Genomic DNA, 57,671 nt, shown 5'->3' with positions numbered 1-57,671 from the left:
TCGGCCCACAGCGCCTCGACCTCGGGCTCGCTCATGCCGAACAGGAAGAAGTTGTCGTCGCCGACGAGCTTGCGGATCTCGACGTTCGCGCCGTCGTCGGTGCCGATGGTGAGGGCGCCGTTCAGCGCGAGCTTCATGTTGCCCGTGCCCGACGCCTCTTTGCCGGCGAGCGAGATCTGCTCCGACAGGTCGGCGGCCGGGATGATGCGCTCGGCGAGGGTGACGTTGTAGTTGGCGGGATAGAGCACCTTGAGCTTGCCCTTGACGCGCTCGTCGGCGCTCACGACCTCGCCGACGGCGTTGATCAGGTGGATGATGCGCTTGGCCATGCCGTAACCGGGGGCGGCCTTGGCGCCGAAGAGGAAGGTGCGCGGCTGCACGGCATCCACGTCGAGACGGCCCGACACGATGCCCTCGTAGGTGCTGACGATGTGCAGCACCTTCAACGTCTGCCGCTTGTACTCGTGAAGGCGCTTGATCATCACGTCGAGCATGTGGCCGTCATCGAGCGGCGCTTCGCCCCGTGCCTCCAGCACGCGGCTCAGGCGCCGCTTGTTCGAGGCCTTCACCGCGGCGAACCGCTCGCGGAAGTCGGTGTCGTCGGCGAGTGCCTCCAGGCCCCGGAGACGCTCGAGGTCGACGGTCCAGCCCGCGCCGAGCGCCTCGGTGATGAGATCGGACAGCTCGGGGTTGGCCAGCCGCAGGAACCGACGCGGTGTGACGCCGTTGGTGACGTTGGTGAACTTGTCGGGCCACATCTCGGCGAAGTCCTTGAGCACGTTGTCGCGCAGCAGCTGCGAGTGGAGCTCGGCGACGCCGTTGACCTTGGAGCCGGCGACCGTGGCGAGATAGGCCATCCGCACGGAGCGGGAGGGGTGCTCGCCGATGATCGACATGTTGCGGATGAGCATCTCGTCGTCGCCGAAACGCTCGCGGACCTCGAGGAGGAACTCGTCGTTGATGCGGTAGATGATCTCGAGGTGCCGCGGCAGCAGCCGCCCGAGCAGGTCGACCGACCAGACCTCGAGCGCCTCCGGCAGCAGCGTGTGGCAGGTGTACGCGAAGCACTTCTGGGTGATGGCCCACGCGGCATCCCACTCGAGCTTCTTCTCGTCGATCAGCACGCGCATGAGCTCGGGGACGCCGATGACGGGGTGCGTGTCGTTCAACTGGAAGATGACGCGCTCGGGGAGCTTGTCGATGTCGAAGTCCTCGGGCAGCACGTTGCCGATGAAGTCGGCGATGGAGGCGGCGACGAAGAAGTACTGCTGCTGCAGACGCAGCTCTTTGCCCTGGGGCGTGGAGTCCTCGGGGTAGAGCACCTTGGAGATGTTCTCGGCGAAGGTCTGCGCGCGCACCGACTCGACGTAGTCGCCGGAGTTGAAGGTGTGCAGGTCGAAGGCGTTGGTGGCCACCGCACGCCACAGGCGCAGGGTGTTGACGCGGCCGTTGTGGTAGCCGGGCACCATCATGTTGTACGGCACCGCGAGGACGTTCCACTCGGGGACCCAGCGGGTGCGCTCGACGCCGTCGTCGTCGTACGTCTCGGTCGTACCGGCGAACGAGACGGTCTGCGCGGCCTCGGGGTGGGCGAAGTCCCACGGTGAACCCATGCGCAGCCAGGCGTCGGGCTGCTCGATCTGCTGACCGTCGGCGAACGCCTGGCGGAAGATGCCGTACTCGTAGCGGATTCCGTAGCCGATCGTCGGGACGCTCATCGTCGCGAGCGAGTCGATGAAGCACGCGGCGAGGCGGCCGAGACCGCCGTTGCCGAGACCGGGCTCGATCTCGACCTGGCGCAGGTCGTCGATGTCGATGCCGCACTGCGCCAGCGCCTCGGTGGCGATGTCGGTCAGACGCGAGGCGAGGAGGTTGTTGTCGAGCTGTCGACCCAGCAGGTACTCGGCCGAGAGGTAGCAGACGGTCTTGTTCTGCTGGGCCTTCTGCTGCGCGCGATCGTCGAACCACCGCGCCATGAGGTAGTCGCGCACCGTGTAGGCCAGTGCGAGGTACTGGTCGTTGACGTCGGAGTTCGACAGCGTGACGCCCTGATCGAAGTTCAGGTTCTGGAGGAACTGTTTCGCGAAGCCGTCGACGGATGCCGCGGGGGCGACGACGGGCGCAATGGCCAGCGGGTGGGTGGGACGCAGCTCAGAGGTGTTCTCGGGCACCTTCCGACCGTAATGAGTCGCACGCCGTGGCGCCAAGGCGGAACGGGAACGACACATGATCTTCACCCGTTCGCCGTAATCCTTGAAGGAACCCCACAGGCGGCCCCACCATGCCGGCCGCGGGGGGTTTCGCCGCGCGTGCGCAAGCGAGTGGTGCTCGGAAGGAAGAGGCAATACGGTTCCGGGATGCCCTCCTCCGCTCGCTCCGTCGCGCGCGACGCCGAGGCCAACCCCGCCTTCCGCGTCGCCGCCCGCGCGGGCTACGTCGCCAACGGCATCCTGCATCTGCTCGTCGGCGGGCTCGTGCTCGCCGTGGGCTTCGGGGCCGCCGAGGACACCGATCAGACCGGGGCGTTCCGCGCGGTGGCGGCGCTCCCGCTGGGGGCGCTCGCGCTGGGGGCGCTAGCGGTCGGCCTCGTGGCCCTGGGGTGCTGGCATCTGCTGCAGGCCGTCGCCCCGCGCGGGCTGTCGGGGTGGAAGCGCGTGGCGCGCATCGCCGCAGAAGCACCCCAGGGCATCGTCTTCGTCGTGATCGGGGTGATCTCGGCATCCGTCGCCCTCGGTGCCCGCCCCCACGCAGAGCAGGCCGCCGAGGACGCCAGCGGAGTCGTGCTCACCCTCCCCATCGGCGGTTTCGTGCTGGGTGTCGTGGGGCTGGCCGTGGCGGGCGTGGGGATCGGGTTCGGGTGGATGGGCTTGCGGCGCTCGTTCCGCGGCAAGGTACGACTGCCCGACGGCGCGGGGGGACACGTGCTCAGCGCACTGGGCGTAGTGGGATTCCTCGCGAAGGGCGTGGCGCTCGTCATCGTGGGGGTGCTACTCGTCATCGCCGCCGTGCGGATCGAGCCCGACACGGCGGGCGGTCTCGACGGGGCGGTGTCCGCGCTGGTCGCGCTGCCCACGGGCCCGTTCCTCGCGACGCTCGTGGGGCTCGGGTTCCTCTCTTACGGCGTGTTCACGATCTTCCGTGCGCGCTATGCGCGGCTGGACGCGTAGCGACCGGATGCCGTCTCGTCCACGCCGCGTCGCCCGGTCTCCCACGCGGACGGGCGCGCGGCCGTCACGCGGGACGCGGACTCAGTCGAGGGCGGGGTCGCGCCCGGTGCGCTCGCCCGTGTCGAGACCGGCGATGGCGGCGTGGTCGTCGGCGTCGAGCGTGAAGTCGAACACGTCGCCGTTCTCGCGGATGCGTTCGAGCGACACGGACTTGGGGAACACGACGAGCCCCCGGTCGAGATGCCAGCGCACCACGACCTGCGCGGGGGTCTTGCCGTAACGCTCGGCGATCCGCACGAGCACGGGCTCGTCGAGCAATCCGCCGCGCGCCAGCGGCGCCCATGACTCGGTGACGATGCCGTTCGCCGCGTCCCAGTCGACGAGACCGTTCTGGGGGAAGCGCGGATGCAGTTCGACCTGGTTCACCGCGGGGAGCACCCCGGTTTCGTCGTGGAGGCGCTCGAGGTGCGCGATCGCGAAATTGCTGACGCCGATCGAGGTGGCCCGCCCTTCCTGCTGCAACCGCAGCAGCGCGCGCCACGTGTCGACGTAGCGATCAGCGCTGGGGATGGGCCAGTGGATGAGGTAGAGGTCGACACGGTCGAGGCCCAGACGTGCGCTGCTCGCATCGAACGCGCGGAGCGTCGCGTCGAAGCCCTGGTCGTCGTTCCACACCTTGGTGGTGACGAAGACCTCGTCACGGTCGAGGCCCGAGGCGCGCAGTCCCTGCCCGACCTCGGCCTCGTTCCCGTACAGGGCGGCGGTGTCGACGTGGCGGTAGCCCGCGGCCAGGGCACCCTCGACGAGATCGGCGGTGACGTCGGCGGGCACCTTGTAGGTGCCGATGCCGATCTGCGGGATCGTGGAGCCGTCGGACAGCGACAGGCGGGGAGCGGCGATCATGGCATCCACGCTACCGATGTGCCACCGGGGCCGACGCCTCTTGACCGCGAAACGGCATCCCGTCGACGGGTCGGTCGCAGCCTGCAACCGTTCCGTCGGCGAGATGCCGTCTCGCAGCGAGAAGAGGGTCAGCGCGTGAGCGCCGTCACCGCGTCGGCGACCGCGACGGTCTCGCGCTCGCCCGTGCGGCGATCCCAGAGCTCGACCTGGCCCTCGGCCGCGCCGCGACCGACGATGAGGATCCGCGGGATGCCGACGAGCTCGGCGTCGCCGAACTTCACACCGGGTGAAACCTTGGGGCGGTCGTCGTAGAGCACGTCGAGGCCGGCGGCCTCCAGCTGATCCGAGACGGATGCCGCGAGCTCGAATGCGACGGCGTCACGGCCCGTGGCGACGACGTGCACGTCGAACGGGGCGACCGACTCGGGCCAGATGAGGCCCTTCGCGTCGTTGTTGAGCTCGGCGATGATCGCGAGGATGCGGGTGACGCCGATGCCGTACGAGCCCATCGTGACGGTGGCGAGCTTGCCGTTCTCGTCGAGCACCTTCAATCCCAGCGCCTCGGCGTACTTGCGGCCCAGCTGGAAGACGTGACCGATCTCCATCCCACGCGCCAGCTCCACCGGACCCGAGCCGTCGGGCGCCGGGTCGCCGGGTCGCACCGTGGCGACCTCGACGAAGCCGTCGCCCACGAAGTCGCGGCCCGCGACGAGCGAGTGCACGTGCTTCTGATCGATGTTCGCGCCGGTGATCCACGCGGTTCCATCGACGACGCGGGGGTCGAGCACGTAACGGATGTTCGTGGCCGACTCCTCGCCCAGCACGGGGCCGGTCGGCGACCAGGGACCGATGTACCCCTTGACCAGCAGCGGGTTCTTGGCGAAGTCGGCCTCGGTCGCGGCCTCGACCTCGGCGGGCGCGAAGGCGACCTCGACGCGCTTGTCGTCGACGTCGCGATCGCCCGGAAGGCCCACGACGACGAGCTCGCGCGTGCCGTCGAGGTGGGTCAGGGCGAGCACGACGTTCTTCAACGTGTGAGCCGCCGTCCACGCGGTCGCCTCGGCGGTCGCGGGTCCGGCGACGCCGGGCGCCGGAGCGTCGAGGTGGGCGTTCGAGTGGTCGACGAGGGTCGCGATGGTCGGGGTGTTCGGCGAGTCGAAGATCTCGGCATCCCGCTGCCCCTCGATGGGCAGCGCCTCGGGCGCGACGGTCGTGAACGCCTCGACGTTGGCCGCGTATCCGCCGGACGAGCGCACGAACGTGTCTTCGCCGATGGGGGTCGGGTGCAGGAACTCCTCCGACTTCGACCCGCCCATCGCCCCCGCGTCGGCGGCGACGATCACGTACTCGAGGCCGAGGCGCGTGAAGATGCGCTCATAGGCGTCGCGCTGGGCCTGGTAGGAGGCGTCGAGTCCGGCGTCCGTGGCGTCGAACGAGTAGGCGTCCTTCATCGTGAACTCGCGGCCGCGCAGGAGTCCGGCGCGCGGACGCGCCTCGTCGCGGTACTTGTCCTGGATCTGGTACAGCGTCAGCGGGAGGTCCTTGTACGACGAGTACAGGTCCTTCACCAGGAGGGTGAACATCTCCTCGTGCGTCGGCGCGAGCAGGTAGTCGGCGCCCTTGCGGTCCTGCAGACGGAACAGGGCATCGCCGTACTCCTCCCAGCGGCCCGTGACCTCGTACGGTTCACGGGGAAGCAGCGCCGGGAAGTGCACCTCGAACGCGCCCGCGTTCGCCATCTCCTCGCGGACGACGGCCTCGATCTTCGCCTTGACCTTCAGGCCCAGCGGCAGCCACGCGAAGATGCCCGGGGCGTTGCGGCGGATGTAACCGGCGCGCACGAGCAGGCGGTGGCTCGTTACCTCGGCATCCGAGGGATCTTCGCGGAGCGTGCGGAGGAAGTAGTTCGACAGACGGGTGACCACGAGAGTCGAGTCTACGGCCGGTCGGGTGGGGGTTTCGGATGCCCCAGCCCGAGACGAGCAATCGCGCGGCGCAGCTCACCCGCGCCCATCGACGAGGTCGATTACGGTCGCCGCAATTAACTCGGCATCCGTCACAGCCGGTTGCGACGTCATCCGATGGATGACAACGCTGTTCTGCCCGACGGTCGCCATGAGGTCCATGTCGTACACGTGGTCGTACGCAGTCTGCGTCCACGCCCTGTCGGCGCCCCCCACTTCCGTCGTGAAGGTGAAGGGGACGTCGAGGACCGACTGCGGCGGATCCGCGACTCCGGGCGTCAGTCTGATAGTTATCGCCGACCGGCTCTCCTGGTCGGCGGCGCCGAACGCGCACGTCGTCACTCCCGCCGAGCTGGCGACCACCTGCTGTGCCAGGCCGCCGTCGAGGGGCGCTGAGCCCTCGCGCAGATCCCCCGTCAATCTCTCGCCGGTCACGTCCTCGAGCGCCCGCCGGAGGGCATCGCAATCGGGCAGTGCCCACGACGACGGATCCGATCCGGTCCCCACGGGCACAGGTGCCGTATGCGGCTTGTTCGACACCGTCGAGATGATTGCATCGATGCGAACGGAGGCGTCGGTTTCCTCGCCCTCCGTCAGTCCCCCCGGCACGTCCGACGGCAGGACGGGCATCTGCACTCCGATCCACAGATCGCCGACCGCTCGTCCCTTCACGCACGCGAACCCCGAGCAATCGATCTGCCCGAGTGATGCGGCGAACTCGCGATCTATCGCCCCCTCCGCAGCGACGACCACCGAGACAGCTGAGGTCGGTGTCATCCAAGAGCAGGAGATCCCCCCGATCGACGCCAGCGATCCTTGGAAGCTCATTGCGAGCCGCTGATCGGGGAGGAAGGACGAACTGCCCCCGCCCGTCAAGCTCGACACTTCGTCGAGCGACAGCATCCGAGCGCAATCCCCGCCGAAGGCGATCACGGGTCGAACGGTGTCGGGCAATACGGTCGGACTCGCCGTCGGTGCAGCCGTCGGCGCCGGCGCCACGGACACCGTCGCGCTCGGAGACGGCGTCGTCGCGATAGGCGGGGCGCTGAGTGTCGACGTCGCAGCCACTCCCCCGGCGATCGCGACCACGAGCACCGCGGCGATGGATCCCGCGATCACCGCGTTGCGATGCGCACCGACGGGCTTGATCCCGCGCGCACCACCCAGGATCTGAGCGCGCAGAGCCGAACGCTCGGAGGGCGTCAGTTCATCGTTCATGCCCGAACCCCTTCCAGCGCGAGTTCATCGCGCAGTTTCGCTTTGGCGCGGGCCAACCGCGACTTCACCGTCCCGGCAGGAACACCCAGGGCCTGCGCCACCTCGCGCTCGGCATACCCCTCCAACACCGACAGCACCACGACCGCCTGCTCCCGCTCCGGCAGACGCTTCAACGCCGACAGCACCCCACTGTCGTCATGCCCCGCCGACGACGCCGCCTCGACCACCGGCGCACGATCGAGCAGCGCCCGATACCGCCGACTCGAACGCTCCAGATTCCGCGCGCAATGCGCCACCGTCGTCAACAACCACGGCAACGGCGACCCCTCCACCAGACGCACCGTGACGCGCTTGCGCCACAACTCGAAGAACGCCACCGTCACGGCATCCTTCGCATCCTCCCGGTGCGTCAGCAACCGCGACGCATGCCGGAACAGCCGCGCCTCATGCCGATCGAACAGCGCGGCGAGCGCAAGCTCGTCGCCTTGGCGCACCCGGGTCCACAGCCCGGCGTCGTCGTCATCCACACTCAGTAGTGTCCGCGAAACCCGCACCGGTTCCCCCACCCGATAACGAAACGACAACAGCGCACGCAAAATTGACGGGAAGACTCACCGCGGCGCACCGGCGCCCTCGTGTCGCCGAATGCTCCGCCGCAGATCGGGCCGACCGCCGGGTCACGACATAGCCTGGAGTGATGACCACGATCCTGCTCACCGGTTTCGAGCCGTTCGCGGGCGACGCCACGAACCCGTCGGGCGACTCGGTGAACACGGTCGCCGCAGGCTGGCGTGGGCCGGAGCGACTGGTCGTCGAGGTGCTGCCGGTCGCTTTCGACGCGGCGGCGGCGCGCCTGCGCGCGCTCATCGCCGTCCACCGCCCCGACGTCATCGTCGCAACGGGGCTCGCGGGTGGCCGCAGCCAGATCACCCCCGAACGGGTGGCCATCAACCTCGCCGATGCGCGGATCCCCGACAACGACGGCGCGCAGCCCGTCGACCTGCCCGTGGTTCTCGGCGGCCCTGCGGCGTACTTCGCGACGATCCCCGTCAAGGCCGTCGCGGCCGCGGTGGCCGACGCAGGGATCCCGTCCGCGGTCTCGTATTCCGCCGGGACGTTCGTCTGCAATGAGGTCATGTTCACCGCCCTGGATGCCGCCTCCCCGGGCGTGCGGGCCGGCTTCGTGCACGTGCCGTACGCGCGTGAGGACGCCCCCGCCGGCGCACCCTCGCTCCCCCTCGCCGACATCGCGCGGGCGCTCGAGATCGTGGTGCGCACCTGCGTCGCGGTGGTCGAGGATCTCTCGACCCCGGCGGGCTCCCTGCACTGAGGTTGGTAGGACCCCGCACCCGCGTTCCCGCACCGCCCCGCACAGAGAACGGCCCGGACTTGCCCAGCGGGCTTCCCGGGGGCCACCGACACGCGCGACGCGGCGTGTTCACCCGTACGCACCGCCGCGGTCACCCGGCGCGAGAACGACGCGGCCGTCTCAGCCCGCGCGCTTCCCCGCATGCAGCACGACGCGCACGAGGAGCCCCGCCACGAGCGCCCAGAACGCCGCGCTCACGCCGAACACCGCGATTCCGGATGCCGCGACGAGGAACGTCACGACCGCCGGCACGCGCTCGCCCGGGTCGTCGATCGCCTGCTGCACCGCGGAGCCGAACGCGCCGAACAGCGCGACGCCCGCGACGGCGGGGATGACGCCGGCGGGCGCGACGAGCACGATCGCGGCGAACGCCGCCGACAGCGCACCGAGGACGAGGTAGGTTCCCCCGGCCGACACCCCCGCGACCCACCGACGCTTCGGATCGGGGTGGGAGTCGGGTCCCGCGGCGATCGCCGCGCTGATGGCTCCGAGGTTCATGGCGTGCCAGCCGAATCCGGCCGCGGCGGCGCTGCCGAGTCCGGTGACGAGCATGGCCGGACGCCACGGGATGGTGAAGCCGAGGCTGCGCATGACGGCGACGCCGGGCACGTTCTGCGACGCCATCGTGACGATGAAGAGCGGGAGGGCGATGCCGATGACAGAGCCCACGGTGAGGGTCGGAGCGGTGAACTCCAGCCCCGGCACGAGGGTTGCGGCATCCATCCGCGTGCCGGTGCGCGCGAGTTCGACCGCCACCACGACGATCGCCGCGACGAAGGCGAGCGGAACCGCCCAGCGCGGAAGGAACCGGGATGCCACCAGCCACACGATCAGCACGGGCGCGACGCCCCAGGGATCGTCGACCACGCCGACGAAAGGCGCCACGCACAGCGGGAGCAGCACGCCAGCGAGCATCGCCTGGGCGATGGAGGGCGGGATGCGGGCGATGAGGGCCCCGAGAGGGGGGAAGAGCGCCGTGCACAGGATGAGCGCGGCCGATACGAGGAATCCGCCCACGACCGCCGGCCAGCCTCCGTCGACCGAGCCCGTCGCCGCCAGCAACGCCACGCCCGGCGTCGACCAGGCGACGGTGATCGGGATGCGATAGCGCCCGGCGAGCAGGATGCAGCCGATCCCGACGACGAGCGTGATGGCCAGCAGGCCGCTCGCCGCCTGCTCGGGGGTGGCGCCCACGGCCCGCAGCCCGGTCAGCACGACCGCGAAGGTGCTGGTGAAGCCGACGAGGGCGGTGACGACCCCGGCGATGAGCGGACGGGCGAGGCTGGCGGAAGGAGTCTCTGACATGAGACTTCCGACGCTATCGGAACAAAAGCCGAGTGCTCATGGTCCAATTGCTTTCGCGCGGACCAGGAGATGTCTCGGTCAGGCCGTGACCACCTGCGCGGTGCCGGGGGTGGCGTCGGGGCCCATCTCATCGGCGAGGCGGTTGGCCTCTTCGATGAGCGTCTGCACGATCTCGGCCTCGGGCACGGTCTTGACGACCTGACCCTTGACGAAGATCTGGCCCTTGCCGTTTCCGGATGCCACGCCCAGGTCGGCGTCGCGCGCTTCTCCGGGACCGTTGACGACGCAGCCCATGACGGCCACGCGCAGGGGCACGGTCAGGTCTTTCAGACCCTCGGTGACGTCGTCGGCCAGGGTGTAGACGTCGACCTGCGCCCGGCCGCACGAGGGGCACGAGACGATCTCGAGCTTGCGCTCGCGCAGGTTGAGCGACTGCAGGATCTGGTGACCGACCTTGACCTCCTCGGCGGGCGGGGCCGACAGCGAGACGCGGATGGTGTCGCCGATGCCCTCCGACAGCAGGATGCCGAACGCGGTGGCGCTCTTGATCGTGCCCTGGAAGGCAGGTCCCGCCTCGGTCACGCCGAGGTGCAGGGGCCAGTCGCCCCGCTCGGCGAGCAGGCGGTAGGCCTTCACCATGACGATGGGGTCGTTGTGCTTCACCGAGATCTTGAAGTCGTGGAAGTCGTGCTCCTCGAACAGCGAGGCCTCCCACACGGCGCTCTCGACGAGCGCCTCAGGCGTGGCCTTGCCGTACTTCTCGAGCAGGCGGCGGTCGAGCGAGCCGGCGTTCACGCCGATGCGCAGGGACACGCCGGCAGCCTTCGCGGCCGCGGCGATCGCGCCGACCTGATCGTCGAATTTGCGGATGTTGCCGGGGTTCACGCGCACCGCTCCGCAGCCGGCGTCGATAGCCTGGAAGACGTACTTCGGCTGGAAGTGGATGTCGGCAATGACCGGGATCTGGCTCTTCTTCGCGATGATGTGCAGCACATCCGCGTCGTCCTGAGACGGCACGGCCACGCGCACGATCTCGCAACCGGATGCCGTGAGCTCGGCGATCTGCTGCAGCGTCGCGTTGATGTTGGTGGTCGGGGTCGTGCACATGGACTGCACGCTGACCGGCGCGTTACCGCCGACGAGCACCTTGCCGACCTTGATCTGACGAGTCTTCCGACGAGGCGCGAGGACCTCCGGCACGCGGGGCATCCCGATGTTCACTGCAGGCACGCCGTTCAGCCTACGCCTCAGGCCCCGGACGGGGGCTGAAGACGCCCTGTGGTAGGTTCGGCGCCATGCGCGCGTACACACCCTGGTGGCCCACCGTCTAGGCGGTGCGCACGCATGCAACAGACCGCCCTCCCCCTGGGGAACCCGGGCGGTCTTCGTGTTTTCGGCGGCCGCTTTGGACCCTCCTCCACAGATGGAAAGACTCTCGATGACCGGGCCCGACCCCTCCTCCCTGCTCCGCGACCTCGCCGGCGGCACCGCCCCCTTCGCCCTGATCGCCCGTGACGGCGCGACCGTCGAGGTGCTCACCGGTGACGTCGTCGACGTCGAGCTGCTCGCCGACATCCCCTTGACGGATGCCGAGGGCATCGCGCGCGAGATCCTCGCCCTCGTGCCGTACCGCCAGGTGCGCGAGCGCGGCTTCGTCTGCCACGACGACGCCGCCCCCCTGCGCTGCCTCGTCATCGACGAGCGGGTCGCCGTCCCGCGTGCCGAGGCCATGGCATCCCTCCCCTCCTCCCCCGTGCCCCTCGCGGACGCCGGTTTCGACATCGCCGACGAGGAGTACGCCGACATCGTCCGTCGCGTCATCGCCGAGGAGATCGGTCGGGGCGAGGGCGCCAACTTCGTCATCCGTCGCGATTTCGTCGCCGGGGTCGACGCCGACCCGCGCCTCGCCGCGTTGACGTGGTTCCGCGCGCTGCTCCAGCACGAGAAGGGCGCGTACTGGACCTTCGCCGTCGTCACCGACGGGCACATCGCGGTCGGTGCGAGCCCGGAGGCGCATGTCAGCGCCAAGGACGGCATCGTCACGATGAACCCCATCTCGGGCACCTTCCGTCACCCCGCGGGCGGCGCGACGGCCGACACGCTGGCGGAGTTCCTGCGCTCGACGAAAGAGACCGAGGAGCTCTTCATGGTCGTCGACGAGGAGCTGAAGATGATGAGCGCCGTCTGCAGCGACGGCGGGCGCATCACCGGTCCCCACCTCAAAGAGATGTCGCGCCTCACGCACACCGAGTACATGCTGCGCGGACGCAGCGACCTGGACCCGCGCGACATCCTGCGCGAGACGATGTTCGCGCCCACCGTCACCGGCTCCCCCATGCAGAACGCGTGCACGGTCATCGCCCGCCACGAATCCGCGCCGCGCGGCTACTACTCCGGCGTCGCCGCGCTGTTCACCCCGAACGGGGCGACCGAGGGCCCCACGCACGACCTCGACGCACCGATCCTCATCCGCACCGCGTATCTCGTCGACGGACGCCTGCGCGTGCCGGTCGGCGCGACGCTCGTTCGACACTCCGACCCCTACGGCGAGGTCGGCGAGACCCACGGCAAGGCCGCAGGAGTGCTCGGCGCGATCGGGGCGATCCCCCGCGACAGCGCGCCGGTCGCGCCCGCCCCGGCTGCACCCGCCGACGCCGACCCCGACGCGCCCGTGGCGCCCCGCCGTCCGCTGGGCGAGGATCCCGCGATCGCCGAGCTGCTGGCTTCGCGGAACGACCGACTCGCACCGTTCTGGATGAACCCGCAGGACCCCGACGGATCCGGACCCTTCGCCGGCCGCACGGCGCTCGTGGTGGACGCCGAGGACCGTTTCACCACGATGCTCGCGCATCAGCTGCGCCACCTCGGCTTGGACACCCGCATCGTGCACTGGTCGGAGGTGACGGATGCCGAGATCGACGCCGCCGACCTCGTCGTCTCAGGGCCGGGTCCCGGCGACCCGCGCGATGCGACCCCGCGCATGCAGGCCATGCAGCACGTCGTCGGACGCCGGACCGCTCGTCGCGATCCCCTGCTCGCGGTGTGCCTGAGTCACCAGATCCTGGCCGATTCGCTCGGCATCGAACTCATGCCGCTCGACCGCCCCCACCAGGGACTGCAGAAGAGCGTCGACCTGTTCGGCGAGGACGCCTCGATCGGGTTCTACAACACCTTCACCGCTCGGGTTCACCCCGGCGACCGCCGCGGCATGACGTACGGCGGAGGCGACGTCGTGACTCACCTCGACATCGACGTCGCGGCCGACCCCGTGACCGGCGACGTCTACGCCCTGCGCGGGCCGGGCTTCGCCAGCGTGCAGGGGCACCTCGAGTCGATCCTGTCGCGCGACGGTATGCGCACCCTGGAGCGGCTGATCGCCCACGTGCTGTGACGCCCGGACCCTTCGACACGCTCAGGACCTGTCGATCCCCAGTGGCTGAGCCTGTCGAAGCCCCCGCACCCGACCCCGACGCCGGTATCTCAGCGACGGTGGCTGAGCCTGTCGAAGCCCCCGCCCCCGGCAGCGCTCACGCACCCTTCGCCGGGGCCTGGGGACCCCCGGCGCGACTAGAGCAGCTGCACCGGGTTGAAGACGTCGGCGAGGAACAGCACGCCGCCCATGCCGATGAGCAGCACGACGACGACGAAGGTCACGGGCACGAGCTTGGTGGCATCCACCGGACGCGCGACCTTCCCGCGCAGACGCGCGATCCAGCGCTTCAGGCCGTCCCACAGGGCGACCACGACGTGTCCGCCGTCCAGCGGGAGCAACGGGATGAGGTTGAAGACGAAGAGCGCGATGTTCAGCGCGGCCAGCAGCCCGATGATCGACTGCACGCGCGCGAGGATCGGCGCGTCGACAGCGGCGTATTCGCCCGCGAGGCGGCCGGCGCCCACGACACTGAGCGGTCCGTTGGGGTCGCGTGGCTGACCGGTGACGAGATCGGCGGCGGTGTCGTAGATGCGCACCGGGAGCTGCGTCATGATCTGCGCGACGGCACCCACCTGCTGGATCGTCGCCTCGGGACCCACCCAGATCGGCTGGGGCACGAGAGCCTGCTGAGCGCGGAGCCCCGCGAAGCCGACGCTCTCGTACTCGATCGCTCCGGCGGCATCCCGTACCGGCTGCCCCTGCGCGTCGGTGACGGCGCGGTCGGTGCGCTCGGGCGTGACGGTGACGGTCTGCGTGGCTCCGTCGCGCTCGATCACGACCGGCAGCGCCTGACCGGGGGCGTCCTGGATGATGGCGGCCGCCTCGGCGAAGGTCGACACCGCGCGACCGTCCACCGATACGACGACGTCGCCCGGTTGGATACCGGCGTCCGCGGCGGGCGCGACCGGGTCGGCCGAGGTGCAGTCGGTACGGTCCTCGCTGGCGGGGATGACGCACTGCGACACCGACGCGACGGTCGTGGTGCTGGTCGCGATGCCGATGCCGCTGACGGCGACGGCCGAGAGGACGAGGGCGAGCAGCAGGTTCATGACCGGGCCACCGAGCATGACGACGACGCGTTTCCACACCGGCAGCTTGTAGAAGACGCGATCATCGCCGACCAGGGTTTCGGCGTTGGCGTCGCGGGCGTCCTGCACCATCGTGGCGAAGAAACGCGAGCGCCGTCTCGTCGGTTCCTCCCCCTCGGGGGCGGGCGGGTACATGCCCGCCATCGAGATGAAACCACCGAGCGGCAGGAGTTTGAATCCGTACTCGGTCTCGCCCACGCGCTTGGACCACAGGGTGGGGCCGAACCCGATCATGTACTGGCCGACGCGCACGCCGAAGAGCTTCGCGGGCAGCAGATGCCCGACCTCGTGCAAGGCGATCGAGACGGCCAAGCCGATCACGAGCACGAGCACGCCGATGAGGAAGGCGATCGCGGTCACCCGGCGACGATACCGCCGCTCGGCTTTGAACCGCCCGTGCGACTGCGATGCGGTGTCTGTGCGGCGCCGGATGAGACAATGGACGGGATGCCGACCGACGCGCCCTCGAACCTCCCGCCCGTGCTCCGGCCGGAGCGACCGCCCCACCGCGACCTCGCGGAACTCGCCCGACGCTTCGGCGTACGCACCGTCGGTGACGTGGAGGGGACGACCCTGACCGGCATCACCCTCGCCACCGCCGATCTCCGCGCGGGCGAGGCCTTCGTCGCCATCCGCGGCGTCAACCGGCACGGGGCCGATTTCGCCGCGACCGCCGCCGAACGCGGTGCGGTCGCCGTCATCACCGACGCCGACGGGGCCGACATCGCGGCATCCACCGGTCTTCCGATCGTGGTCGTCGACGACCCCCGGGCGCTGCTGGGCGACCTGTCGGCGTGGGTGTACGGCACCGGCGCCGGCGACGACCTGCCGCAGCTGCTCGCCACGACCGGCACCAACGGCAAGACGAGCGTGTCGCACCTGCTCGAGGGGATCCTCGGCCAGCTCGGCGTCGTGACAGGCCTGTCGTCGACGGCCGAGCGCCACATCGCCGGCGAGGTCATCGTCTCGCGTCTGACCACGCCCGAGGCATCCGAGTTCCACGCCCTCCTCGCCCTCATGCGCGAGCGCGGCGTCGAGGCCGTCGCCGTCGAGGTGAGCGCCCAGGCCCTCACCCGCCACCGCGTCGACGGGCTCGTGTTCGACGTCGCGGGATTCACCAACCTGACCCACGACCACCTCGACGATTACGCCGACATGGGCGAGTACTTCGAGGCGAAACTCCCGCTGTTCCGTCCGGATCGATCGCGCCGGGGCGTGGTCTGCCTCGACTCCTCGGCGGGCGCTGAGATCGCCGCCCGCGCCGAGATCCCCGTCGTCACGATCGTCACCCCGGCGATCGCCGAGGACCCGGCGGTCGACGCGGACTGGACGGTCGACATCGTCGACGAGCGCCAGGAGGGCACCGAGTTCACCCTCCGCTCGCGCGACGGCCGGAGCCTGACCACCGTGGTGCCCGTCATCGGCCGGCACATGGCCGCCAACGCGGGTCTCGCGATCGTCATGCTGCTCGAGACCGGATACGCCTGGGAGCGTCTCGTGCAGACGCTCGACGGTGGTCGCATCGACGCCTCGCTGCCCGGACGCACGCAGCTCGTGTCGGGTGCAGACGGGCCGGCGGTCTACGTCGACTTCGGCCACTCCCCCGACGCGTTCGAGAAGACGCTGGCCGCCGTCCGCCGGGTGACCCCCGGCTCGGTGGTGATGGTCTTCGGCGCCGACGGCGATCGCGACGCCACCAAGCGCCTCGACATGGGCCGGACCGCCGTTCGCGGCAGCGACATCCTCATCGTCACCGACCACCACCCGCGGCACGAGAATCCGGATGCCATCCGTTCGGTGCTCGTCGAGGGGGCACGTCGGGCCCGCCCCGACGCCGAGATCCTCGAGTTCACCCCGCCGGAGCGCGCGATCCTGGAGGCCGTGAAGCTCGTCGGCCCGGGCGACGCGATCCTCTGGGCAGGTCCAGGCCATCAGGACTACCGCGACATCCGCGGCGTGCGCACTCCGTACTCGGCACGGGAGCTCTCGCGTCGTGCCCTCCGCGCCGCCGGCTGGCCCGTACTCGACCCGCAGTGGCCGGTGCCCTACCCGGCCGACAGCACCCCGTCGTCCGACCCCGAGCGCCCGGTCGACTTCCCCGCCTGAGGAGAGCGCAGCGCGGGGCCCGGTCGCGAGGGGGCTGAGCCTGTCGAAGCCATCGGGATCACCGCACGCCCGATCCCTTCGACAGGCTCAGGGACCTCCCACGGACGCGAGGGGGACCGCACGCCCGGCTCAGGGACCTCCCGCAGACGCGAGGGGGCTGAGCCTGTCGAAGCCACCCGGGTCAGCGCGCGCTGATGATCTCGTCGGCCGTGCGGCGCGCCCATGCCTCGGCCTCGGCGAGGGACTCGCGCGTGAGCGCCGCCGGGGCCTCGTGCCGGTCGACGACCCGCTCGATGAGCTCGACGATGTCGAGGAAGCCGAGGCGTCCCTCGTGGAATGCATCGACGGCCTGCTCGTTCGCGGCGTTGAACACCGCGGGGAAGGTCGCTCCCGCGCGGCCGACGCGCTTCGCGAGCGCGACAGACCCGAAGGCCTCCTCGTCGAGCGGTTCGAACGTCCACTGCGAGGCCCGCGTCCAGTCGAGCGGGGCGCCGACGCCCCCGATGCGGTGCGGCCAGTCGAGGCCGAGCGAGATGGGCAGGCGCATGTCGGGCGGCGAAGCCTGCGCGATGGTCGACCCGTCGACGAACTCGACCATCGAGTGCACGATCGACTGCGGGTGCACCGTGACGTCGATGCGGTCGTAGGCGACGTCGAACAGCAGGTGCGCCTCGATCACCTCGAGGCCCTTGTTCACCAGGGTCGCCGAGTTGGTCGTGACGACGCGACCCATGTCCCACGTCGGGTGTGCGAGCGCCTGCACGGGGGTGACGTCGAGGAGCTGGTCTCGCGAACGACCGCGGAAGGGGCCACCGGATGCCGTCAGCACCAGCCGGCGCACCTCGTGCTGCTCCCCCGCGCGCAGCGCTTGCGCGATGGCGGAGTGCTCGGAATCGACGGGCACGATCTGGCCGGGAGCGGCGAGCGCGGTGACGAGGTCGCCGCCGACGATCAGCGACTCCTTGTTGGCCAGGGCGAGCGTGCGCCCCTCCTCGAGCGCGGCGATCGTGGGACCGAGCCCCACGGAACCGGTGATGCCGTTGAGCACCACGTCCGCCTCGACCTCGCGCACCAGCTGCTCCGCCTCGACGGCGCCGAGCGCGAGGTGCTCGACGCCGAACGCCGCGGCCTGGGCCTCGACGCCGGCGCGGTCGCGACCGGCGGCCAACCCGACCACGTCGAAGCGGTCGGGGTTGGCACGGATGACGTCGAGCGCCTGCGTCCCGATCGAACCGGTGGAACCGAGGATGAGGACGCGGCGCATGCCGTCAGCCTACTGAGCGCCCTCGGGGGCGTGCTGCACGCCGAGGATGTCGACGACGAAGACGAGGGCCGAGTTCGCCGGGATCGATCCCGACGCCTGGTCGCCGTAGCCGTCGACGGCGGGGATCACCGCGACGACCTGCGAACCGACCGTCTGCCCCTCGAGGGCTTTCTTGAACCCGGGCACGACGCCCGTCGTCGCGAACTGCGCCGGCGCGCCACGGTCCCAGCTGGAGTCGAACACGGTGCCGCCGTCGTAGAGGACGCCGGTGTACTGCACGATGACCGTGTCGCCCGGGTTGACCACGTCGCCGGTGCCCTTCCGCAGGTTCTCGATGCGCGTCTCGGCGGGGGCGGGCGTGCCGGGGACGGTGATGGTGGGCGCGCCGTCGTCGGCGAGGGTCACGGTCGGCATGCCCTCGACGGGGGCGACCTCGGCGCCTTCGGCGCGCGTGGGCAGTTCCGCGATGGCGTCGGCGATGAGCACGAACGCGGGCGAGCCTTCACCGAGGGCTCCCGCCGGGAAGGACGACACCGTGCGCGAGCCGATGGTCGCGCATTGGAGCGAGGCGCCGAAGATCTGCTGCGACGAGATGAGCGTGTCCATACCGTCGGGCGACGACTCGATCGACTGCAGCTGGACGGCGCCGCTCGCCGCGTCGACCAGGGTGAAGTTGGCCTTGAGCACGTCTCCGGCCTGCACCTGCTCGCCGGAGCCCTCGATCAGGGTGGTGCGCTGCAGCTCGGACGGGGCGTAGGCGTCGGGGAGGGTCACTTCGACCTTCGACTGGAAGTCGCCCGCGACGGTGAGTCCCTCGGGCGCGGGGGCCTCGGTGAGGGGAGCCTGGCACTGCCCGGCGTCGGCCGTCCCGTTCGTGGCATCCGGGGTCTGCGCCTGGTCGGGTGAACCGGCGCACCCCGCCAGCAGCAGCGCCGCGACGGCGGCGACGGACAGGGAAGCGAACGGGCGGAAGCGCACGGGAGACCTCTCGAAGGGAGCGGGGAAGTCTCCATCTTTGCGTATTCCGCTTGGTCGCGGCTGGGAGTCCTCATGCGCGCGCGGGTATGCGGCGGCGAGTAATCTCGTCGGGTGAGTTCCGACCTGCCCGCCGAACCCCCCGCAGCCCGGCCGCAGCAGATGGGCGCCACCTACCTTCTCGGACGTTCCCTCATCGCGCCCCTGGCCCGTGCCGTCTACCGGCCCCGTGTGGAGGGCCGCGAGAACGTCCCGCGCACGGGTCCCGTCATCTTCGCGAGCAATCACCTGTCGTTCATCGATTCGATCGCGATCCCGGTGGCCGCCCCCCGGCCGGTGCACTTCATGGCGAAGGCGGCGTACTTCGAGAAGTGGGCGTCGAGGCAGTTCTTCTCCGCGATCGGCGCGATCGGTGTCGAACGCGGAGCGGGTCAGAAAGCCCTCGAGGCGCTCGACCAGCAGCGTGCCCTGCTCGAGGACGGGCGCGCGGTGGCGCTCTACCCCGAGGGCACGCGCTCGCTCGACGGTCGGCTCTACAAGGGCCGCACCGGCGTCGCCTTCCTGGCGCTGCAGACCGGCGCGCCGGTCGTCCCCGTGGGTCTGATCGGGACGGATGCGGTCATGCCCGTCGGTGCGAAGTTCCCGAGCACGAAGCCGCGCATCACGGTGCGCTTCGGCACGCCGCTCGATCTTTCCCCTCATGGCCCCGCGTCGTCGGGTCGCGCCCGTCGCGGCGCGACCGATGAGATCATGGCCGCGATCCACGCCCTCAGCGAGCAGGAATTGGCGGGCGCCTACAACGAGGCCCCCGCTCAGAATCCGATCGAGCGCATCAAGCAGGTCCTTCCGCACGAACGCCTCTGACCGGGCGCCGCGCACCCTTGACGCGACGCCGGCCGACGAGCATCGTCGGGTGTGCGACGGCTCGCTCCGTCGACGCCACGACGAGGAGGCACCGTGAAGAAGTTCGTGAACGACCCGGGCAACGTACTGGCCGAAGCCCTGCGGGGAATCGAAGCCGCCTATCCCCAGCTGAGGGTGGATGCCGAGAACCGCGTCATCTCGCGCGCGGAGCCGACGCGCGCGGGGAAGGTCGCGCTGGTGTCGGGCGGAGGCTCGGGACACGAGCCGCTGCACGGCGGGTTCGTGGGACGGGGCATGCTCGACGCCGCCGCCGCTGGTGAGGTGTTCACGTCTCCCACGCCCGACCAGGTGCTCGCGGCGACGCAGGCGGTCGATTCCGGAGCCGGCGTGCTGCACATCGTGAAGAACTACACCGGCGACGTGCTCAACTTCGAGATGGCCGCCGAGCTCGCCGCCGCCGAAGGCGTGCAGGTCGAGTCGGTCGTGGTCGCCGACGACGTCGCCGTCACGGACTCCACCTGGACCGCCGGACGCCGCGGCACCGGCACCACGGTCATCCTGGAGAAGATCGTCGGCGCGCTGGCGGAGGAGGGGGCCGATCTCGCCGCCGTCGCCGAGCTCGCGCGCCGCGTGTCGGCCGCGGGCCGGTCGATGGGCGTCGCTCTGACCAGCTGCACCGTCCCCGCCGCGGGCCGCCCCACCTTCGAGCTCCCCGACGACGAGATGGAGGTCGGGGTCGGCATCCACGGTGAACCCGGTCGCTCGCGGGTGAAGCTGGCATCCGCTCATGAGATCGCGAAGCTGATGGTCGACCCGATCGTGCACGACTTCGGCGAGCCGGTGGGCCGGGCGATCGTGCTGCTGTCGGGCCTGGGCGGAACGCCGCTGATCGAGCAGTACCTGCTGTACGGCGAGATCGCCCCGCTGCTGGCGGAGGCCGGCGTCGAGGTGGAGCGGGTGCTCGTCGGCGACTACATCACGAGCCTCGACATGGCCGGCGCCTCGCTCACGGTCGTCAAGGCCGATGACGAGATGGTGCGGCTGTGGGACGCGCCCGTCGTCACCCCGGGCCTCCGGTGGGGCGCATGAGCGGCGCCGTCTCGACCGACGACCTCGTCGCGTGGGTGCGCGCGTTCCGTGACGCCGTCCAGCAGCACAAAGACGAGTTGACCCGCCTGGACTCCGAGATCGGCGACGCCGACCACGGCTCCAACATGGCGCGCGGCCTCGACGCGGTGGTGGCCAAGCTCGACGAGACGCCGGCGAGCGCCTCCGAGTTGTTCAAGACCGTGGGCATGACCCTGGTCTCGTCGGTCGGCGGCGCGAGCGGCCCGCTGTACGGGACGCTGTTCCTGCGCATGGGCCCAGCCCTGTCGTCGGACGACGTGGATGCCGCCTCGCTCGGCGCGGCCCTCCGCGCCGGGGTGGAGGGGGTCGTCGCGCGCGGAAAGGCCGAGCTCGGCGACAAGACGATGATCGACGCCCTCTCCCCGGCCCTGGATGCGTGGGATGCCGCGGCGGGCGGCGGTGCCACTCCGGCCGAGGCCGCCCGTGCGGCCGCGGAGGCCGCCGCGCGGGGTCGCGACGCGACCGAACCGCTGGTCGCCCGTAAGGGGCGCGCGAGCTACCTGGGCGAGCGCAGCGCCGGGCACCTCGACCCCGGGGCGACCTCGGCGACCCTGCTCCTCGAGGCCCTGCGCGACACGCTGGCGGGCACCGCGTGATCGGGATCGTGGCCGTCTCGCACAGCCGCGCGCTGGCCGAGGCGGCCGTCGAGCTCGCCCTGCAGATGGGCGGGGCCGAGCCGCCGGTGGTGCGGGTGGCGGCGGGGGGACCCGACGGCGATCTCGGGACGGATGCCGTCGCCATCGCCGCGGCCGTCGACGAGGCCGACACGGGCGACGGCGTGCTCGTGCTCATGGACCTGGGCTCGGCGATCCTCAGCGCCGAGACCGCGCTCGAGTTCGTGGGCGCCCCCGATCGCGTGCGATTGAGTCCGGCGCCGTTCGTGGAGGGACTCGTCGCCGCGGTGGTCACGGCCGCGGGCGGGGCGGATCTGGCTGCGGTGGCGGCGGAGGTCTCCGGTGCGGGCGAGGCGAAGCACCGTCACCTCGGCGGAGCGGCCGACGCGCCCGAGGCTGCGCGCGACGCGGACGACGGTGCTGCGGCATCCGGAGCCGCGTCACCGGACGCGGAGTCGTTCGAGGCGATCGTGACGAACCCGTCGGGCCTGCACGCACGGCCCGCCGCGACCTTCGTCAAAGCGGCGTCGCGGTACGACGCCGACGTCCGCATCGTCGATCTCGACGCGGGCGGCGAAGAGGTCTCGGCGCGCAGCCTGCTCGCCCTCATGGCCCTGGGGGTGCGACAGGGATCACGCGTGCGCGTCACCGCGACGGGGCCGCAGGCCCACCCCGCGCTCGTCGAGCTGCGCGCGCTCATCGACGACGGTTTCGGCGAGCGCTGACCCGCGGGGCCGGGAGCCCGGGTGCGCTCAGCGGGTGACGCTGAGCAGGCGGCGGGCGAGCGCCTCTTCGACGACGAGTTCGGTGACCAGTCCCGCGGCGAGCGCCCCGCGCAGACCGTCGAGCTTCGACAGGCTCGACACGACGCAGAACCGCCGGGGGATGCGGCGGACGGTGTCGAGATCGGGTCCGCTGGAGCGGGCGTTCAGCTCGGGGATGTCGCTCGACCCGTCCGCGCGGTAGAACACCGTCGCGCAGTCGCCGACGACGCCCTCACGCTCGATCACCGCGCGGTCGCGTTCGTCGAAGTAGTCGCCGCTGTACACGTGCGAGGGCACGTCGGCGTGGGGCGAGCCGAGGCCGAACACGAACAGCCCCACCCGCTGCTGGATCTCCAGCACCGACCGCACCGAGCGCTCGCGCCACATGGCGTGCTTGGTGCGCGGGTCGTCGAACAGCGCCGGCACCGGGAATTGGTGCACCGACGACGACCACGCCGCGCCGAACTTCGACAGGATCTCCCCCGCGTACGGGATGCCGGAGGTGCGGACGTTCGCGGCCCCGTTCATCTGCACGATGTGGGTGTCGTGCACGTCCTTGAGCGGAACGTGGCGGGCCACCGCCGACAGCGTCGACCCCCATGCCACCCCGACGGTCATGGACGACTCGACGCGCTCGGCGAGGATGCGCGCCGCGGTCAGGGCCGTCCGCTCCAGGCGCTCGGCTTCGGAGGTGCGAGCGGGCGTCGGGACGACGTGCGCGGTGATGCCGAACCGGTCGGCGATGCGCTGCGCCATCTGCCCGCGGGCGTCATCGGGAGGGCTGATCGAGATGGTGACGAGCCCCACGTCGCGGGCATGCTGCAGCAGCCGCGACACGGAGGAGCGCGAGACGCGCATCTCGTGCGCGATGGCATCCATCGTGAGGTCCTGCATGTAGTACAGCTGCGCGGCCCGCAGCGCGTCGCGGGAGCGCTCCTCGGCCTGTGTCGTCACGGTCTCTTCGCCTTCACAGAGCCCATTCTGCACGTTTGTTCAAGGGGCTTGCAACAACGTGCAGACAGGCGCATTCTCATCGGGTACCCCAACGAAAGGTCGCAGTCGACATGTCGTCCCCCGCAACTTCGCTCCGCGCCGATGTGCAGGCGCTCCGTGACGCCGAAGACCTCGACGTCCTGATCATCGGCGGGGGCATCAACGGCCTCGCCACTCTCCGCGACCTCGCCCTGCAGGGCGTGAAGGTCGCCCTCGTCGAGCGCGGCGACTTCGTCTCGGGAGCGTCCTCGGCGTCGAGCCACATGGTGCACGGCGGCATCCGTTACCTCGAGAACGGCGAGTTCCGTCTCGTGAAAGAGGCCGTGACCGAGCGCAACGACCTGCTCAAGACCGCCCCGCACTACGTCAAGCCGCTCGAGACGACGATCCCGATCTACAAGACGTTCTCCGGCATCCTCTCCGCGCCCTTCCGACTGCTGGTCACGCACGGCCGCGGCAAGCCCAACGAGCGCGGCGCCCTGCTGATCAAGGTCGGCCTGATCATGTACGACACCTTCTCGCGCGACGGCGGCTCGGTTCCCCGGCACAAGTTCCTCGGCAAGAAGAAGTCGCTCGCCGAACTCCCCCAGCTCAACTCCGACCTCGCGTACACCGCAACCTACTTCGACGCCTCCATGCACGATCCGGAGCGCATCGCACTCGACGTGCTGCGCGACGGCATCGAGGCCGGCGGCGGCCGCACGCAGGCGGTCAACTACGTCTCGGCCGTCGGTGCGGACGCGAACGGCGTCCGCGTCCGCGACGAGGTCTCGGGCGAGGAGTTCAGCGTCAAGGCGAAGGTCGTACTGAACACGGCCGGCCCCTGGACCGACCTGGCGAACGCGGCCATGGGGCTCACGACGTCGTTCATGGGCGGTACCAAGGGCTCGCACATCGTGCTCGACAACCCGGAGCTGCTCGCGGCGACCGGCGGACGCGAGATCTTCTTCGAGCACTCCGACGGCCGCATCGTGCTCATCTACCCGCTCAAGGGTCGGGTGCTCGTCGGCACCACCGACATCGACGCCGACCCGTCGAAGCCGGTCGTGTGCACCGACGACGAGATCGCCTACTTCTTCGACCTCATCGGTCACGTCTTCCCGAACGTCGCGGTGGACAGCTCGCAGATCGTCTACACGTTCTCCGGCATCCGTCCGCTCCCCCGCCACGACGACACCGCCCCCGGCTTCGTGTCGCGCGACTACCGCATCGTCGAGGACGAGATCGCCGGCGTCCCCGCCCTGAGCCTCGTCGGCGGCAAGTGGACGACCTTCCGTGCCCTCGCCGAGCACATGAGCATGAAGACGCTGCAGAAGCTGCGTCGTCCGCACCGCGTCAGCACCCAGGGGCTGGCGATCGGCGGCGGCGCGGGATTCCCCGCCACCCCCGAGCAGCGTCGTCGCTGGATCTCGGCGCGCACGGATGCGCACAGCGCCGACCTCGTCGAGGCGATGCTCGAGCGCTACGGCACGCGCGCCGACGCGATCCTCGCCGCCCTCCCGTCGGAGCCGACCCCGGTCCCCGACGCTCCCGGGTACTACCGGGAGGAGCTGACCTGGATCGCCGAGAACGAGCAGGTGGTGCACCTGATCGACGTGCTGCTGCGCCGGACCCACCTCGCGTTCGTCGGCGGCATGACCGATCGCACGCTCCGCGAGGTCGCCGAGACGATCGCCGCACCGCTCGGGTGGGACGCCGATCGCGTCGACGAGGAAGTCTCCCGTACTACCGGGATTCTGCGGTCTTCGCACCGTGTCGACCTCGCGCAGGCCGGGGTCGCACGAATCTGAGAGAACGTGCGGGCGCGGCATCTGTTCCGCGCCCGCACGCCGGTCGTAGGTTCAGAGCACTGAGCCGCATAACATCACCCGCGCCGAAGTTGTCCGGGTGACCGAAGAAAGGTCGATGACGACATGCAAGAAGTGAACCTGGGGCTGTACTTCCTCTCGGAGGTGGTCGGCACCGCGATGCTCATCCTGCTGGGCTGCGGCGTGGTCGCGAACGTGGCCCTTGCCAAGACCAAGGGCAACGCCGGCGGAACCCTGATGGTCAACTGGGGATGGGGCCTGGCGGTCTTCGCCGGTGTCATCGTCTCCGCGTACTCCGGCGCCCAGCTGAACCCCGCGGTCTCGATCGGCCTGCTGGTGGCCGGCAAGATCGTCTTCGTCCAGTTCCTCGTGGCCGTCGCCGCGCAGATGGTGGGTGCCATCATCGGTGCCGTGCTCGCCTGGGCCTCCTACAAGCAGCACTTCGACGACGAGCCCGACCCCGCCGCCAAGCTCGGCGTCTTCTCGACCGGTCCCGCCATCCGCTCCTACGGCTTCAACTTCCTCACCGAGGTCATCGCGACCTTCGTCCTGGTGTTCGTGATCTTCGGCTTCGGCGACTACGGCGTGGCCGACATCGGCGTCCCGGGAGGCATCGGCGGTCTCGCGGCTGTCCCCGTGGCCCTGCTCGTGGTCGGTATCGGCGCCTCGCTGGGTGGCCCGACCGGCTACGCCATCAACCCCGCCCGTGACCTCGGACCCCGCATCGCCCACGCCATCCTGCCCATCAAGGGCAAGGGCAGCAGCGACTGGGGTTACGCCTGGGTCCCCGTGGCCGGCCCCCTCGTCGGTGGTCTGCTCGCGGGTCTGCTGGCGCCCGTCCTCCTCGGCCTCGGCTCGTGATCCCCGGGGCGCCGCAACCGGCGCCCCGGCCGCTTTCCCACCTCTTCCCCGAAACAAGACAAAGGAGTCACTTCATGGCTGACTACGTCCTCGCCATCGACCAGGGCACGACCTCCACCCGCGCGATGATCTTCGACAAGTCCGGGAGCGTCGTCTCCGTCGGACAGAAGGAGCACGAGCAGATCTTCCCCCGCGCGGGGTGGGTCGAGCACGACCCCCTCGAGATCTGGCGCAACACCCAGGAGGTGATCGGCCTGGCCCTCAGCCGCGCCGACATCACCCGCCACGACATCGCCGCGGTGGGCATCACCAACCAGCGCGAGACCGCGGTGGTGTGGGACAAGAACACCGGCAAGCCCGTGTACAACGCCATCGTCTGGCAGGACACGCGCACGCAGTCCATCGTCGACCGCCTCGCCGACGGCGACCCCGAGCGCTACAAGAGCGTCGTGGGCCTGCCGCTGGCGACCTACTTCTCGGGCACGAAGATCGTCTGGATCCTCGAGAACGTCGACGGCGCCCGGGAGAAGGCCGAGGCCGGCGATCTCATCTTCGGCACCACCGACACCTGGGTGCTGTGGAACCTCACCGGCGGCACCGATGGCGGCGTGCACGCGACCGACGTCACCAACGCGAGCCGCACGCTGTTCATGGATCTCGAGACGCTCTCGTGGCGCGACGACATCCTGTCCGACTTCGGTGTCCCCCGCTCGATGATGCCCGAGATCCGCTCCTCCTCCGAGGTCTACGGTGCGGTGGAGTCCTCGTCGCTGCTTCGCGAGACCCCGATCGCCGGCATCCTGGGCGACCAGCAGGCCGCGACCTTCGGCCAGGCGGCCTTCGATCCGGGCGAGAGCAAGAACACCTACGGCACGGGCAACTTCCTCATCTTCCAGACGGGCGAGGAGATCGTCCACTCGAAGAACGGGCTGCTGACGACGCTGGGATACAAGCTCGGCGAGCAGCCCGCCCGCTACGCGCTCGAGGGGTCGATCGCCGTCACCGGGTCGCTCATCCAGTGGCTGCGCGACCAGCTCGGCATCATCTCCTCGGCCCCCGAGGTCGAAGCCCTCGCCTCGGGCGTCGACGACAACGGCGGGGTGTACTTCGTCCCCGCGTTCTCGGGTCTTTTCGCCCCCTACTGGCGTCCAGACGCCCGCGGCGCCATCGTCGGAATGACGCGCTACGTCAACAAGGGCCACATCGCCCGCGCCGCACTGGAGGCCACCGCCTTCCAGACGCGAGAGGTCCTCGACGCCGTCAACGCCGATTCCGGCGTCGACCTCGCCGAGCTGAAGGTCGACGGCGGCATGACCGCCAACGACGCCCTCATGCAGTTCCAGGCGGACATCCTCGGCGTCCCGGTCGTGCGTCCGGTCGTGGCCGAGACCACCGCTCTCGGCGCCGCCTACGCCGCGGGTCTGGCCGTCGGGTTCTGGGACAACCTCGACGACCTCCGCGCCAACTGGCAGGAGGACAAGCGCTGGGAGCCGAACATGGATTCCGGCGAGCGCGAGCGCGAGCTGCGCCTGTGGAAGAAGGCCGTCTCGAAGTCCATGGACTGGATCGACGACGACGTGCGCTGAGCGCCCTCCTCACGATCGGAACCCCGTCGGCGTCCTGCCGGCGGGGTTCCGTCGTCCCGTGGTTCCTCGGAGCGCCCGATGCCGCGGAGAGAAGCCGGGCCCGCAGACACCGGCGCACCGGCATCCGGATGCCGTGTCTCAGCGCTGCGGCTTCGGGTACGCCGCGCGTACCGCGTCGGACTGCAGGTAGTCCGAGACGCCGATCAGCAGGATCGCGAACAGGATCTGCTCGGTGACCACCCAGAACGGGTAGAGGCCGGGGATGGCCGCCAGGACGAGCGCGACGACGGGGAAGATGCGACTGAACAACTGCAGACGCCGGAACGCCCAGTACCACCCCGCGCGTGCCCGCCAGAGGAAGTAGAACAGCGTCGTGGTGATCGCCAGCACCACGAGGCAGCGCATCCACACCGCGAACCCCACGTCGCCGCCGTTCAGCGTCATCACGGAGGCGACGACGACGGTGGCCACCCCGAGGACGAAGCCGGCGGCCAGCAGGATCGTCATCGCGCGGAAAGCGCGCCGCACCTTCGGCTCGTCGGACACGGCGACGCGGTGATCCGCCGCCCGCCCGCCGGCGAGCCGGTCGAGGCGGCGCAGGGCCGGTTCGAGCTCCATGCGCTCACTGTACGACGCCCTGCTCACGCCGGCGGCTCCGCCGCCGTCGTCGCGGCCGCCGAGATCATCCTCGGCCGACGGTGATCTCCGCCTCGTGGCGCACGGGGAAGTTCACCGAGTTCGCGATGAAGCACCACTCGCGCGCCTGTCGGTGCGCCGCGCGCGCGGCATCCACCATGGATTCCTCCGCGACCCGCACGCGGGGGCGCAGCACCACCTCGGTGAAGGCTCCCCCGCTGTTGCCGTCCTCCTGCATCGTGCCGGTCGCGTCGTCCTCGTAGGCCGTGACGACGACCCCGGTCGTAGTGCAGGCGTGCAGGTACGACAGCAGATGGCACTCGCTGAGGGCCGCGAGAAGCAGCTCTTCCGGGTTCCACTTGGCGGGGTCGCCCCGGAAGGGCTTGTCGGCGGATGCCGCGATGGCCGGCTTCCCCTCGACCTCCAGGGTGACGGCGCGGTCGTAATCGCGATAGCCGCTGGTGCCGCTCCCCCGATCGCCGGTCCAGGTCGAGCGCAAGCGGTAGTGATGCTCTCCGTTCATGCCCCCAGTCTGCCGCCCCCCGCGTCCGAGCGGGCCGCTCCGTCCGTCCGGGCTCGCCCCGGAGCCACCGGTGGCGAAGGAGGCGGCCGGGATACCATGGAGGGATGCCCACGCCCCCCGCTTTCGCCGAGCTCGCCGTCGTCGACCGCAACGGATTCGTCGAGTCGCGGCACCACGGTGTCGCGGTCGTCCTGGCCCCCGACGGGTCCGAGAAGCTCACCCTCGGCGACGCCACGGCCGCCTTCCTCCCCCGCTCCAGCATGAAGCCCCTGCAGGCGCTCGCGTGCCTCTCGGCCGGGGTCGACCTCGCCGACGAACGTCTCGCGATCTCGATGGCGAGTCACTGCGGCACCGAGCAGCACGTCGAGGTGGCCCGCGGCATCCTGCAGTCGGCGGGTCTGACCGAGGACGACCTCGGCTGCCCCGCCGCGTGGCCCTCCGACGCTGCGTCCCGCGACGAGCTCGTCCGCGATCACGGGGCTCCTTCGCCCCTCCGCATGAACTGCTCCGGCAAGCACGCCGCGATGCTGTCGACGTGCGTCGCCAACGGATGGTCGATCGAGGACTACCTCGACGTGCAGCACCCCCTCCAGGTGCACATCCGCGAGGTGATCGAGCGCCTCATCGGCGAGCGACTCACCACCACCGCGATCGACGGCTGCGGGGCACCGGTGTACGCGATGAGCCTCGTGGGCCTCGCCCGCGCCATCCAGCGCATCGCCACGTCGTCCGAGCGGTCCCCCTTCGCGCTGCACCGCAGCGCCGGAACGCTGGTGCGCGCCGTGCGCGAGCACCCCTGGACGATCGACGGCCCGGGCCGCCCCGACACCGTCGTCATCGAGCGCCTCGGCGTCTTCAGCAAGATGGGCGCCGAGGGCGTGCAGGTCATGACGGCCCCCGACGGCACGACCGTCGCCCTGAAGATGCTCGACGGATCGAACCGCGCCGGCCACGTCGTGGCGCTGCGGTTGCTGGAACGCACCGGCGCTCTGACGCCGGAAGCCGTCGCCGACGCCGTTTCGCACCTCTCGCTGTCGGTCCTCGGGGGCGGACGCGAGGTGGGCGCGATCCGCGCCGCCGTCTGACGACGGCGGCCGATCCTCACATCCCGCCGTCCACCGACCTCGGGTAGGCGATGGGCTCGTCGGGCACGAGCACCTCGGTGTCGCGGTTGAGGCTCTCGCCCCGGAAGAACGGCTTCGCGCCGGGGAAGGCGAACCAGATCACCATCAGCACGACACCGATCGCGAGCGCGCCGATCCCCACGACGAAGGTCCCCCCGATCCCGAGCAGGACGGTGTTGCCGTACTCGGGGTCGTACATGTCGATCGCCGACTGGATGAAGGCGTACGTGAGCATGAGGGCTCCGAGAAGCGGCAGGATGCCACGGGTGACGAGGTTCTTCGCCGAGGAGGTCAGCTCACGGCGGAAGTACCAGACGCAGGCGTATCCGGTCATGGCGTAGTAGAACGCGATCGCCAGACCGAGGGACAGGATCGAATCCTGCAGGATGTCGTCGCTGATGAGGGTCATGCCCACGTAGTAGACGCTCGCGACGATGCCCATCACGAGGGTCGAGAACGACGGCGTGCGGTAGCGCGGGTGCACCGTCTGGAAGCGGCGCGGGAGGGCCTTGTACGCCGCCATCGCCAGGGTTCCGCGCGCGGTGGGGAGGATCGTCGTCTGGGTCGAGGACACGGCGGAGATGAGCACCGCGACGATGAGCACCCACCCGAACGGACCGAAGAGCCCGTCTTTGAGCGCCAGGAACACGTCATCCGCGTTCTCGGGGTTCGCCAGTCCCGCGCCGTCCTCGCCGACACCGGCATACATCATCGCAGCGACCGTCACCGTGACGTACGTGCCGAGCAGGATCACGGTCGTCAGCAGTGCCGCCCGACCGGGGATGCGCTTGGGGTCCTTCGTCTCCTCATTGAGGGCGAGGCACGTGTCCCATCCCCAGTAGATGAACAGGGCCAGCAGCACCGCCTCGATGAAGCCGCTGTAGTCGCTGAAGCCGAACGGGTTGAACCAGGCGAGGTCGAAGGGGGTCGGGTTGGGGGCGGTACCGTCGAAGAACTTCCACAGCGCCAGCACCACGAACAGCGCCAGCACGAGGTACTGCACACCGAGCAGGACGTTCTGGATGCGCTCGCCGATCTCCACCCCGCGGTAGCTGACGTACGTCATCGCCGCGATGAAGGCCACGCCCGTCGCCGTGACGAGCGGCACGTTCTCTGCGAGCGATCCGTCGCCGATCAGCGACCAGAGGTAGATGCCCGCGATCTGGGAGAGGTTCGCCAGCACCACCATGCCGGCCACGGCCACGCCCCACCCGCCCATCCACCCGATCCACGGCCCGAAGGCTTTCGTGCTCCAGGTGAACGTCGTCCCGCAATCGGGCACATCGTTGTTCAGCTCGCGATAGGCGAAGGCGATGAACAGCATCGGGATGAACGCGATGATGAAGGCGATCGGCGCCGACGATCCCACCGCCAGCACGACGAAGCCCAGGGTCGCCACGAGGGAGTACACCGGGGCGGTGGATGCCAGACCGATCACGGTCGAGCCCCACAAACCCAGGGTGCCGGTGGCCAGGCCCTTGCCGGACGTGCGTTCGGGTGCAGCGGTCATGTCCCGAACGTAGGATCCGCGGCCTATCGCGGTCAAGCGGAGTCTTCGTGCCGGGCGGCCGGGACGTCCGGCGTCACGACGGAGGGCGGGACCGGTGCGCCACCGCCGCGTGGGTGGCGCGCTGTGTCAGGAGTCGCGACGCACGACGTCGAGGACGACGATCGTGATGTTGTCGCGGCCGCCGTTCTCAAGGGCCGCCGCCATCATCGCCTCGACCGCGGCGGCGGGGTCGGAGTTGGCCTCGAGGAAGTGACGGATGCCGAAATCGGTGAGCTCTTTGGTGAGTCCGTCCGAGCAGATCACGAAGCGGTCGCCGTCGAGGACGTCGAGTCGCAGGTAGTCGGGCTTGACGCTGTCGCTGGGTCCGACGGCGCGGGTGATGACGTTGCCGTAAGGGTGGTTCTCGGCCTCTTCGGGGCTGAGGCGACCCGCGGCGATGAGCTCTTGGACGACGGAGTGGTCGGTGGTGACCTGGACGATCTCGCCGTCACGCAGCACGTACACGCGCGAGTCGCCGATGTTCAGCGTCACCCAGTGGGGCTCTTCGGTGTGCGTCTCGAGGTAGACCCCCGTGAGCGTCGTCCCGGTGCCCTCGTCGGTGGTCTCGGGGTGCGAGACGATGTCCTTCACCGCCCGCGACAGCGCTTTCTCGATGTTCTTGGTCGAGACCGCGCCACCTTCGACGACGGCACGCAGGCGGTCGACCGTGCTCGCGCTGGCGATCTCCCCACCCAGATGACCGCCCATTCCGTCGGCGACGACGAAGAGGGGGAACTCGGCGAGGACGGCGTCCTGGTTGACCTCGCGCCGGCGGCCCGTGTCGGTGCCGGCAGCCCACGACAGCTGCAGCGTCGTCGACCCCAACGGGACGTTGCGCGTGTGGGTGGTCACCTCGGGCACGAACGATCCTCCGGTTGGCCGACGACAGCGCCGGCGGATACGCACGGCCCTGTCATCCTAGTAGACGCCCGGACGCCACCCGCGAACCTCGCTCGTGCGGCGGGCCAACGGGGGTCCTGAAGCGTCCGCCACGCAGCCGGCCGTGCGCTGCTCGCGCGAGCCCTGATGGCGCGCCCGCTGCGCAGTACCACGCGAGCCCGACTGCGGAGACGACGAAGGGCCTCCCGCAGTGCGAGAGGCCCTTCCCCGGTTCAGTACTGCGGCGGTGCGGGCGGCGGAGGCGTGGTGCCCGGGGCCGGAGGCGGCGTGGAGCCCGTCGCGGGGCCACCGTAGCCGGGGCCACCGTAGCCGGGGCCACCGTAGCCGGGGCCCCCGGTGCCGGAGACGGACTGGCTGGGCTGCACCGGGATGCCGTCCCAGACGGTCTTGTCCGCGGCGACGGTGTTCGCCCACGGTGCGGGCGCGATGGCGGGGTTCCAGCGGGCGGACCCGAAGGCCAGGATGCCGAGCCAGATCAACGTTCCGATGCCGGGGATGAGCCACAGAAGCAACAACGGCCAGTCCTTGCCGAACTTCAGACCGATCCGCCAGGCGACCACGACGCTCGCCGCGACCGCGACGAGACCGAAGACGAAGCCGATGACCGGGATGTTGCTCAGGACGCTCGCGCCGACCACCACGATGAGGTAAGCCCACGGCGAGACGTCGCCGAGCTTCGCGGCGACGAGCGTGTTGTAGATCGGCACCCAGGCGCGCCACTTGCCCTGCACCCCGGCCTTCTCGAAGATCTTCATGAGGAAGAACGACGAGATGATGTACCCCGCGAAGATGCTGATGAGCAGCAGGGGCAGAAGAACGATCAGGAACGCGAGGGCCGCGAAGCCGCTCCCGTCGTCGTACGTGTAAGACGAGTCACTCATGTGGATTCCTTTCCAGGCGAGTGCGCGACGAAGCATCCGTGCGCCCCGTGCGCTCACATGCTAGCGAAGCTGTGAGAACACTGAAAGACGCGTCTTCATCCTCGGACGACCAGGGCGACTTCACCGTCCACCCCGTCGACGATGGTCCACCCCATCGACTCCGCCGACGCTCGGAGGTCGTCGACGTCGCCGATCGACGGTCGATGCCGCGCGAGCGATCGCACGAACGCCCCCTTCGCGTGCTTGTTGAAGTGGTTCAGTGCGCGTGCCGCTCCCCCCGGTGTCGGTGTCACGACGCGGATGTACGCCGACGCGACCGTCGACGGGAGGGGCCCGAGGGCGACGTACGCTTCGGATCGAAGGTCGAGCACGAAGTCGGGGGTACGAGCCGCGACCGCAGCGCGGACCGCGTCAGCCCACACGCGGCGCAGCGACGCGACGCCCGGGAGCGACGTGCCCGCCGCCAGTCGATAGGTAGGAATCCGGTCGAGGGCGCCCACCGGCCCCAGAGGAGCCGATTGGATGGCGACATGTGCGCCGAGCCAGGCCCGCGCCTCGCCGTCGAGGGACGCGGCATCCAGCGCGTCGTAGAGCACTCCCGTGTAGCGGTCCACGGCGGCCATCGTGGGCCCGGTGCGCAGGGCCGCGTTGTCGGCGATCTCGTGACGACGTCTCGCGCTTAGCTTGAGCACTCGTGCGGCTGCGTCCTCATCGGCTGAAAGAGCGACCAGGGCGTCCACGACGGCCTCACGCGGCTCACGGAGGGTCGGGAAGGCGAGGCGGTCGAGATCGAGCGGCGCGCCCTCGCCTCCGGGGCGCTTGGTCTCGGACGGGGGAAGCAGGACGAGCATGTGCACTCCGGGAAAACAACGACGCGCGCCGCCCGATGATCGGGCGACGCGCGTCAGCGATGAAGCGGCGTCAGGAGACGAGTGAGGCGTTTCCGGCGACGATGGTCAGCTCGTCGCTCGCCATCGACAGGAAGCCGTCCTCGGCGTTGGCCAGGATCTTCGTGCCGTCGGTGCGGGTGATGCGCACCTCGCCCTGGGCGAGGATCGCGAGCACCGGCTCATGCCCCTGCATGAAGCCGATCTCACCCTCGACGGTCTTGGCGACGACGAGCGTCGCCTCCCCCGTCCACACCTCGGCGTCTGCCGACACCAGGCTCACGCGCAACGACATGTCAGCCGTTCTCCTTCTGGATCTGCGCCCACTTGGCCTCGACGTCGGCGATGCCACCGACGTTGAAGAACGCCTGCTCGGCGACGTGGTCGAAGTCACCCTTGACGATCGCGTCGAACGACTCGATGGTCTCCTTGATCGGGACCGTGGAGCCCTCGACGCCGGTGAACTTCTTCGCCATGTAGGTGTTCTGCGAGAGGAACTGCTGGATGCGACGTGCACGCGACACGACGATCTTGTCTTCCTCGGAGAGCTCGTCGACACCGAGGATGGCGATGATCTCCTGCAGTTCCTTGTTCTTCTGGAGGATCTGCTTCACATTGGTGGCCACGCGGTAGTGGTCGGCACCGATGTAGCGGGGGTCGAGGATGCGGCTCGTCGACGTCAGCGGGTCGATGGCCGGGTACAGGCCCTTCGACGCGATCTCACGCGAGAGCTCGGTGGTCGCGTCGAGGTGCGCGAAGGTCGTCGCCGGGGCCGGGTCGGTGTAGTCGTCGGCGGGCACGTAGATGGCCTGGAGCGACGTGATCGAGTGGCCACGCGTCGAGGTGATGCGCTCCTGGAGCACACCCATCTCGTCGGCGAGGTTGGGCTGATAACCCACGGCCGAGGGCATGCGGCCCAGCAGCGTCGAGACCTCGGAGCCGGCCTGCGTGAAGCGGAAGATGTTGTCGATGAACAACAGCACGTCCTGCTTCTGCACGTCGCGGAAGTACTCCGCCATCGTCAGGGCCGACAGGGCGACGCGCAGACGCGTTCCCGGCGGCTCGTCCATCTGGCCGAACACGAGGGCGGTCTTGTCGAAGACACCCGCCTCTTCCATCTCGGCGATGAGGTCGTTGCCCTCACGAGTGCGCTCACCGACACCGGCGAACACGGACACCCCACCGTGGTCCTGCGCGACGCGCTGGATCATCTCCTGGATGAGGACGGTCTTGCCGACACCGGCGCCACCGAAGAGGCCGATCTTTCCACCCTGCACGTAGGGGGTCAGAAGGTCGATCGACTTGATGCCGGTCTCGAACATCTCGGTCTTGGACTCGAGCTGGTCGAAGCTCGGCGCCTTGCGGTGGATGCCCCAGCGCTCGGTGACCTCGATGGTCTCACCGGGAACGCCGTTGAGCACCTCACCGGTGACGTCGAACACCTTGCCCTTGGTCACGTCTCCGACGGGCACCGAGATGGGGCCGCGGGTGTCGCGCACTTCCTGACCGCGGACCATGCCGTCGGTGGGCTTGAGCGAGATGGCTCGGACGAGGTCGTCACCGAGGTGCTGGGCGACCTCGAGGGTGATCTCGGTCGACTGGTCACCGATGGTGATCGTGGTCTTCAGCGCGTTGTAGATCTCGGGGATCGCGTCATGCGGGAACTCGATGTCGACGACCGGGCCGGTGACGCGCGCGACGCGTCCGACGACGGCCGCGTCGGTCTTCTCGGCGGTGAGGCTCATGGCTTCTTCTCTCCTTGGGAACTTACTTGCCGGATGCCAGGGCATCGGCGCCGCCGACGATCTCGGCGATCTGCTGCGTGATCTCCGCCTGACGCGCGTTGTTGCGCAGGCGGGTGTAGTCGGTGATGAGCTTGTCGGCGTTGTCGCTCGCCGACTTCATGGCCTTCTGGGTCGCGGCGTGCTTCGCGGCCGACGACTGCAGGAGGGCATTGAAGATACGGCTCTGCACGTACGTCGGCAGAAGCGCGTCGAGCACGGTCTCTGCGTCGGGCTCGAACTCGTACAGCGGGTAGACCTCGGACTGCGCCGGTGCTTCGTCCGCCTCGATGACCTCGAGGGGAAGGAGACGCACGGACTCCGGCGACTGGGTCATCATGCTGACGAAACGGTTGTACACGAGGTGGATCTCATCGACGCCGTCGTTCTCGCCGCCGGCCCGGTACGCCTCGAGGACGGCATCCGAGATGGCCTCCGCCGTCGAGAACTGCGGGGTGTCGGTGTCGCCCACCCACTGTGCGACGCTCGGCATGCGACGGAACTGGAAGTATCCGACGGCCTTGCGCCCCACCAGGTAGTAGACGACCTCTTTCCCCTGCGACCGCAGCAGCTCGCTCAGCTCGAGACCCTCGCGGAGGATCTGCGAATTGAACGCGCCGGCGAGGCCGCGGTCGGACGTGAAGATGACCACGGCCGATCGGCGGATGTTCTCGCGCTCGGTCGTCAGCGGGTGATCGACCGACGAGTACGTCGCCACGGCGGAGACGGCGTTCGTCACGGCCTTCGCGAAGGGCGACGCCGCGCGCACACGCGCCATCGCCTTCTGGATGCGAGAGGCCGCGATGAGCTCCATCGCCTTCGTGATCTTCTTGGTCGTCTGAGCAGAAGAGATCTTCTGCTTGTAGACCCGCAGTTGTGCGCCCATGATTCCGTTCTCGTGTCGTCGCTACTCAGCGACGGCCTTTGACGATCCGCTCCTGGTTGACGTCTTCCGCGCCGGCGGCGTCGACCTTCTCTGCGCCGATGACGCTCTGGTCCTTGCCGGGCTGGAACTCCTTCGAGAAGGCATCGACGTGCTTCTCGAGCTCGGCGAGGGTGTCGTCACCGAGCGCGTTGGTCTCACGCAGGGTGTCGAGCACCGTCGAGTTGCGACGGAGGTAGTCGAGGAGTTCGCGCTCGAAGCGGAGCACGTCGGAGACCTCGACGGTGTCGAGCTTCCCGTTCGTACCCGCCCAGATCGAGACGACCTGCTCCTCGACCGGGTAGGGCGAGTACTGCGGCTGCTTGAGCAGCTCGGTCAGACGCGCTCCACGGGCGAGCTGACGACGTGACGCCGCATCGAGGTCGCTCGCGAACATCGCGAACGCTTCGAGCGAGCGGTACTGGGCCAGCTCGAGCTTCAGCGTGCCCGAGACCTTCTTGATCGACTTCACCTGAGCGTCGCCACCGACGCGGGAGACCGAGATACCCACGTCGACCGCGGGGCGCTGGTTGGCGTTGAACAGGTCGGACTGCAGGAAGATCTGTCCGTCGGTGATCGAGATCACGTTGGTCGGGATGTACGCCGAGACGTCGTTCGCCTTGGTCTCGATGATCGGCAGACCCGTCATCGAACCTGCACCGAGCTCGTCGGACAGCTTCGCGCAACGCTCGAGCAGACGCGAGTGGAGGTAGAAGACGTCACCGGGGTACGCCTCGCGGCCCGGCGGGCGGCGGAGCAGCAGCGACACGGCGCGGTACGCCTCGGCCTGCTTCGACAGGTCGTCGAAGATGATGAGGACGTGCTTGCCGCCGTACATCCAGTGCTGGCCGATGGCCGAACCGGTGTAGGGGGCGAGGTACTTGAAGCCGGCGGGGTCGGAGGCCGGGGCCGCGACGATGGTGGTGTACTCCATCGCGCCGGCGTCTTCGAGGGCACCCTTCACCGAGGCGATGGTGGAACCCTTCTGACCGATGGCGACGTAGATGCAGCGCACCTGCTTGTCGACATCGCCGGACTCCCAGTTCGCACGCTGGTTGATGATCGTGTCGATCGCGATGGCCGTCTTGCCGGTCTGGCGGTCGCCGATGATCAGCTGACGCTGTCCGCGTCCGACCGGGATCATCGCGTCGATGGCCTTGATACCGGTCTGCAGCGGCTCGTGCACGCTCTTGCGCTGCATGACGCCGGGAGCCTGCAGCTCCAATGCGCGACGACCCTCGGTCGCGATCTCGCCGAGACCGTCGATCGGGTTTCCGAGCGGGTCGACGACGCGACCCAGGTAGCCGTCACCGACGCCGACCGAGAGCACCTCACCCGTACGGGTGACGCTCTGACCCTCTTCGATGCCGGAGAACTCGCCGAGCACGACGACACCGATCTCGTTCTCGTCGAGGTTCTGAGCCAGGCCCAGAGTGCCGTTCGCGAAGCGGATGAGCTCGTTGGCCATCACGCCGGGAAGGCCCTCGACGTGCGCGATGCCGTCGGCCGCGTCGACGACGGCGCCGACCTCGGTCGCCGCAGCGCCGGTGGGCTCGTAGGCGTTGACGAAGTCCTTCAGCGCGTCACGAATGACGTCGGGGCTGATAGAGAGATCTGCCATTGTCTTCCTTCGTTCGTGGGGCACTCGGCCCCCAGATCCACGCCCGCTCGGGCGGAAAGTCTTTAGCCTGCGATCCGCTGGCGGAGGTCGGCGAGACGTGCGGACACGCTCGCGTCGATGATGTCGTCCGCGACCTGCACACGCAGTCCGCCGAGCACCGTCGGGTCGATCACGGTGTTGAGCGTGACCGCTGAGCCGTATCGCGCGCTGAGGGAGTTCTGCAGGCGGACCTGCTGGTCGTCGCGCAGCGGGGTGGCGGCGTACACCGTCGCGACGATGCGTGCACGCTGGTCGGCGACGATGCGCTCGGCCCGGCGCAGCAGAGCGCGCACCCGCCGACCGCGGGCGTGCTCCACCAGCGACGAGACGATGAGCGCGGTGCCGGCACTGGCGCGTCCGTCGAGCAGCTTCGAGACGAGGTCGCTCTTCGCCGTGGCACCGCCGAGGCGACCACCCAGCGCGAGCTCGAGCTCGCCATTGGATGCGACCGTGCGCGAGAACGAGAACAGCTCCGCCTCGATGTCGGCCGGCTCGGCCACCGAGGTCGCCTGCACGGCGAGCTCTTCGAGCCCCTCGATGAACTCGCCGGAGTTCGACCAGCGCTGTTGGGCGGCGCTGGAGAGCAGCGCCACCGTCGCCGGCTGGTACGACGGACCGAAGACCGCCGAGACCAGACCCGCACGCGCGGCGGGCGGCACCGACGAGTCGGACAGCGCGCCGCTCAGCTGCGCCGAGCCGCTCACGGCGGCGACGGCCGCGAACAGCTCGCGCGCGACGTCGAGATCGACGCCCGACGTGGAGGCCAGCGCCTCCGACGTCGCGGTGCGGGCCTGAGTGGTCGCGCTGCCCATTACTTGGCCGCCTTCTCGGAGGCCTCGAGCTCGGCGAGGAAGCGGTCGACCACGGCGTTCGCACGCGCGTCATCGGTCAGCGTCTCACCGATCACGTTGCCGGCGAGGTCGACCGCGAGGGTACCGACCTCGGTGCGCAGCTGCACGAGAGCCGTCTGACGCTCGGCCTCGATCTGCGCGTGCGCGCTGGCGGTGATGCGCGCAGCCTCGGTGGCGGCGGTCTCTTTCGCCTCGGCGACGATCTTGCGACCGTCCTGCGTCGCGCCCTCACGGATCTCACCGGCCTGCTTGCGCGCTTCGGCAAGCTGGGCGGTGTACTCCTCGAGGGCGGCCTCGGCCTGTCGCTGGGCCTCGTCGGCCTTGGCGATGTTGCCCTCGATGGCCGCACTGCGCTCGTCGAGCAGCTTCGCCATGCGCGGCAGAGCCACACGCCACACCACGATGGCGATGATGACGAAGCACACCGCCGACCAGATGATGTCGTACGCGGCAGGCAGGAGCGGGTTCTGCGCTTCTTCGCCCGCGGGCTCCGCGGCGAGTGTGACAAGAGCGTTCAGCATCCTGTCTCCTTACAGTGAGTCGAGAGCGGCCGGATCAGGTGAAGATGAAGCCGGTCGCGATACCGATGAAGGCGAGCGCCTCGGTGAAGGCGATACCGATGAACATCAGGACCTGCAGGCGGCCCGCGAGTTCGGGCTGACGGGCGACACCCTCGATCGTCTTGCCGACGACGATGCCCACGCCGATGGCGGGGCCGATGGCGGCGAGGCCGTAGCCGATCGTGGCGACGTTACCGGTGACCTGGGCGAGAACCGTAGTTGCGTCCACGGGTTTTTTCCTTTCGTTGGGTGGCTCGGCGTGCGCCGGGCCGCTCAGTGCTCTTCTGCGACCGCGAGCTGGATGTAGACCGCGGTGAGGATCGCGAAGACGTACGCCTGGAGGAAGGCGACGAAGATTTCGAACAGGGTGAAGGCGAGACCGAAGGCGAGGGATCCGGCGCCGAGCGCCGTCCACCAGCCGCCGAGCCCGACGACGAAGAACTGCGTCGCCGAGAAGAACAGCACGAGCATGAGGTGACCGACGACCATGTTCATCAGCAGACGCAGCGTCAGCGTGACGGGGCGGATGATGAAGGTCGAGAGGAACTCGAGCGGGACGATGATGATGTACAGCGGCCACGGAACGCCCGAGGGCAGCAGGGCGTTCTTGAAGAAGCCCCCGGGGCTCTTCTTGATGCCCGCGTAGATGAACGTGACGTAGGCGACGATCGCGAGCAGCATGGGCACGGCGATGACGCTGGTGCCGGCGATGTTCAGGAACGGGATGACACCCGTGATGTTCATGAACAGCACCATGAAGAAGATCGTGGTGAGGATGGGCAGGAACCGACGCCCGTCCTTCTTGCCCAGGATGTCTTCGGCGATGTTGACGCGAACGAAGTCGAGGCCCATCTCGGCGACGCTCTGGAAGCGCCCGGGGACGATCTTCATACGCCGCGTGCCGAGCACGAGGAAGAGGACGAGGGCCAGCGTCGCCAGCATCTGCGTGAGGTTGATACGCGTGATCGCGAAGATCGTGCCCTCGAACAGCACCGCATCGGGGAAGAATTCCGAGATGGACGGCGGGTGGAACTCGGCACCCGCGGACGCGAAGTTCGTGATCAGGGTCGCAGCTTGAGTAGTCAGCGCTGGCTCCAGCTTCGGGGCATCGGTGTGAACCGTTGCGACGATGGTCGGTGATGGTACCCGATGAGGAGACCTGGAAAAGAGTTCCGATCGCGGGTGGGTACGTATGCCACCCTATCAAACTCCCAGGCTGTCCACGTGTCGGGCCGGAGGTTCCTCTCGCCGCCGGACTAATGCGCGGCGGCTGTCCTCGCTGTGGGCTAGGCGCCCCGTGGTCTCACGCGCGACGGTCGCCGGCGTCGGGGTCGGTGGGCAGCGTCACGTCGCTGGCGCTGGGGATGCGCATGCGCATGAGCACCACGACGTCCACCGCCAGCGAAGCCAGCACGCTGATCACGAGCGCGACGTAGAAGACGACGAGGTCGACCCAGTCCTGACCTCGCAGGACGGCGATGGCGACGATGAACAGGACCAGCTTGAGCAGCCACCCTCCGAGGACGATCCCGAAGAAGATCGGGACGTAGAGCGGATCGCCGTACCACCGGTTCGCCACCAGGATGCTGGTCGCCGTGACGGCCAGGAAGATCGCGCTGACGGCGACTCCCGCCAGGGCACTGCCGAGACCGGGCGCTCCCCCGACGGTGAAACCGACGATCGCCCCCACCACGAGCAGCGCGGCGGTCACGATCCCACCCCAGACCAGGGCGGTGCGCAACACCGGCGTGCTCGAAAGGGGTCGGCGGGCGTCGGGCGTCGTACTGCTCATGAGGGGGTCTCCGGTCGGGTGGGTCGGGCACGACGGGTCAACCGCCGCAGACGGTGCTGTGAGGGAAGGAGGGTGAGAACGGCGCACGCGGCCACACCGGTGAGGCCGAAGAGGATGCCGATGAGGTAGTCGCCGGGCCAGCTCTGCTGCGTTCCGATGTACATCAGCAGGAACGCGAGGCTGACGACGGCGGTCCAGCTGTAGAAGATGAGCACGGCGTCGCGGTCGCTGTGGCCCATGTCGAGCATGCGATGGTGCAGGTGCTTGCGGTCGGGCGAGAAGGGCGAGCGGCCGGCCCACTGGCGTCGCAGGACCGCCAGTCCGAAATCGAGCAGAGGGAGCAGCACGATGACGACCGGCAGCAGGATCGGGATGAAGGCACCGAGCAGCTGCGAGCGACCGATCTTCTCGGGGTCGAGCACGGCCGGATCGAGCTGGCCGGTGATCGCGATGGCCGAACTGGCCATCAGCAGACCCAGCATGAGCGCGCCCGCGTCGCCCATGAACAGCTTCGCCGGCGTCCAGTTCATGGGGAGGAACCCGAGGCACGCGCCGATGAGGACGGCGGCGATGAACGAGGCGAGGTTGAAGTAGGTGCTCGCTCCGGTGTCGCGCACCAGGAGGTAGGAGTACGCGAAGAACACGCCGTTGGCGATCAGGCAGACGCCCGCGACGAGGCCGTTGAGCCCGTCGATGAAGTTGACGGCGTTCATCACGACCACGAGCGCGAACACGGTGAGCAGGAAGCTCACCCACCCCGATCCGACCGTGAGGGCCCCGATCGGCAACGACAGGATCTGCAGCTGTCCGAACCACGCGATGATGCCCGCGGCGATGAACTGCGCGCCGAGCTTGATCATCCAGTCGAGGTCCCACAGGTCATCGGCGACCCCCACCAGGACGATGAGGAGGACGGCACCCAGGAGCGACAGCACCGGCACCGGGTCGGCCCAGAGGATCGCGAAGTAGGGATTGCTGCTCGACAGGGCGAACGCCGCGGCGACACCCAGGAACATCGCCACCCCGCCCAGACGGGGCGTCGGCGTCTGATGGACGTCGCGTTCCCGGATGCCGGGATAGAGCTTGAACCGCAGGGCGAGCTTCCACACCACCCACGACAGCGCGAGCGTGACCGCCGCCGTGAACAGGATGATGAGGAGATACTGGGTCACGGACCCGGCGCCTCGGAATCCGGCGACGCCTCGGCCGACGGCACGACCGGGTCGACGGCGTCCTCGGGGTCGGGCTCGAGCAGATCGCCGAGCACCTCGCGCAGGCGCTCGCGCGAGATGGCGCCTTCGCGCAGCACACGCACCTGGGGCTCGGCACCGCCGACCAGAGTCGTGGCATCGATGATCGTCGAGGCGACGCCAGTCTCGCTGGGACCGGCGTCGAGGTACGCGGCGACGGTGTCGCGCAGCATGTCGCGGGCGGAGTCGATGTCGACGGCGGCCGCCATGCCGGTCAGGTTCGCGCTCGAGACGGCGAGGGGTCCCGTCTCCTCCAACAGCTCGAGCGTCAGCTTCTGCGCGGGCATGCGCACCGCGACCGTCCCGTGGGTGTCGCCGAGGTCCCACGAGAGCGACGGCTGCGCGGGCAGGACGATGGTCAGCCCGCCCGGCCAGAACTCGCGCACGAGGTCGTCGACGGCGGGCGGGATCTCGGCCACGAGGGCGCGCAGCGTCGCGATGCCCGGCACGAGCACGGGCGGCGGTTGCTGGCGTCCCCGGCCTTTCGCCTCGAGGAGCCCCGCGACGGCGCGCGCATTGAACGCGTCGGCGGCGATTCCGTAGACGGTGTCGGTGGGGAGCACGACGAGTTCGCCTCGGCCGATCGCCTGACGCGCGTGGCGCATCCCGGACAGCAGCTGCGACTCGTCACGGCAGTCGTAGACGGGTGACATGTCGCGCGTCAGTCTAGTCGTGCCCCGCTGAGAGCCCGGTCACGGACGGATGGCCGTCGTCGCGCGGTCGCGCATCGTGAGGTCGGTGTGCGTGGCGGCCGAGCGCCATCCGTCGGCGGACAGGATGCCGCGTATCGCCTCACCCTGCCACTCTCCGTGCTCGAGCACGATGACGCCGCCGGAATGGGCGAGACGCAGACCCACCTCGCTGAGTCGACGCACGGCATCCAAGCCGTCGGGTCCGCCGTACAGCGCCGCCGGCGGATCGAACAGGCGCACCTCGGGGTCGCGCGGGATCGCGTCGTCGGGCACATAGGGCGGGTTGGAGGCGACGACCGACACGGTGCCGTCGAGGTCGGCGAAGGCGACGGCGAGATCGGCGAAGGCGAGGGTGAGGTTGTCGGCACCCACGCGGGAGTGGTTCAGCTTCGTCCAGATGAACGCGTCGACGGAGTTCTCGGCGGCGAAGACGCGCGCGTGCGGCACCTCGGTCGCCATCGCGAGGGCGATCGCGCCGCTGCCGGTTCCGAGGTCGACCGCGATCGGGGACTCGGATGCCACGGCTCGGAGCGCATCGATCGCGAGCTGGGCCACCATCTCGGTCTCGGGTCGGGGGACGAAGACGCCCGGACCCACGGCCAGTTCGAGGGAGCGGAACGGAGCGACGCCCGTCAGATGCTGCAGCGGCTCGCGCTGGCAGCGTCGGTCGACGAGAGAGGCCAGTGCCGACAGGGCGGAGGGCGGCATCCGGTCCCCGCGGACGGCTGCGGCCTGCACTCCCCCGCGCGACGTGTCGAGCACGTGGGCGACGAGCAGCTCGGCATCGACCTGCGGATCGGGGACACCGGCCACCCCGAAGCGGCGGGCGGTCTCGCGGACGACGTCGCCGACGAGAGCGGGGGAAACAGGGGGCGGAGGCGTCTCGAGCATGACGGGGCACCAGCTTAGTAGCGGGGCGTCATACACAGAACCGGCCCCGGGCGGCTCGCTTAGGATGATCGCGTTCTGACCGACGGCGAAAGGCGCCCCATGCCCGGCATCCACCCCGACATCACCACCGCGTTCGGCGACACGCCTCTGGTGCGGCTGAACCGCGTCGCAGAGGGGACCGAGGCGCAGATCCTGCTGAAGCTGGAGTTCTACAATCCCGCATCCAGCGTCAAGGACCGTCTGGGCATCGCGATCGTCGACGCGGCGGAGGCATCCGGCGAGTTGCAGCCCGGCGGCACGATCGTGGAGTCCACGAGCGGCAACACCGGCATCGCCCTCGCGATGGTCGGCGCCGCGCGCGGCTACAAGGTCATCCTGACGATGCCCGCCTCGATGTCGAAGGAGCGTCGCATCCTGCTCAAGGCCTTCGGCGCCGAGCTCGTGCTCACCGACCCCACGAAGGGCATGAAGCTCGCCGTCGACGAGGCCAAGCGCATCGTCTCCGAGACCCCGGGTGCCGTCTGGGCCCGCCAGTTCGAGAACGAGGCCAACCCCGCCATCCACCGTCGGACGACGGCCGAGGAGATCCTCCGCGACACCGACGGCAAGGTCGACTACTTCGTCGCCGGCATCGGCACCGGCGGAACCATCACGGGTGTCGGTCAGGTGCTCAAGGAGCGCGTCCCCGGCGTGCAGATCGTCGCCGTCGAGCCGGCCGACTCCCCCATCCTCACCAAGGGCCACCCCGGCCCGCACAAGATCCAGGGCATCGGCCCGAACTTCGTGCCCGAGATCCTCGACCGCGACATCCTCGACGAGGTCATCGACGTCGAGTTCGACGACGCCATCCGCCTCGCCCGCGAGACGGCCGCCAAAGACGGCATCCTCGTCGGCATGTCGTCGGGTGCGGCGATCTGGGCCGCTCTCGAGGTCGCCCGTCGTCCCGAGGCCGCGGGCAAGAACATCGTCGTGATCATCCCGTCGTACGGCGAGCGCTACCTCTCGACGGCGCTGTACGAGCACCTGCGCGAAGACTGACGGTGGGGGTCCTCTCCCGCATCCGCGAAGACGTCTCCTCAGCCAAGCTCCGCGACCCCGCGGCGCGCGGCGCCTTCGAGATCGCTCTGCTGTACCCGGGGCTCCACGCCGTGTGGTCGTACCGCGTCGCCCACCGCCTGTGGCGACGTGGTCTGCGCTTCCCGGCGCGGGCCCTCTCGCAGATCACCCGGTGGCTCACCGGCGTCGAGATCCACCCCGGGGCGACGATCGGGCGCCGCTTCTTCATCGACCACGGCATGGGTGTCGTCGTCGGCGAAACCGCCGAAGTGGGTGACGACGTGATGCTGTACCACGGCGTCACCCTCGGCGGGCGGCAGCGCGAGGGCGGCAAACGCCACCCCACCCTGCATGACGGCGTCGCCGTGGGTGCCGGAGCCAAGATCCTCGGTCCCATCACCCTGGGTGCCGGCACGGTGGTGGGCGCGAACGCCGTCGTGACGCGTGACGCCCCCGCCGACAGCGTGCTCGTGGGCGTGCCGGCCAAGGGGCGACTGCGTCGGAGCGGCGAGGACACCCGGGCCCTGCTCACCACCCCGGAGTACTGGATCTGACGCGGGTCCCGCGGCGACGGTCGCCACGACGAGCGTCGTAGTCTCGATCCATGCCACGCCTGCACGATCTGTCGCTCGTCGCCCAGACCGGAGCGCTGCGCGCGGGTGAGCTCTCCCCCTCCGAGGTGGCCGAGCACTACCTCGATCGCATCGAGCGGCTCGACGATCTCGGTGCGTTCGCCGAGGTCAGCGCGAGCGCTGCCCGCGAGCATGCCCTGCGGCTCCGGAATCCGTCGGCGGGGTCGCTGTGGGGTGTCCCCCTCGCCGACAAGGACCTCGTCGCCCGCGCGGGCGTGCCCACCCGGTACGGCTCGCGATCCCGCGCCGACCACGTGCCGACGGCATCCGATCCGCTCGCGCGCGCCCTCGACGCCGCCGGTGCGGTGAACGTCGGCAAGACGAGCACGTCGGAATTCGGGCTCACCGGATTCACCGAGCCGCTCATCCACGACCCGGCACGCGATCCGTGGAGGCCGTCGGCCGGCGCCGGCGGGTCGAGCGGCGGCGCGGCCGTCGCCGTCGCGGCCGGATTCCTGCCCGCGGCCGTGGGTTCCGACGGCGGCGGCTCCATCCGCATCCCCTCCGCGACCGTCGGAGTGGTGGGACTGAAACCCTCCCGCGGGCGTCTGCCGATCGGTTCGGGCTTCGACTCCCCCGACGGACTGTCGGTGACGGGCCCGATCGCGCGCTCAGCCGAGGATGCGGCCCACCTCCTCGACGCCCTCGTCGGTCTGGCGCCGTTCCGGTACGCGACGGCGGCGCCCGGGGGCGGTCCGTTCGTCGACGCCGCGCGGCGAGAGCCGACCCGGCTCCGCGTGGGCACGACCACGGTCTCCCCGTGGGACGACGATGAGGACATCCGCCTCGATCCCGACGCCCGTGCCGCGTTCGAGACGGCATCCGCGTGGCTGGGCGACAGCGGGCACGAGGTGGAGGACGCGGCATGGCATCCGCGGGGCTACGCGGCGCTCTTCCGGGTGCTGTGGCGCGCGAGCGCGGCGCGGATCCCCTTGAGTCAGGCGGATCTCGCCGTCGTGGAGCCCCTGACCGCCTGGCTCGTGCAGGAGGGGCGACGCCTCTCGGCGCTCGACCTGCTCGATGGTCTGGCCGCCGCTCGGGCGTTCGAACGGCGGACGGTCGCGGACTTCTCGGCGTTCGACGCGGTCCTCACCCCCGCCCTCGCCCAGCCGCCGCAGCCGATCGGAGCGTATGCAGGGCACTCGCCCGAGCGCACGTTCGCGATGCAGGTCGAGTACGCGCCTTACTCGAGCTTCGTCAACGTCGCGGGTCTGCCCGCGATGACCGTGCCCGTCACGGCGAATGCCACCGGCCACCCCGTCTCGGTCCAGCTCGTCGGGCGTCCCGGCGGCGAGGCGACGCTGCTGTCCCTCGCCGCGCAGCTCGAGGGACGCCGGGGGCCGCTCCCCCATCCGCCGGTCTGGCGAGCCTGAGCAGCGCGAACGGCGCCGCGTGAAGCAGCGCCGGACGAAACACGACCGGCTCCGACCGACGTCGGGGCTGCCGTCGCGAAGTCGCTCGCGCCTTTCCATGCGGACGCGATGAACGCGAGGACTGCGCGCGCAACCGGCCCTTGTTAGCGGGAACAATCTGAGCTACCGTGAGCGACGCCACCACCTCGACCAGGGTTCGACGACGAATCCGTGGAGCACGCGTCGATGACGACCGTCTCCTGAAGGGACACCCATGCTGTCTGATCCCCCGCCCGTTCGAGCACCGCGAACGCGCCCGTCACGTAGGGTCCTCGCCGTCTCGCTCGCCGTCGCGACCCTGGGAGCGATGCTGACGCCCGCGACAGCCGCGATGGCGGCCGAATCGGTGCCGGTACCGGTCCTCCAGTACACGTTCGACCAGATCGACGCCCGACCGGCGAACGGCGCCACAGTCGCCGACTCCGCACCGGGCAACCACGTCGGCACCGTCGTCAACGGCGGCGCGACGAGCGTGGCCGGCCCCCGTGGCGTCGCCGGGGATCTCGCCCTCTCGCTGCCCGGCGGGGCCAGCACGGCCGCCGCGCCCCACGTGCGCATCGCACCCGGCCTCATCCCGGCCGGCACCACCGACGTCACGATGTCGGCGTGGATCCGTTGGAGCGGCGCCCCTGCGTGCACCTGGCCGTTCACGCTCGGCTCCAGCGTCAACGCGCACGTCCTCGCGACCACGCAGTGCGGCGCCTCCGGTTACGGCGCCGTCAAGAACGGCTCCGAGGTCCGCGCGTCGGGCACCGCGCCCGTTCCGGCCTCGCGCTGGGTGCACATGGCGGTCGTGGTCGCCGGTGGCAAGACCGTCCAGACCTTCCTCGACGGTGCGCTGGTGGGACAAGCGCCCACCACCTACACCGCAGCGGCGGCGGTCGGCAGCTCGACGTTCTCGGGTTACCTCGGCAAGTCGTTCTACGGACCGGATGCCTACTGGGCCGGCGCGATCGACGACGTGAAGGTGTGGACCTCGGCACTGTCGGCCGGGCAGCTGCAGCAGGCCGAAAGCGAGGCCCACGCGGCCATCGCGCGCGCCGACGCCGCCGTCACGCTCGGCGACACCTCGAACGTGACGTCCGATCTCGCACTGACCACCAGCGGAACGGGCGGTTCGACCATCACCTGGACCTCGAGCAACCCCGGTGTGGTGAGCGCCACCGGGACGGTCGTCCGACCGGCGGCCGGCTCGCGCGACGCCATCGTCACCCTGACCCCGACGGCCACCCACGGAGGCACGTCGATCGCGGGGTCGCCCCTCACGGTGAAGGTCCCGGCGTACGCCGAGGGCGACAGCGCGCAGGCGGAACTGGCGCGCAGCGTCGCCGACGGCATCGCCGCCGAGGGAGCCCTGGCCGGGCCCATCCGCGGCAGCATCACCCTGCCGACGACCGGGGCCGATGTGACCGCCACCGCCGGGCGCCCGGGAGCGGCGAACGCCGCCGTCACGTGGTCGTCGTCGAACGAGGCGATCATCTCCGCGGTCGACGAGGGCACCGCCCCGAACATCGTCGCGAAGGGTGCCGTCACGCGTCCCGCCGTCGACACCGAGGTCACCCTGACGGCGACGGTCACCGTCGCCGGAGCCGCGCCCGTCGTGCGGACGCTCGAGCGCACCGTTCCCGCAGCGGCCCCGGTCGCTGCGAGCGACCTCGACGCCTATCTTTTCGCCTACTTCACCGGCGACAACGTCGAGGGCGAGAAGATCCGTTTCGCGACCTCCGACGGCAACGACTCGCTGCGCTGGAAGACGCTGAACGACGCGCAGCCCATCCTCACCTCCACCAAGGGCACGAAGGGGCTTCGCGACCCGTTCATCCTCCGGTCGAAGGAAGGCGACCGCTTCTTCCTCCTGGCGACGGACCTCTCGGTCGGCACGTCCGGCTGGGGCGGCGCGACGAACCGCGGCAGTCACCACCTCGAGATCTGGGAGTCCACCGACCTCGTCAACTGGGGCGAGCAGCGCCACGTCGAGGTCAACCTGCCCAACGCCGGTATGACCTGGGCCCCCGAGGCGATCTACGACGAGAGCATCGAGGCGTACAACGTCTACTGGACGTCGACACTGTTCACGGACGGTGCAGCTCGTGACGTCGCCGACGGCAACGGTCCGCAGATCCTCATCTCGACCACGCGCGACTTCCGCGACTTCACCACCCCCCAGCCGTGGTTCAAGGCCGCTGACGTGCCCGGCCTGAACGTCGGCAACGGTCTGATCGACTCCACCGTGCTGAAGGAGGGCGACACCTGGTACCGCTTCACCAAGGCGACGCAGACGAGCGGCTGCGCCTCACCCGACATCATCGGACAGAAATCGACCGACCTCCGCGCCACCACGGCATCCGGAGCATGGTCTCTGATCGACACCTGCATCGGTCGCACCGCGGGCACCCCCGAGGTCGAGGGTCCCGAGATCTTCGCGGCCAACGAGGGTGATCGAGCCGGGTACAAGTACTTCCTCTGGGTCGACAACTACGGCGGGCGCGGGTACATCCCGCTCGGCACGAACTCCCTCGAGGGCGACATCCAGTGGACGATTCCGAGCAGCTTCTCGCTGCCGGCCTCCCCGCGTCACGGCTCGATCCTCCCCATCACGGCGAAGGAGCGCGACACCCTCGCCGCGAAGTGGAACCCGTCGCTGCTCGTGACCTCGATCGACCCTGTCGCAGCGAGCGTGCAGGCCGGCTCCGGCGAGGTCTCACTTCCGGAGACGGTGCAGGCCACCTTCAAGGACGGGCACCGCGAGACCATCGCCGTGACCTGGGACCCGGCTGACCTGTCGTCGCTGAAGAAGGCGGGCGACACCGTCGAGGTGCGCGGGCAGCTCGCCAACTCGGCCGGCACGCCGGCGATCGCGACCGTCACCGCCACGGCTCCCCCGGGGCCGGCCGTCAGCGCGACAGCGTCGACCCGGTGCGTTGCGGGCAAGGTCGTCATCACGACGCGGGCGACCAACGACAGCGGCGCCGCCGCCGACATCACCGTCAGCACCGCGTGGGGCGGGAGGACGCACACCGCAGTGGCCCCCGGGGCTTCGGTCTCGACGGCGACGACCGTGCGGGCAGCGTCGGTCGCGGCCGGTTCGGTCGAGGTGACGGCCACGGGCGCATCGGGTTCGCGCACGGTGACCGCCGCGTACTCCGCCGTCAGCTGCCGCTGACGCGGACGCGCCGACGCGGTGCTCGAGGGGAGGGCCCGCGGGTCCTCCCCTCTTCGCCCGTGCTCGCCCGACGGGGCCGGACGCCGAGGCGGGCACCGCGCGTCGAGGTGCCGGACGCAGGCCCGACGACCGGTCGCCTCTGTACGGGGCGGCCGGTCAGCCGTCGGCGAGGGCGGCGAGCCGCGCCTCTTCGTCGGCGGTGATCGCCGATTCGATGATCGGGCCGAGGGCACCGTCCATCACCTGGTCGAGGTTGTACGCCTTGTACCCGGTGCGGTGGTCGGCGATCCGGTTCTCGGGGAAGTTGTAGGTGCGGATGCGCTCGGAGCGGTCCATGCCGCGGATCTGCGATTTGCGCGCATCGGCGGCGACCGCGTCGCGCTCCTCCTGCTGCTTGGCGAGCAGGCGGGCGCGCAGCACGCGCATGCCGGCCTCGCGGTTCTGCAGCTGCGACTTCTCGTTCTGCATCGACACGACGATGCCCGTGGGCACGTGCGTGATGCGCACCGCGGAGTCGGTGGTGTTGACCGACTGACCTCCCGGACCCGACGAGCGGAACACGTCGATCTTGAGGTCGTTGGGGTCGATCCCGACCTCTTCGGGCTCGTCGACCTCGGGGAAGACGAGCACACCGGTGGTCGAGGTGTGGATGCGGCCCTGCGATTCCGTCGCCGGCACACGCTGCACGCGGTGCACACCGCCCTCGTACTTCAGGTGCGCCCACACCCCCTGGGCGGGGTCGCTCGACGACCCCTTGATCGCGACCTGGACGTCTTTGTATCCGCCCAGATCGCTCTCGGTGCGCTCGAGCAGTTCGGTCTTCCACCCCATGGATGCCGCGTACTGCAGATACATCCGCAGGAGGTCGGCCGCGAACAGGGCGCTCTCGGCCCCGCCCTCGCCGCCCTTGATCTCCATGATCACGTCGCGCGCGTCATCGGGGTCGCGCGGGATGAGCAGGCGGCGCAGGCGCTCCTGCGTCTCGGCGACCCGCTGCTCCAACCCCGGCACCTCGTCGGCGAACGCCTCGTCCTCACGGGCGAGTTCGCGCGCGGCATCCAGGTCGTCGGATGCCGCGACCCACGTCTCGTGGGCCGAGACGATGCGCGACAGCTCCGCGTAGCGGCGGTTGACGCGCTTCGCGCGTGCGGCGTCCGCGTGCACGGCCGGGTCGGAGAGCTCCTCTTGAACAGCTTTGTGCTCGTCGAGGAGCCCTCGGACCGACTCGAACATCGCGGGCACCGACATCGCGTTGGCGGCCCGGATCAGCGGATGCTGTTGTCGTCACCGCCGCGCGCGGGCGCCGGGATCGACTTCTGCATCTGCACGAGGAACTCGACGTTCGACTGCGTCTCTTTGAGCTTGCCGAGCACGACCTCGAGGGCCTGCTGGGGCTCGAGGCCGGCCAGGGCGCGGCGGAGCTTCCAGGTGATCTTGACCTCGTCGTTCGAGAGCAGCATCTCCTCGCGGCGGGTGCTGGAGGCGTTGACGTCGACCGCCGGGAAAATGCGCTTGTCGGCGAGCTGGCGGTTCAGGCGCAGTTCGCTGTTGCCGGTTCCCTTGAACTCCTCGAAGATCACGTCATCCATCTTCGAGCCGGTCTCCACCAGCGCGGTGGCGAGGATCGTGAGCGATCCACCGTTCTCGATGTTGCGCGCGGCGCCGAAGAAGCGCTTGGGCGGGTACAGCGCCGACGCATCGACGCCGCCGGAGAGCACGCGGCCCGACGTGGGCGCGGCGAGGTTGTACGCGCGACCCAGACGGGTGATCGAGTCCAACAGCACGACGACGTCGCGGCCCAGCTCGACCAGGCGCTTCGCACGCTCGATGGCGAGCTCGGCGACCGTGGTGTGGTCTTCGGCAGGCCGGTCGAACGTCGAGGCGATGACCTCGCCGCGGACGGTCCGCTGCATGTCGGTGACCTCTTCGGGGCGCTCGTCGACGAGCACGACCATGAGGTGGACCTCGGGGTTGTTCGTGGCGATCGCGTTGGCGATCTGCTGCAGGACGATGGTCTTGCCGGCCTTCGGGGGCGCGACGATCAGCCCGCGCTGGCCCTTGCCGACCGGGGCGACCAGGTCGATGATGCGCTGCGTGAGCTTTTCGGGCCCGGTCTCCAGGCGCAGGCGCTCCTGGGGGTACAGGGGGGTGAGGTTGTTGAACTCCACACGGGCGGCGGCGTCGTCGACCGACAGGCCGTTGATCGAGTCGACCTGCACGAGCGCGTTGTACTTCTGACGCCCCTGCTGCTCGCCCTCGCGCGGCTGCTTGATGGCGCCGACGACGGCATCGCCCTTGCGCAGGTTGTACTTCTTGACCTGGCCGAGCGAGACGTACACGTCGCTCGGGCCGGGCAGGTAGCCGGTCGTGCGCACGAACGCGTAGTTGTCGAGCACGTCGAGCACGCCGGCGATGGGGACGAGAACGTCGTCCTCGCCGATCTCGGTCTCGAACTCGTCGCCCGTCGTGCTCTGGCCGCGGCGCTTGTTGCGCTGACGATTGCGGCTGTTCGCCGCACCCTGCTGCTGCTGGGCCTGCTGGCCGCTCTGCTGTGCGTTGTCGCGCTGCGAAGCGCCGCCCTGCTGGCCGTTGTCGCGCGGAGCGTTGTCGCGCTGGCCGTTGTCGCGCTGAGCGTTGTCGCGCTGACCGTTGTCGCGCTGACCGCCCTGCTGCGTGTTGTCACGCTGCGACGCGCCCTGCTGACCGCCCTCGCGCGGTCCACCCTGGGTGGGCGCCTCGACGTCGTCGGAGCCGGCGTCGGCCTTCTCGGCCGCGGCGTCGGGCTTGTTGCGGTTGCGGTTTCGCGAACGGCTCCGGCCACGACCGCGAGCGGGGGTCTCGTCGGACTGCTCGGCGTTGTCGGATGCGGCGTCCTCGCCGTCGTTCGCCTCGGACGCCGCTGCGGGCTCCGATGCACCGGAGGCAGCGGACTCGTCGACGACGACGTCGGCAGACGGCGCGTCGGCGGACGGCGCGTCCGTCGTCTCAGCGACCGCGGGAAGGTCGGCGGCCGTGGCGGCGTCGTCCGCGACATCGGCCGCGGTCGTGACGGGGGTGGTCGGCGTCGCGTCGGACGTCCCCTCGGCGACCGGAGCGTCGGCGGTTTCGGCGGCGGCTGCCTCGGCAGCAGCGGCTTCCGCGGCGGCGGTTTCAGCGGCGGCCTTCTCCTTGGCGGTGGCGGTCGTCGCACGGCGAGGGGCGCGCTTGCGCGGAGCGCGTGCGGGCTTCTCCGCCGGGGCGGCCTCCTCCGCGGGTGCGGTCGCAGCAGCGGCCTCGGCGGCCGGCTCGGCCGCGGGTTCGGCATCGGCGGCGGCCGGCTCGTCCGCCGGCGCGGCGTCGGCGGACGCCGGAGCATCGGCGGCCGGAGCGTCGGCGGCGATGGTGTCATCGGCGAACAGCGCCTCGGGCTGCGCATCGGCGGCCGCAGCGTCGGGGGCGTCCGTGCCCTCGGCCGTCGCGGTCTCGACCGGGCTCTGCTCGGTGTCGGCGTCCGGCGTATCGGTGCCCTGCGCGTCAGCCGTGGGCTGCTCTTCGGCGGGGATCTCGGCGCCCTCGGGCGCGTCGACGGAATGGGTCTCGGAGATGGACTCCACGAGTGCTCCTCAGAATGAAACGTGTCAGATCGCGCTTCGCCGTGCAGATCGCAGACGAAGAGACACCAGCGGTTCGGGAGATTGCAGCCGATACCGGGTTCGCGATGTGTTGCGGATTTCGCAGGTGGTGCAGAGGCTCAGATTCGCGAAGTTACGCGGAACCCTCTGCGTTTTTCACTGTACCACCCTTGACGTCGACGGCGAGCATGAGCGCCTGCCACGGGGTGTCGACCACGGATGCCATAAGATCCGCGGCTTCGAGTCGCTGCCCGGGGCCGTCTGCGAGCACCAGAACGCTGGGGCCGGCACCCGACACGACGGCCGCGTAGCCCTCCGCGCGGAGCGCCCGCACGAGCCGATCGGTCTCGGGCATGGCCTGGGCGCGATAGTTCTGGTGCAGCTTGTCTTCGGTCGCCGCCATGAGCAGCTCGGGACTCTGCGTCATCGCGGCGATGAGCAGGGCCGAACGCGAGACGTTGAACACCGCGTCCTCGCGCGGGACCTGCAGGGGCTGCAGGCTCCGGGCGACGGCCGTCGACATCGTGAAGCTCGGCACGAGCACCAGTGGTGAGACACCCCGGTGGACGATGAGCTGCTTGTGCTGCGGGCCCGCGGCATCCATCCAGGCGATCGTCAGACCGCCGAAGAGGCCCGGTGCGACGTTGTCGGGGTGCCCCTCCAGTTCGGTGGCCAGGCGCAGCAGGTCGACGTCGCTGAAGGCGACCTCGCCCTCGAGCAGACCCTTCGCGGCGAGGATGCCGGCGACCACGGCAGCCCCCGACGAGCCCATGCCGCGCCCGTGCGGGATGACGTTGTGCGCGGTGAGCCGAAGCCCCGGGAGGGGGCGGCCGACCGATGCGTACGTGTGCGCCATCGCGCGCACCACGAGGTGCGACGCGTCGCGCGGCACATCGGCCGTGCCCTCGCCCGCGACCTCGATCTCGAGGGCATCGCCCGCGAGCTGCTCGACGGTGAGGTCGTCGTAGACGCTCAGCGCCAGGCCGAGGGTGTCGAAGCCGGGTCCGAGGTTCGCGCTCGTGGCGGGAACGCGGACCGCGACTCGGCGACCAGGGCCTGGATTCACGCGGTCACCGGCTGCAGGTCGAGCACCGAGGCGACCTCCGAGGTGGTCGCGTCGACGACGGTGGGCGTGACGTCGGTGCCGTCGGCCTTGCGGAGCGCCCACTGCGGGTCTTTGAGACCGTGGCCGGTGACGGTCAGCACGACCTTCGCTCCGGCCGGGACGATTCCCGCCTCCGCGCGGTCCAGCAGGCCCGCGACGCTGATCGCCGAAGCGGGCTCGACGAAGACGCCGACCTCGCCCGCGAGGATCTTCTGCGCCTCGAGGATGCCGTCATCCTCGATCGCGCCGAACCATCCGTCGGTGGCGTCGCGCGCCTCGAGCGCGAGGTCCCACGAGGCGGGGTTGCCGATGCGGATGGCACTGGCGATCGTCTCGGGGTTCTTCACGACCTCGCCCCGCACGAGAGGGGCGGAACCGGCGGCCTGGAAGCCGAACATGCGAGGGACGCGGGTGGCGACGCCGCGGGCGGCCTCCTCGCGGTAGCCGCGCGAGTAGGCGGTGTAGTTGCCGGCGTTGCCGACGGGGATGAAGTGGAAGTCGGGCGCGTCGCCCAGCTGCTCGACGACCTCGTACGCCGCGGTCTTCTGACCTTCGATGCGGTCGGGGTTGACCGAGTTGACCAGGTGCACCGGGTAGTGGTCGGCGAGCTCGCGCGCGATCTCGAGGCAGTCGTCGAAGTTGCCGCGGATCTGGATCAGACGACCGTTGTGGGCGACCGCCTGGCTCAGCTTGCCCATCGCGATCTTTCCCTCGGGCACGAGCACGGCGGCGGTGATGCCGGCGTGGGCGGCGTAGGCCGCGGCCGAGGCCGAGGTGTTGCCGGTCGACGCGCAGATGACGGCCTTCGCGCCGTGCTCGACGGCGCGCGAGAGCGCGACCGTCATGCCGCGGTCCTTGAAGGAGCCGGTGGGGTTCATCCCCTCGAACTTGACCCACACGTCGGCACCGGTACGTCGCGACAGGGCGGGAGCCGGGATGAGGGGGGTGCCGCCCTCGCCCAGGGTGACGACGGTGGAGGCGTCGGTGACGCCCAGACGGTCGGCGTATTCGCGGAGGACCCCGCGCCAGAGATGAGCCATGTTCAGTTCCCTTCCACGCGCAGCACGGAGACCACGCGCTCGACGACGCCGCTGGCGGCGAGACGCTCGACGGTCTCGCTCAAATCCTGCTCGCGGGCCTTGTGTGTTCCGATGACCAGGCGGGCCGAACCCGCTCCGGTCGATGAGCCCGTCGCGGCGACCGGATCAGCGGCATCCGCCGACGCCTCGATGACGGTCTGCTCGACGGTCGCGATCGACACGCGACCCTCGCTCAGGATGCCGGCGACCGTGGCCAGCACACCCGGCCGGTCATCGACCTCGAGCGTGATCTGGTACCGCGTGATGACATGCCCGATGGGCACGGCGGGGAGGTTGGCGCGGGTCGATTCGCCCACGCCCACGCCGCCGGCGATGTGCCGGCGCGCGGCGGAGACCACGTCGCCGAGCACGGCGGACGCCGTCTGAACGCCGCCGGCGCCGGCGCCGTAGAACATGAGGTCGCCCGCGGCCTCGGCCTGTACGAACACGGCGTTGTTGGCGCCGTGGACGCTGGCGAGCGGGTGCGCGCGATCGACGAGGGCCGGGTACACACGAACCGAGATCGACTCGGTGCCGCCGTTTTCCGCGGCGAGTCGCTCGCACACGGCGAGGAGCTTGATGACGTAGCCGGCGTGACGCGCGGACTCGATCATCGCGGCGTCGACCGACGTGATGCCCTCGCGGTGCACGGCGTCCAGGGGAACCGTGGTGTGAAACGCGAGGCTCGCGAGGATCGCCGCCTTCTGCGCGGCGTCGTACCCCTCGACATCGGCGGTGGGGTCGGCTTCGGCGTAGCCGAGCGCCTGGGCCTGGGCCAGCACGTCGGCGAAGTCGGCGCCCTCGGTGTCCATGCGGTCGAGGATGTAGTTGGTGGTGCCGTTGACGATGCCCATGATCCGCACGACGCGGTCACCGGCGAGCGAGTCGCGCAGAGGCCGGATGATGGGGATGGCGCCGGCGGCGGCGGCCTCGTAGTAGACCTCGGCCCCCACCTGGTCGGCGGCCTCGAAGACCTCGGAGCCGTGGGTGGCGAGCAGCGCCTTGTTCGCGGTGACGACGTCGGCGCCCGAGGCGATCGCGTGCAGCACCTGCGTCCGCGCGGGCTCGATGCCGCCCATCAGTTCGATGACGATGTCGCTGCCGACGATGAGCGTCTCGGCATCCGTGGTGAAGAGGTCGTGGGGCAGATCGACGTCGCGCTTCGCGTCGAGGTTGCGCACGGCGATGCCGGCGAGTTCGAGCTTCGCGCCTGCGCGGTCGGCGAGTTCGTCGCCGTGTCTGAGCAGCAGGTCGGCGACCTGGGAGCCGACGGCGCCGGCGCCGAGGAGCGCCACGCGCAACGT

The 57,671-nt window shown here is 70.0% G+C and carries 50 protein-coding genes (2 of these 50 running past the window's edge); 16 read left to right on the top strand and 34 right to left on the bottom strand.

The window, feature by feature from the left end; all coding sequences use genetic code 11:
* A protein-coding gene (locus QRO03_RS02025) for a glycogen/starch/alpha-glucan phosphorylase (protein WP_285135851.1) crosses the window boundary here: on the bottom strand, nt 1-2,171 show its 5' portion. The gene continues 325 nt to the left of window position 1, outside the view; only the first 2,171 of its 2,496 coding nucleotides appear in the window; the start codon lies at nt 2,169-2,171; its stop codon lies off the left edge, out of view.
* 186 nt (nt 2,172-2,357) lie between these two features.
* On the opposite strand from QRO03_RS02025, the gene QRO03_RS02020 reads away from it, so the two are divergent.
* Nucleotides 2,358-3,167, top strand: coding sequence for a DUF1206 domain-containing protein (locus QRO03_RS02020; RefSeq protein ID WP_285135850.1), 810 nt, complete (start codon nt 2,358-2,360; stop codon nt 3,165-3,167).
* Between the two features lie 81 nt (nt 3,168-3,248).
* Here QRO03_RS02020 and QRO03_RS02015 read toward each other — a convergent pair whose 3' ends face one another.
* From QRO03_RS02015 to QRO03_RS02000, 4 genes are all read right to left on the bottom strand, one after another.
* Entirely contained in the window at nt 3,249-4,070 is an 822-nt protein-coding gene (locus tag QRO03_RS02015) for an aldo/keto reductase (RefSeq protein ID WP_285135849.1), read from the bottom strand.
* Between the two features lie 128 nt (nt 4,071-4,198).
* On the bottom strand, nt 4,199-5,995 hold the full coding sequence (locus QRO03_RS02010) for a proline--tRNA ligase (RefSeq protein ID WP_285135848.1): 1,797 nt from the start codon (nt 5,993-5,995) through the stop codon (nt 4,199-4,201).
* Between the two features lie 75 nt (nt 5,996-6,070).
* Nucleotides 6,071-7,252 carry a hypothetical protein gene (locus QRO03_RS02005; RefSeq protein WP_285135847.1) on the bottom strand — a complete coding sequence of 394 codons (1,182 nt, stop codon included), beginning with the start codon at nt 7,250-7,252 and terminating at the stop codon, nt 6,071-6,073.
* The gene (locus QRO03_RS02000; RefSeq protein WP_285135846.1) at nt 7,249-7,779 is read right to left on the bottom strand and encodes an RNA polymerase sigma factor; all 531 of its coding nucleotides are present in this window, start codon (nt 7,777-7,779) and stop codon (nt 7,249-7,251) included. The genes QRO03_RS02005 and QRO03_RS02000 overlap by 4 nt, the downstream gene beginning before the upstream one ends.
* Nucleotides 7,780-7,949: 170 nt before the next feature.
* Here QRO03_RS02000 and pcp point away from each other — a divergent pair, with 170 nt between their 5' ends.
* A complete protein-coding gene (pcp, locus tag QRO03_RS01995) occupies nt 7,950-8,582 on the top strand; it encodes a pyroglutamyl-peptidase I (protein ID WP_285135845.1) in 633 nt (210 codons plus the stop codon).
* 159 nt (nt 8,583-8,741) lie between these two features.
* Here the strand turns inward: pcp and QRO03_RS01990 are convergent, their stop codons facing one another.
* On the bottom strand, nt 8,742-9,926 hold the full coding sequence (locus QRO03_RS01990) for a benzoate/H(+) symporter BenE family transporter (RefSeq protein ID WP_285135844.1): 1,185 nt from the start codon (nt 9,924-9,926) through the stop codon (nt 8,742-8,744).
* 78 nt (nt 9,927-10,004) lie between these two features.
* A complete protein-coding gene (gene ispG / locus QRO03_RS01985) occupies nt 10,005-11,156 on the bottom strand; it encodes a flavodoxin-dependent (E)-4-hydroxy-3-methylbut-2-enyl-diphosphate synthase (protein WP_285135843.1) in 1,152 nt (383 codons plus the stop codon).
* 208 nt (nt 11,157-11,364) lie between these two features.
* Between ispG and QRO03_RS01980 the strand changes: the two genes are divergently transcribed.
* Nucleotides 11,365-13,317, top strand: coding sequence for an anthranilate synthase family protein (locus tag QRO03_RS01980; RefSeq protein ID WP_285135842.1), 1,953 nt, complete (start codon nt 11,365-11,367; stop codon nt 13,315-13,317).
* A 176-nt stretch (nt 13,318-13,493) separates the two neighbouring features.
* Here the strand turns inward: QRO03_RS01980 and QRO03_RS01975 are convergent, their stop codons facing one another.
* Complete coding sequence (locus QRO03_RS01975; RefSeq protein ID WP_285135841.1) at nt 13,494-14,807, bottom strand: M50 family metallopeptidase; 1,314 nt, start codon at nt 14,805-14,807, stop codon at nt 13,494-13,496.
* A gap of 87 nt (nt 14,808-14,894) precedes the next feature.
* Between QRO03_RS01975 and QRO03_RS01970 the strand changes: the two genes are divergently transcribed.
* A complete protein-coding gene (locus QRO03_RS01970; protein ID WP_285135840.1) occupies nt 14,895-16,553 on the top strand; it encodes a Mur ligase family protein in 1,659 nt (552 codons plus the stop codon).
* 181 nt (nt 16,554-16,734) lie between these two features.
* On the opposite strand, the gene dxr is transcribed toward QRO03_RS01970, so the two are convergent.
* Nucleotides 16,735-17,817, bottom strand: a complete 1,083-nt coding sequence (gene dxr / locus QRO03_RS01965) for a 1-deoxy-D-xylulose-5-phosphate reductoisomerase (protein WP_285135839.1) — start codon at nt 17,815-17,817, stop codon at nt 16,735-16,737.
* A gap of 9 nt (nt 17,818-17,826) precedes the next feature.
* Nucleotides 17,827-18,795 carry an FKBP-type peptidyl-prolyl cis-trans isomerase gene (locus tag QRO03_RS01960; protein WP_285135838.1) on the bottom strand — a complete coding sequence of 323 codons (969 nt, stop codon included), beginning with the start codon at nt 18,793-18,795 and terminating at the stop codon, nt 17,827-17,829.
* Between the two features lie 111 nt (nt 18,796-18,906).
* Here QRO03_RS01960 and QRO03_RS01955 point away from each other — a divergent pair, with 111 nt between their 5' ends.
* From QRO03_RS01955 to dhaM, 4 genes are all read left to right on the top strand, one after another.
* The gene (locus QRO03_RS01955) at nt 18,907-19,656 is read left to right on the top strand and encodes a lysophospholipid acyltransferase family protein (protein WP_502882993.1); all 750 of its coding nucleotides are present in this window, start codon (nt 18,907-18,909) and stop codon (nt 19,654-19,656) included.
* Nucleotides 19,657-19,749: 93 nt separating this feature from the next.
* Entirely contained in the window at nt 19,750-20,745 is a 996-nt protein-coding gene (dhaK, locus tag QRO03_RS01950) for a dihydroxyacetone kinase subunit DhaK (protein WP_285135837.1), read from the top strand.
* Nucleotides 20,742-21,380, top strand: a complete 639-nt coding sequence (gene dhaL / locus QRO03_RS01945) for a dihydroxyacetone kinase subunit DhaL (RefSeq protein WP_285135836.1) — start codon at nt 20,742-20,744, stop codon at nt 21,378-21,380. The genes dhaK and dhaL overlap by 4 nt, the downstream gene beginning before the upstream one ends.
* A complete protein-coding gene (dhaM, locus tag QRO03_RS01940) occupies nt 21,377-22,123 on the top strand; it encodes a dihydroxyacetone kinase phosphoryl donor subunit DhaM (protein WP_285135835.1) in 747 nt (248 codons plus the stop codon). The genes dhaL and dhaM overlap by 4 nt, the downstream gene beginning before the upstream one ends.
* A 27-nt stretch (nt 22,124-22,150) precedes the next feature.
* On the opposite strand, the gene QRO03_RS01935 is transcribed toward dhaM, so the two are convergent.
* On the bottom strand, nt 22,151-23,116 hold the full coding sequence (locus QRO03_RS01935) for a sugar-binding transcriptional regulator (RefSeq protein ID WP_285135834.1): 966 nt from the start codon (nt 23,114-23,116) through the stop codon (nt 22,151-22,153).
* A 110-nt stretch (nt 23,117-23,226) separates the two neighbouring features.
* On the opposite strand from QRO03_RS01935, the gene QRO03_RS01930 reads away from it, so the two are divergent.
* The 3 genes from QRO03_RS01930 (at nt 23,227) to glpK (ending at nt 27,410) form a co-directional block, all read left to right on the top strand.
* Complete coding sequence (locus QRO03_RS01930; protein WP_285135833.1) at nt 23,227-24,945, top strand: glycerol-3-phosphate dehydrogenase/oxidase; 1,719 nt, start codon at nt 23,227-23,229, stop codon at nt 24,943-24,945.
* 123 nt (nt 24,946-25,068) lie between these two features.
* Nucleotides 25,069-25,824, top strand: a complete 756-nt coding sequence (locus QRO03_RS01925; protein WP_285135832.1) for an MIP/aquaporin family protein — start codon at nt 25,069-25,071, stop codon at nt 25,822-25,824.
* Between the two features lie 74 nt (nt 25,825-25,898).
* Complete coding sequence (gene glpK, locus QRO03_RS01920) at nt 25,899-27,410, top strand: glycerol kinase GlpK (protein WP_285135831.1); 1,512 nt, start codon at nt 25,899-25,901, stop codon at nt 27,408-27,410.
* 138 nt (nt 27,411-27,548) lie between these two features.
* Here the strand turns inward: glpK and QRO03_RS01915 are convergent, their stop codons facing one another.
* Both QRO03_RS01915 and QRO03_RS01910 read right to left on the bottom strand, forming a co-directional pair.
* On the bottom strand, nt 27,549-28,028 hold the full coding sequence (locus QRO03_RS01915) for a hypothetical protein (RefSeq protein ID WP_285135830.1): 480 nt from the start codon (nt 28,026-28,028) through the stop codon (nt 27,549-27,551).
* A 64-nt stretch (nt 28,029-28,092) separates the two neighbouring features.
* Nucleotides 28,093-28,569: an OsmC family protein gene (locus tag QRO03_RS01910; protein WP_285135829.1), complete on the bottom strand. Its 477-nt coding sequence runs from the start codon at nt 28,567-28,569 to the stop codon at nt 28,093-28,095.
* A 104-nt stretch (nt 28,570-28,673) separates the two neighbouring features.
* Between QRO03_RS01910 and QRO03_RS01905 the strand changes: the two genes are divergently transcribed.
* A complete protein-coding gene (locus QRO03_RS01905; protein WP_285135828.1) occupies nt 28,674-29,654 on the top strand; it encodes an asparaginase in 981 nt (326 codons plus the stop codon).
* Nucleotides 29,655-29,670: 16 nt separating this feature from the next.
* Here the strand turns inward: QRO03_RS01905 and QRO03_RS01900 are convergent, their stop codons facing one another.
* The 16 genes from QRO03_RS01900 to prmC form a co-directional block, all read right to left on the bottom strand.
* Nucleotides 29,671-31,203 (bottom strand): APC family permease, encoded by a 1,533-nt coding sequence (locus QRO03_RS01900; protein WP_285135827.1) that lies wholly within the window; start codon nt 31,201-31,203, stop codon nt 29,671-29,673.
* A gap of 126 nt (nt 31,204-31,329) precedes the next feature.
* The gene (locus tag QRO03_RS01895) at nt 31,330-32,103 is read right to left on the bottom strand and encodes a PP2C family protein-serine/threonine phosphatase (RefSeq protein ID WP_285135826.1); all 774 of its coding nucleotides are present in this window, start codon (nt 32,101-32,103) and stop codon (nt 31,330-31,332) included.
* A gap of 251 nt (nt 32,104-32,354) precedes the next feature.
* Nucleotides 32,355-33,023: a large exoprotein gene (locus QRO03_RS01890; protein ID WP_285135825.1), complete on the bottom strand. Its 669-nt coding sequence runs from the start codon at nt 33,021-33,023 to the stop codon at nt 32,355-32,357.
* Nucleotides 33,024-33,118: 95 nt separating this feature from the next.
* Nucleotides 33,119-33,874 carry a YaaA family protein gene (locus QRO03_RS01885; protein WP_285135824.1) on the bottom strand — a complete coding sequence of 252 codons (756 nt, stop codon included), beginning with the start codon at nt 33,872-33,874 and terminating at the stop codon, nt 33,119-33,121.
* A gap of 70 nt (nt 33,875-33,944) precedes the next feature.
* Complete coding sequence (locus QRO03_RS01880; RefSeq protein WP_285135823.1) at nt 33,945-34,205, bottom strand: F0F1 ATP synthase subunit epsilon; 261 nt, start codon at nt 34,203-34,205, stop codon at nt 33,945-33,947.
* Between the two features lies 1 nt (nt 34,206).
* Nucleotides 34,207-35,655 carry a F0F1 ATP synthase subunit beta gene (gene atpD / locus QRO03_RS01875; protein WP_055958085.1) on the bottom strand — a complete coding sequence of 483 codons (1,449 nt, stop codon included), beginning with the start codon at nt 35,653-35,655 and terminating at the stop codon, nt 34,207-34,209.
* 22 nt (nt 35,656-35,677) lie between these two features.
* Nucleotides 35,678-36,577 carry a F0F1 ATP synthase subunit gamma gene (locus tag QRO03_RS01870; protein WP_183418135.1) on the bottom strand — a complete coding sequence of 300 codons (900 nt, stop codon included), beginning with the start codon at nt 36,575-36,577 and terminating at the stop codon, nt 35,678-35,680.
* 25 nt (nt 36,578-36,602) lie between these two features.
* Nucleotides 36,603-38,234: a F0F1 ATP synthase subunit alpha gene (atpA, locus tag QRO03_RS01865; protein WP_285135822.1), complete on the bottom strand. Its 1,632-nt coding sequence runs from the start codon at nt 38,232-38,234 to the stop codon at nt 36,603-36,605.
* Nucleotides 38,235-38,296: 62 nt separating this feature from the next.
* Nucleotides 38,297-39,085 carry a F0F1 ATP synthase subunit delta gene (locus QRO03_RS01860; protein ID WP_285135821.1) on the bottom strand — a complete coding sequence of 263 codons (789 nt, stop codon included), beginning with the start codon at nt 39,083-39,085 and terminating at the stop codon, nt 38,297-38,299.
* On the bottom strand, nt 39,085-39,645 hold the full coding sequence (locus QRO03_RS01855; protein ID WP_285135820.1) for a F0F1 ATP synthase subunit B: 561 nt from the start codon (nt 39,643-39,645) through the stop codon (nt 39,085-39,087). The genes QRO03_RS01860 and QRO03_RS01855 overlap by 1 nt, the downstream gene beginning before the upstream one ends.
* A 34-nt stretch (nt 39,646-39,679) precedes the next feature.
* A complete protein-coding gene (gene atpE / locus QRO03_RS01850; RefSeq protein ID WP_043360904.1) occupies nt 39,680-39,913 on the bottom strand; it encodes a F0F1 ATP synthase subunit C in 234 nt (77 codons plus the stop codon).
* Nucleotides 39,914-39,957: 44 nt separating this feature from the next.
* The gene (gene atpB / locus QRO03_RS01845) at nt 39,958-40,677 is read right to left on the bottom strand and encodes a F0F1 ATP synthase subunit A (protein ID WP_374206528.1); all 720 of its coding nucleotides are present in this window, start codon (nt 40,675-40,677) and stop codon (nt 39,958-39,960) included.
* Nucleotides 40,678-40,987: 310 nt separating this feature from the next.
* Nucleotides 40,988-41,476 (bottom strand): Cg1360 family ATP-synthase-associated protein, encoded by a 489-nt coding sequence (locus QRO03_RS01840; RefSeq protein WP_285135819.1) that lies wholly within the window; start codon nt 41,474-41,476, stop codon nt 40,988-40,990.
* Nucleotides 41,473-42,648, bottom strand: a complete 1,176-nt coding sequence (locus QRO03_RS01835) for an MraY family glycosyltransferase (protein WP_285135818.1) — start codon at nt 42,646-42,648, stop codon at nt 41,473-41,475. The genes QRO03_RS01840 and QRO03_RS01835 overlap by 4 nt, the downstream gene beginning before the upstream one ends.
* Complete coding sequence (locus tag QRO03_RS01830) at nt 42,645-43,379, bottom strand: L-threonylcarbamoyladenylate synthase (protein WP_285135817.1); 735 nt, start codon at nt 43,377-43,379, stop codon at nt 42,645-42,647. Before QRO03_RS01830 ends, QRO03_RS01835 begins: the two co-directional genes overlap by 4 nt.
* A gap of 39 nt (nt 43,380-43,418) precedes the next feature.
* On the bottom strand, nt 43,419-44,309 hold the full coding sequence (gene prmC, locus QRO03_RS01825) for a peptide chain release factor N(5)-glutamine methyltransferase (protein ID WP_285135816.1): 891 nt from the start codon (nt 44,307-44,309) through the stop codon (nt 43,419-43,421).
* A 99-nt stretch (nt 44,310-44,408) separates the two neighbouring features.
* Between prmC and cysK the strand changes: the two genes are divergently transcribed.
* From cysK to QRO03_RS01805, 4 genes are all read left to right on the top strand, one after another.
* Nucleotides 44,409-45,347, top strand: coding sequence for a cysteine synthase A (gene cysK / locus QRO03_RS01820; protein WP_285135814.1), 939 nt, complete (start codon nt 44,409-44,411; stop codon nt 45,345-45,347).
* A gap of 2 nt (nt 45,348-45,349) precedes the next feature.
* Entirely contained in the window at nt 45,350-45,919 is a 570-nt protein-coding gene (gene epsC, locus QRO03_RS01815; RefSeq protein ID WP_285135813.1) for a serine O-acetyltransferase EpsC, read from the top strand.
* Nucleotides 45,920-45,969: 50 nt separating this feature from the next.
* Nucleotides 45,970-47,370 (top strand): amidase, encoded by a 1,401-nt coding sequence (locus tag QRO03_RS01810; RefSeq protein WP_285135812.1) that lies wholly within the window; start codon nt 45,970-45,972, stop codon nt 47,368-47,370.
* A 346-nt stretch (nt 47,371-47,716) separates the two neighbouring features.
* Nucleotides 47,717-50,572 carry an immunoglobulin-like domain-containing protein gene (locus QRO03_RS01805; protein ID WP_285135811.1) on the top strand — a complete coding sequence of 952 codons (2,856 nt, stop codon included), beginning with the start codon at nt 47,717-47,719 and terminating at the stop codon, nt 50,570-50,572.
* Between the two features lie 156 nt (nt 50,573-50,728).
* On the opposite strand, the gene prfA is transcribed toward QRO03_RS01805, so the two are convergent.
* The 5 genes from prfA to QRO03_RS01780 form a co-directional block, all read right to left on the bottom strand.
* A complete protein-coding gene (prfA, locus tag QRO03_RS01800) occupies nt 50,729-51,805 on the bottom strand; it encodes a peptide chain release factor 1 (protein ID WP_285135878.1) in 1,077 nt (358 codons plus the stop codon).
* A 32-nt stretch (nt 51,806-51,837) separates the two neighbouring features.
* A complete protein-coding gene (rho, locus tag QRO03_RS01795) occupies nt 51,838-54,165 on the bottom strand; it encodes a transcription termination factor Rho (RefSeq protein WP_285135810.1) in 2,328 nt (775 codons plus the stop codon).
* Between the two features lie 151 nt (nt 54,166-54,316).
* The gene (thrB, locus tag QRO03_RS01790) at nt 54,317-55,249 is read right to left on the bottom strand and encodes a homoserine kinase (RefSeq protein WP_285135809.1); all 933 of its coding nucleotides are present in this window, start codon (nt 55,247-55,249) and stop codon (nt 54,317-54,319) included.
* Nucleotides 55,246-56,328, bottom strand: a complete 1,083-nt coding sequence (gene thrC / locus QRO03_RS01785) for a threonine synthase (RefSeq protein WP_285135808.1) — start codon at nt 56,326-56,328, stop codon at nt 55,246-55,248. Before thrC ends, thrB begins: the two co-directional genes overlap by 4 nt.
* Before the next feature lie 2 nt (nt 56,329-56,330).
* Nucleotides 56,331-57,671, bottom strand: partial view of a homoserine dehydrogenase gene (locus QRO03_RS01780; RefSeq protein WP_285135807.1) — the 3' portion only. Its footprint extends 15 nt past the window's final position; 1,341 of the gene's 1,356 nt are visible here — the last part of the coding sequence; its start codon lies beyond the right edge, outside the window; it ends in the stop codon at nt 56,331-56,333.

The organism is Microbacterium sp. lyk4-40-TSB-66 (assembly GCF_030209475.1).
GTDB lineage: Bacteria > Actinomycetota > Actinomycetes > Actinomycetales > Microbacteriaceae > Microbacterium.
The sequence above is the reverse complement of the archived record's forward strand: the minus strand, read 5'-3'. Positions and strand labels throughout refer to the sequence as shown.

Excerpts from the sequence above, each read along its gene's own strand:
- QRO03_RS02020 (WP_285135850.1), top strand. The coding sequence starts at position 2,358 with ATGCCCTCCTCCGCTCGCTCCGTCGCGCGCGACGCCGAGGCCAACCCC.
- QRO03_RS02015 (WP_285135849.1), bottom strand. The coding sequence starts at position 4,070 with ATGATCGCCGCTCCCCGCCTGTCGCTGTCCGACGGCTCCACGATCCCG.
- QRO03_RS02005 (WP_285135847.1), bottom strand. The coding sequence starts at position 7,252 with ATGAACGATGAACTGACGCCCTCCGAGCGTTCGGCTCTGCGCGCTCAG.
- pcp (WP_285135845.1), top strand. The coding sequence starts at position 7,950 with ATGACCACGATCCTGCTCACCGGTTTCGAGCCGTTCGCGGGCGACGCC.
- QRO03_RS01990 (WP_285135844.1), bottom strand. The coding sequence starts at position 9,926 with ATGTCAGAGACTCCTTCCGCCAGCCTCGCCCGTCCGCTCATCGCCGGG.
- QRO03_RS01980 (WP_285135842.1), top strand. The coding sequence starts at position 11,365 with ATGACCGGGCCCGACCCCTCCTCCCTGCTCCGCGACCTCGCCGGCGGC.
- QRO03_RS01970 (WP_285135840.1), top strand. The coding sequence starts at position 14,895 with ATGCCGACCGACGCGCCCTCGAACCTCCCGCCCGTGCTCCGGCCGGAG.
- dxr (WP_285135839.1), bottom strand. The coding sequence starts at position 17,817 with ATGCGCCGCGTCCTCATCCTCGGTTCCACCGGTTCGATCGGGACGCAG.
- dhaL (WP_285135836.1), top strand. The coding sequence starts at position 20,742 with ATGAGCGGCGCCGTCTCGACCGACGACCTCGTCGCGTGGGTGCGCGCG.
- QRO03_RS01930 (WP_285135833.1), top strand. The coding sequence starts at position 23,227 with ATGTCGTCCCCCGCAACTTCGCTCCGCGCCGATGTGCAGGCGCTCCGT.
- QRO03_RS01925 (WP_285135832.1), top strand. The coding sequence starts at position 25,069 with ATGCAAGAAGTGAACCTGGGGCTGTACTTCCTCTCGGAGGTGGTCGGC.
- glpK (WP_285135831.1), top strand. The coding sequence starts at position 25,899 with ATGGCTGACTACGTCCTCGCCATCGACCAGGGCACGACCTCCACCCGC.
- QRO03_RS01915 (WP_285135830.1), bottom strand. The coding sequence starts at position 28,028 with ATGGAGCTCGAACCGGCCCTGCGCCGCCTCGACCGGCTCGCCGGCGGG.
- QRO03_RS01910 (WP_285135829.1), bottom strand. The coding sequence starts at position 28,569 with ATGAACGGAGAGCATCACTACCGCTTGCGCTCGACCTGGACCGGCGAT.
- QRO03_RS01905 (WP_285135828.1), top strand. The coding sequence starts at position 28,674 with ATGCCCACGCCCCCCGCTTTCGCCGAGCTCGCCGTCGTCGACCGCAAC.
- QRO03_RS01900 (WP_285135827.1), bottom strand. The coding sequence starts at position 31,203 with ATGACCGCTGCACCCGAACGCACGTCCGGCAAGGGCCTGGCCACCGGC.
- QRO03_RS01890 (WP_285135825.1), bottom strand. The coding sequence starts at position 33,023 with ATGAGTGACTCGTCTTACACGTACGACGACGGGAGCGGCTTCGCGGCC.
- QRO03_RS01885 (WP_285135824.1), bottom strand. The coding sequence starts at position 33,874 with ATGCTCGTCCTGCTTCCCCCGTCCGAGACCAAGCGCCCCGGAGGCGAG.
- QRO03_RS01880 (WP_285135823.1), bottom strand. The coding sequence starts at position 34,205 with ATGTCGTTGCGCGTGAGCCTGGTGTCGGCAGACGCCGAGGTGTGGACG.
- atpD (WP_055958085.1), bottom strand. The coding sequence starts at position 35,655 with ATGAGCCTCACCGCCGAGAAGACCGACGCGGCCGTCGTCGGACGCGTC.
- QRO03_RS01870 (WP_183418135.1), bottom strand. The coding sequence starts at position 36,577 with ATGGGCGCACAACTGCGGGTCTACAAGCAGAAGATCTCTTCTGCTCAG.
- atpA (WP_285135822.1), bottom strand. The coding sequence starts at position 38,234 with ATGGCAGATCTCTCTATCAGCCCCGACGTCATTCGTGACGCGCTGAAG.
- QRO03_RS01860 (WP_285135821.1), bottom strand. The coding sequence starts at position 39,085 with ATGGGCAGCGCGACCACTCAGGCCCGCACCGCGACGTCGGAGGCGCTG.
- QRO03_RS01855 (WP_285135820.1), bottom strand. The coding sequence starts at position 39,645 with ATGCTGAACGCTCTTGTCACACTCGCCGCGGAGCCCGCGGGCGAAGAA.
- QRO03_RS01840 (WP_285135819.1), bottom strand. The coding sequence starts at position 41,476 with ATGAGCAGTACGACGCCCGACGCCCGCCGACCCCTTTCGAGCACGCCG.
- QRO03_RS01830 (WP_285135817.1), bottom strand. The coding sequence starts at position 43,379 with ATGTCACCCGTCTACGACTGCCGTGACGAGTCGCAGCTGCTGTCCGGG.
- prmC (WP_285135816.1), bottom strand. The coding sequence starts at position 44,309 with ATGCTCGAGACGCCTCCGCCCCCTGTTTCCCCCGCTCTCGTCGGCGAC.
- cysK (WP_285135814.1), top strand. The coding sequence starts at position 44,409 with ATGCCCGGCATCCACCCCGACATCACCACCGCGTTCGGCGACACGCCT.
- QRO03_RS01810 (WP_285135812.1), top strand. The coding sequence starts at position 45,970 with ATGCCACGCCTGCACGATCTGTCGCTCGTCGCCCAGACCGGAGCGCTG.
- QRO03_RS01805 (WP_285135811.1), top strand. The coding sequence starts at position 47,717 with ATGCTGACGCCCGCGACAGCCGCGATGGCGGCCGAATCGGTGCCGGTA.
- prfA (WP_285135878.1), bottom strand. The coding sequence starts at position 51,805 with ATGTTCGAGTCGGTCCGAGGGCTCCTCGACGAGCACAAAGCTGTTCAA.
- thrC (WP_285135808.1), bottom strand. The coding sequence starts at position 56,328 with ATGGCTCATCTCTGGCGCGGGGTCCTCCGCGAATACGCCGACCGTCTG.